At 37.2% G+C, this 57,671-nt stretch carries 58 protein-coding genes, 1 pseudogene and 1 riboswitch (1 of these 60 running past the window's edge); of the genes and pseudogenes, 26 read left to right on the forward strand and 33 right to left on the reverse strand.

What is annotated here, in order from left to right; all coding sequences use genetic code 11:
* Window positions 1-243: 243 nt before the first annotated feature.
* Entirely contained in the window at window positions 244-1,125 is an 882-nt protein-coding gene (locus A8L44_RS14530) for a nucleotidyltransferase-like protein (protein WP_066107873.1), read from the reverse strand.
* A 141-nt stretch (window positions 1,126-1,266) separates the two neighbouring features.
* Here A8L44_RS14530 and A8L44_RS14535 point away from each other — a divergent pair, with 141 nt between their 5' ends.
* Window positions 1,267-1,623 (forward strand): YgzB family protein, encoded by a 357-nt coding sequence (locus A8L44_RS14535; RefSeq protein WP_066107876.1) that lies wholly within the window; start codon window positions 1,267-1,269, stop codon window positions 1,621-1,623.
* Between the two features lie 58 nt (window positions 1,624-1,681).
* On the opposite strand, the gene perR is transcribed toward A8L44_RS14535, so the two are convergent.
* The 6 genes from perR to A8L44_RS14565 all read right to left on the reverse strand — a co-directional run bounded on the left by perR (window position 1,682) and on the right by A8L44_RS14565 (window position 6,405).
* The gene (gene perR / locus A8L44_RS14540; protein WP_066107879.1) at window positions 1,682-2,125 is read right to left on the reverse strand and encodes a peroxide-responsive transcriptional repressor PerR; all 444 of its coding nucleotides are present in this window, start codon (window positions 2,123-2,125) and stop codon (window positions 1,682-1,684) included.
* A gap of 129 nt (window positions 2,126-2,254) precedes the next feature.
* A complete protein-coding gene (locus A8L44_RS14545; RefSeq protein WP_066107883.1) occupies window positions 2,255-2,806 on the reverse strand; it encodes a cob(I)yrinic acid a,c-diamide adenosyltransferase in 552 nt (183 codons plus the stop codon).
* Between the two features lies 1 nt (window position 2,807).
* Window positions 2,808-3,764, reverse strand: coding sequence for a D-2-hydroxyacid dehydrogenase (locus tag A8L44_RS14550; RefSeq protein ID WP_066107885.1), 957 nt, complete (start codon window positions 3,762-3,764; stop codon window positions 2,808-2,810).
* A gap of 457 nt (window positions 3,765-4,221) precedes the next feature.
* The gene (locus A8L44_RS14555) at window positions 4,222-5,331 is read right to left on the reverse strand and encodes an aminopeptidase (protein WP_066107887.1); all 1,110 of its coding nucleotides are present in this window, start codon (window positions 5,329-5,331) and stop codon (window positions 4,222-4,224) included.
* 119 nt (window positions 5,332-5,450) lie between these two features.
* Entirely contained in the window at window positions 5,451-5,921 is a 471-nt protein-coding gene (bcp, locus tag A8L44_RS14560; RefSeq protein WP_066107890.1) for a thioredoxin-dependent thiol peroxidase, read from the reverse strand.
* Between the two features lie 61 nt (window positions 5,922-5,982).
* Window positions 5,983-6,405 carry a potassium channel family protein gene (locus tag A8L44_RS14565; RefSeq protein WP_077248164.1) on the reverse strand — a complete coding sequence of 141 codons (423 nt, stop codon included), beginning with the start codon at window positions 6,403-6,405 and terminating at the stop codon, window positions 5,983-5,985.
* 163 nt (window positions 6,406-6,568) lie between these two features.
* On the opposite strand from A8L44_RS14565, the gene A8L44_RS14570 reads away from it, so the two are divergent.
* The 3 genes from A8L44_RS14570 to A8L44_RS14580 all read left to right on the forward strand — a co-directional run bounded on the left by A8L44_RS14570 (window position 6,569) and on the right by A8L44_RS14580 (window position 14,284).
* Window positions 6,569-7,861: a glutamate-1-semialdehyde 2,1-aminomutase gene (locus tag A8L44_RS14570; protein WP_066107893.1), complete on the forward strand. Its 1,293-nt coding sequence runs from the start codon at window positions 6,569-6,571 to the stop codon at window positions 7,859-7,861.
* A 326-nt stretch (window positions 7,862-8,187) separates the two neighbouring features.
* Entirely contained in the window at window positions 8,188-12,666 is a 4,479-nt protein-coding gene (locus tag A8L44_RS14575) for a glutamate synthase-related protein (RefSeq protein ID WP_066107896.1), read from the forward strand.
* A 535-nt stretch (window positions 12,667-13,201) separates the two neighbouring features.
* Window positions 13,202-14,284, forward strand: a complete 1,083-nt coding sequence (locus A8L44_RS14580; RefSeq protein ID WP_066107900.1) for an FUSC family protein — start codon at window positions 13,202-13,204, stop codon at window positions 14,282-14,284.
* A gap of 598 nt (window positions 14,285-14,882) precedes the next feature.
* On the opposite strand, the gene A8L44_RS14585 is transcribed toward A8L44_RS14580, so the two are convergent.
* The 4 genes from A8L44_RS14585 to A8L44_RS14600 form a co-directional block, all read right to left on the reverse strand.
* The gene (locus A8L44_RS14585; RefSeq protein WP_066107903.1) at window positions 14,883-16,631 is read right to left on the reverse strand and encodes an ABC transporter ATP-binding protein; all 1,749 of its coding nucleotides are present in this window, start codon (window positions 16,629-16,631) and stop codon (window positions 14,883-14,885) included.
* Between the two features lie 56 nt (window positions 16,632-16,687).
* A complete protein-coding gene (ntdP, locus tag A8L44_RS14590) occupies window positions 16,688-17,218 on the reverse strand; it encodes a nucleoside tri-diphosphate phosphatase (RefSeq protein ID WP_066107906.1) in 531 nt (176 codons plus the stop codon).
* A 355-nt stretch (window positions 17,219-17,573) separates the two neighbouring features.
* Window positions 17,574-17,828 (reverse strand): YgaB family protein, encoded by a 255-nt coding sequence (locus A8L44_RS14595; RefSeq protein ID WP_066107909.1) that lies wholly within the window; start codon window positions 17,826-17,828, stop codon window positions 17,574-17,576.
* Between the two features lie 151 nt (window positions 17,829-17,979).
* Window positions 17,980-18,174, reverse strand: a complete 195-nt coding sequence (locus A8L44_RS14600) for a gamma-type small acid-soluble spore protein (RefSeq protein ID WP_225983705.1) — start codon at window positions 18,172-18,174, stop codon at window positions 17,980-17,982.
* Window positions 18,175-18,312: 138 nt separating this feature from the next.
* Here A8L44_RS14600 and A8L44_RS14605 point away from each other — a divergent pair, with 138 nt between their 5' ends.
* A complete protein-coding gene (locus tag A8L44_RS14605; protein ID WP_066107915.1) occupies window positions 18,313-18,537 on the forward strand; it encodes a hypothetical protein in 225 nt (74 codons plus the stop codon).
* Between the two features lie 73 nt (window positions 18,538-18,610).
* On the opposite strand, the gene mutY is transcribed toward A8L44_RS14605, so the two are convergent.
* Window positions 18,611-19,690 (reverse strand): A/G-specific adenine glycosylase, encoded by a 1,080-nt coding sequence (gene mutY, locus A8L44_RS14610; protein WP_066107917.1) that lies wholly within the window; start codon window positions 19,688-19,690, stop codon window positions 18,611-18,613.
* Window positions 19,691-19,875: 185 nt separating this feature from the next.
* Here mutY and A8L44_RS14615 point away from each other — a divergent pair, with 185 nt between their 5' ends.
* Both A8L44_RS14615 and A8L44_RS14620 read left to right on the forward strand, forming a co-directional pair.
* Window positions 19,876-20,856: a metal-dependent hydrolase gene (locus A8L44_RS14615; protein WP_066107920.1), complete on the forward strand. Its 981-nt coding sequence runs from the start codon at window positions 19,876-19,878 to the stop codon at window positions 20,854-20,856.
* An 84-nt stretch (window positions 20,857-20,940) separates the two neighbouring features.
* Complete coding sequence (locus A8L44_RS14620; RefSeq protein ID WP_302621346.1) at window positions 20,941-21,102, forward strand: small, acid-soluble spore protein K; 162 nt, start codon at window positions 20,941-20,943, stop codon at window positions 21,100-21,102.
* A 42-nt stretch (window positions 21,103-21,144) separates the two neighbouring features.
* Here the strand turns inward: A8L44_RS14620 and A8L44_RS14625 are convergent, their stop codons facing one another.
* Both A8L44_RS14625 and recX read right to left on the reverse strand, forming a co-directional pair.
* A complete protein-coding gene (locus A8L44_RS14625) occupies window positions 21,145-21,462 on the reverse strand; it encodes a YfhH family protein (RefSeq protein ID WP_066107926.1) in 318 nt (105 codons plus the stop codon).
* Between the two features lie 13 nt (window positions 21,463-21,475).
* On the reverse strand, window positions 21,476-22,309 hold the full coding sequence (gene recX, locus A8L44_RS14630) for a recombination regulator RecX (RefSeq protein WP_066107932.1): 834 nt from the start codon (window positions 22,307-22,309) through the stop codon (window positions 21,476-21,478).
* 131 nt (window positions 22,310-22,440) lie between these two features.
* Here recX and A8L44_RS14635 point away from each other — a divergent pair, with 131 nt between their 5' ends.
* Together A8L44_RS14635 and A8L44_RS14640 are read left to right on the forward strand one after the other, a co-directional pair.
* Window positions 22,441-22,569, forward strand: a complete 129-nt coding sequence (locus tag A8L44_RS14635; RefSeq protein ID WP_066107935.1) for a YfhE family protein — start codon at window positions 22,441-22,443, stop codon at window positions 22,567-22,569.
* Window positions 22,570-22,697: 128 nt separating this feature from the next.
* Window positions 22,698-22,841 carry a YfhD family protein gene (locus A8L44_RS14640; protein WP_254654734.1) on the forward strand — a complete coding sequence of 48 codons (144 nt, stop codon included), beginning with the start codon at window positions 22,698-22,700 and terminating at the stop codon, window positions 22,839-22,841.
* An 80-nt stretch (window positions 22,842-22,921) separates the two neighbouring features.
* On the opposite strand, the gene A8L44_RS14645 is transcribed toward A8L44_RS14640, so the two are convergent.
* Window positions 22,922-23,428, reverse strand: coding sequence for a hypothetical protein (locus A8L44_RS14645; protein ID WP_066107941.1), 507 nt, complete (start codon window positions 23,426-23,428; stop codon window positions 22,922-22,924).
* 228 nt (window positions 23,429-23,656) lie between these two features.
* Here A8L44_RS14645 and A8L44_RS14650 point away from each other — a divergent pair, with 228 nt between their 5' ends.
* Window positions 23,657-25,210 carry an ABC-F family ATP-binding cassette domain-containing protein gene (locus A8L44_RS14650; RefSeq protein ID WP_066107944.1) on the forward strand — a complete coding sequence of 518 codons (1,554 nt, stop codon included), beginning with the start codon at window positions 23,657-23,659 and terminating at the stop codon, window positions 25,208-25,210.
* A gap of 193 nt (window positions 25,211-25,403) precedes the next feature.
* On the opposite strand, the gene A8L44_RS14655 is transcribed toward A8L44_RS14650, so the two are convergent.
* The 4 genes from A8L44_RS14655 to A8L44_RS14670 form a co-directional block, all read right to left on the reverse strand.
* Window positions 25,404-26,150: a metallophosphoesterase family protein gene (locus A8L44_RS14655; RefSeq protein ID WP_066107945.1), complete on the reverse strand. Its 747-nt coding sequence runs from the start codon at window positions 26,148-26,150 to the stop codon at window positions 25,404-25,406.
* Between the two features lie 87 nt (window positions 26,151-26,237).
* Window positions 26,238-27,377, reverse strand: coding sequence for a zinc-dependent alcohol dehydrogenase (locus A8L44_RS14660; RefSeq protein WP_066107947.1), 1,140 nt, complete (start codon window positions 27,375-27,377; stop codon window positions 26,238-26,240).
* Window positions 27,378-27,483: 106 nt separating this feature from the next.
* Window positions 27,484-27,882, reverse strand: coding sequence for a ferritin-like domain-containing protein (locus A8L44_RS14665; protein ID WP_066108539.1), 399 nt, complete (start codon window positions 27,880-27,882; stop codon window positions 27,484-27,486).
* A 561-nt stretch (window positions 27,883-28,443) separates the two neighbouring features.
* Window positions 28,444-29,013, reverse strand: coding sequence for a general stress protein (locus tag A8L44_RS14670; RefSeq protein WP_066107952.1), 570 nt, complete (start codon window positions 29,011-29,013; stop codon window positions 28,444-28,446).
* Between the two features lie 153 nt (window positions 29,014-29,166).
* Between A8L44_RS14670 and A8L44_RS14675 the strand changes: the two genes are divergently transcribed.
* A complete protein-coding gene (locus A8L44_RS14675) occupies window positions 29,167-29,484 on the forward strand; it encodes a DUF948 domain-containing protein (RefSeq protein WP_066107955.1) in 318 nt (105 codons plus the stop codon).
* A 207-nt stretch (window positions 29,485-29,691) separates the two neighbouring features.
* On the forward strand, window positions 29,692-30,057 hold the full coding sequence (locus A8L44_RS14680; RefSeq protein ID WP_066107959.1) for a VOC family protein: 366 nt from the start codon (window positions 29,692-29,694) through the stop codon (window positions 30,055-30,057).
* Window positions 30,058-30,154: 97 nt separating this feature from the next.
* On the opposite strand, the gene A8L44_RS14685 is transcribed toward A8L44_RS14680, so the two are convergent.
* On the reverse strand, window positions 30,155-30,784 hold the full coding sequence (locus A8L44_RS14685) for an HAD family hydrolase (protein ID WP_066107961.1): 630 nt from the start codon (window positions 30,782-30,784) through the stop codon (window positions 30,155-30,157).
* A 303-nt stretch (window positions 30,785-31,087) separates the two neighbouring features.
* On the opposite strand from A8L44_RS14685, the gene A8L44_RS14690 reads away from it, so the two are divergent.
* From A8L44_RS14690 to qoxD, 5 genes are all read left to right on the forward strand, one after another.
* Window positions 31,088-31,231 carry a BA3454 family stress response protein gene (locus A8L44_RS14690; protein ID WP_066107964.1) on the forward strand — a complete coding sequence of 48 codons (144 nt, stop codon included), beginning with the start codon at window positions 31,088-31,090 and terminating at the stop codon, window positions 31,229-31,231.
* Between the two features lie 321 nt (window positions 31,232-31,552).
* On the forward strand, window positions 31,553-32,446 hold the full coding sequence (gene qoxA / locus A8L44_RS14695) for a cytochrome aa3 quinol oxidase subunit II (protein WP_066107965.1): 894 nt from the start codon (window positions 31,553-31,555) through the stop codon (window positions 32,444-32,446).
* A 21-nt stretch (window positions 32,447-32,467) separates the two neighbouring features.
* Complete coding sequence (gene qoxB / locus A8L44_RS14700; protein WP_066107967.1) at window positions 32,468-34,411, forward strand: cytochrome aa3 quinol oxidase subunit I; 1,944 nt, start codon at window positions 32,468-32,470, stop codon at window positions 34,409-34,411.
* Window positions 34,408-35,004 carry a cytochrome aa3 quinol oxidase subunit III gene (gene qoxC / locus A8L44_RS14705; protein WP_066107970.1) on the forward strand — a complete coding sequence of 199 codons (597 nt, stop codon included), beginning with the start codon at window positions 34,408-34,410 and terminating at the stop codon, window positions 35,002-35,004. Before qoxB ends, qoxC begins: the two co-directional genes overlap by 4 nt.
* Window positions 35,005-35,008: 4 nt before the next feature.
* Window positions 35,009-35,296, forward strand: a complete 288-nt coding sequence (gene qoxD / locus A8L44_RS14710) for a cytochrome aa3 quinol oxidase subunit IV (protein ID WP_066108542.1) — start codon at window positions 35,009-35,011, stop codon at window positions 35,294-35,296.
* A 574-nt stretch (window positions 35,297-35,870) separates the two neighbouring features.
* On the opposite strand, the gene A8L44_RS14715 is transcribed toward qoxD, so the two are convergent.
* Genes A8L44_RS14715 through A8L44_RS14725 form a run of 3 tightly spaced genes read right to left on the reverse strand, consistent with a single transcriptional unit; the run spans window position 35,871 to window position 36,968 of the window.
* Window positions 35,871-36,440 carry a manganese catalase family protein gene (locus A8L44_RS14715; protein WP_066107973.1) on the reverse strand — a complete coding sequence of 190 codons (570 nt, stop codon included), beginning with the start codon at window positions 36,438-36,440 and terminating at the stop codon, window positions 35,871-35,873.
* A gap of 19 nt (window positions 36,441-36,459) precedes the next feature.
* Window positions 36,460-36,723 (reverse strand): spore coat protein CotJB, encoded by a 264-nt coding sequence (locus tag A8L44_RS14720; protein WP_066107978.1) that lies wholly within the window; start codon window positions 36,721-36,723, stop codon window positions 36,460-36,462.
* On the reverse strand, window positions 36,720-36,968 hold the full coding sequence (locus tag A8L44_RS14725; protein ID WP_066107980.1) for a spore coat associated protein CotJA: 249 nt from the start codon (window positions 36,966-36,968) through the stop codon (window positions 36,720-36,722). The genes A8L44_RS14720 and A8L44_RS14725 overlap by 4 nt, the downstream gene beginning before the upstream one ends.
* A 159-nt stretch (window positions 36,969-37,127) precedes the next feature.
* On the opposite strand from A8L44_RS14725, the pseudogene A8L44_RS14730 reads away from it, so the two are divergent.
* Both A8L44_RS14730 and A8L44_RS14735 read left to right on the forward strand, forming a co-directional pair.
* Window positions 37,128-37,481 (forward strand): annotated as a pseudogene (locus A8L44_RS14730) (hypothetical protein).
* A 202-nt stretch (window positions 37,482-37,683) separates the two neighbouring features.
* A complete protein-coding gene (locus A8L44_RS14735; RefSeq protein WP_066107983.1) occupies window positions 37,684-38,826 on the forward strand; it encodes a SpoIIE family protein phosphatase in 1,143 nt (380 codons plus the stop codon).
* An 830-nt stretch (window positions 38,827-39,656) separates the two neighbouring features.
* Here A8L44_RS14735 and A8L44_RS14740 read toward each other — a convergent pair.
* The 3 genes from A8L44_RS14740 to cls form a co-directional block, all read right to left on the reverse strand.
* Window positions 39,657-40,502 carry a CheR family methyltransferase gene (locus A8L44_RS14740; protein ID WP_225983648.1) on the reverse strand — a complete coding sequence of 282 codons (846 nt, stop codon included), beginning with the start codon at window positions 40,500-40,502 and terminating at the stop codon, window positions 39,657-39,659.
* Window positions 40,503-40,520: 18 nt separating this feature from the next.
* The gene (locus A8L44_RS14745; protein ID WP_066107989.1) at window positions 40,521-43,283 is read right to left on the reverse strand and encodes an ATP-binding protein; all 2,763 of its coding nucleotides are present in this window, start codon (window positions 43,281-43,283) and stop codon (window positions 40,521-40,523) included.
* A gap of 160 nt (window positions 43,284-43,443) precedes the next feature.
* Entirely contained in the window at window positions 43,444-44,898 is a 1,455-nt protein-coding gene (gene cls / locus A8L44_RS14750) for a cardiolipin synthase (protein ID WP_066107992.1), read from the reverse strand.
* Between the two features lie 281 nt (window positions 44,899-45,179).
* Between cls and A8L44_RS14755 the strand changes: the two genes are divergently transcribed.
* Both A8L44_RS14755 and A8L44_RS19035 read left to right on the forward strand, forming a co-directional pair.
* On the forward strand, window positions 45,180-45,413 hold the full coding sequence (locus tag A8L44_RS14755; RefSeq protein WP_066107998.1) for a hypothetical protein: 234 nt from the start codon (window positions 45,180-45,182) through the stop codon (window positions 45,411-45,413).
* A 63-nt stretch (window positions 45,414-45,476) separates the two neighbouring features.
* The gene (locus A8L44_RS19035) at window positions 45,477-45,644 is read left to right on the forward strand and encodes a hypothetical protein (RefSeq protein ID WP_175354307.1); all 168 of its coding nucleotides are present in this window, start codon (window positions 45,477-45,479) and stop codon (window positions 45,642-45,644) included.
* A 34-nt stretch (window positions 45,645-45,678) separates the two neighbouring features.
* On the opposite strand, the gene A8L44_RS14760 is transcribed toward A8L44_RS19035, so the two are convergent.
* The 3 genes from A8L44_RS14760 to A8L44_RS14770 form a co-directional block, all read right to left on the reverse strand.
* Window positions 45,679-46,401, reverse strand: coding sequence for an amino acid ABC transporter ATP-binding protein (locus tag A8L44_RS14760; RefSeq protein ID WP_066107999.1), 723 nt, complete (start codon window positions 46,399-46,401; stop codon window positions 45,679-45,681).
* The gene (locus A8L44_RS14765; RefSeq protein WP_066108002.1) at window positions 46,398-47,054 is read right to left on the reverse strand and encodes an amino acid ABC transporter permease; all 657 of its coding nucleotides are present in this window, start codon (window positions 47,052-47,054) and stop codon (window positions 46,398-46,400) included. The genes A8L44_RS14760 and A8L44_RS14765 overlap by 4 nt, the downstream gene beginning before the upstream one ends.
* A gap of 71 nt (window positions 47,055-47,125) precedes the next feature.
* Complete coding sequence (locus A8L44_RS14770) at window positions 47,126-47,944, reverse strand: basic amino acid ABC transporter substrate-binding protein (RefSeq protein WP_066108005.1); 819 nt, start codon at window positions 47,942-47,944, stop codon at window positions 47,126-47,128.
* Between the two features lie 247 nt (window positions 47,945-48,191).
* On the opposite strand from A8L44_RS14770, the gene A8L44_RS14775 reads away from it, so the two are divergent.
* On the forward strand, window positions 48,192-49,046 hold the full coding sequence (locus A8L44_RS14775) for an STAS domain-containing protein (protein ID WP_066108008.1): 855 nt from the start codon (window positions 48,192-48,194) through the stop codon (window positions 49,044-49,046).
* A gap of 200 nt (window positions 49,047-49,246) precedes the next feature.
* Window positions 49,247-50,311: an AI-2E family transporter gene (locus A8L44_RS14780; protein WP_066108011.1), complete on the forward strand. Its 1,065-nt coding sequence runs from the start codon at window positions 49,247-49,249 to the stop codon at window positions 50,309-50,311.
* A 67-nt stretch (window positions 50,312-50,378) separates the two neighbouring features.
* Here A8L44_RS14780 and A8L44_RS14785 read toward each other — a convergent pair whose 3' ends face one another.
* Both A8L44_RS14785 and nadE read right to left on the reverse strand, forming a co-directional pair.
* Window positions 50,379-53,138: a GTP-binding protein gene (locus A8L44_RS14785; RefSeq protein WP_077248168.1), complete on the reverse strand. Its 2,760-nt coding sequence runs from the start codon at window positions 53,136-53,138 to the stop codon at window positions 50,379-50,381.
* A gap of 328 nt (window positions 53,139-53,466) precedes the next feature.
* Window positions 53,467-54,285, reverse strand: a complete 819-nt coding sequence (gene nadE / locus A8L44_RS14790) for an ammonia-dependent NAD(+) synthetase (protein WP_066108014.1) — start codon at window positions 54,283-54,285, stop codon at window positions 53,467-53,469.
* A gap of 374 nt (window positions 54,286-54,659) precedes the next feature.
* Between nadE and A8L44_RS14795 the strand changes: the two genes are divergently transcribed.
* From A8L44_RS14795 to A8L44_RS14805, 3 genes are all read left to right on the forward strand, one after another.
* The gene (locus A8L44_RS14795) at window positions 54,660-55,190 is read left to right on the forward strand and encodes a DoxX family membrane protein (protein ID WP_066108017.1); all 531 of its coding nucleotides are present in this window, start codon (window positions 54,660-54,662) and stop codon (window positions 55,188-55,190) included.
* A 167-nt stretch (window positions 55,191-55,357) separates the two neighbouring features.
* Window positions 55,358-55,402, forward strand: a riboswitch (PreQ1 riboswitch).
* Window positions 55,403-55,409: 7 nt separating this feature from the next.
* Window positions 55,410-55,895, forward strand: a complete 486-nt coding sequence (locus A8L44_RS14800; RefSeq protein ID WP_066108019.1) for a QueT transporter family protein — start codon at window positions 55,410-55,412, stop codon at window positions 55,893-55,895.
* A gap of 156 nt (window positions 55,896-56,051) precedes the next feature.
* Window positions 56,052-56,486 carry a ferritin-like domain-containing protein gene (locus A8L44_RS14805; protein WP_066108023.1) on the forward strand — a complete coding sequence of 145 codons (435 nt, stop codon included), beginning with the start codon at window positions 56,052-56,054 and terminating at the stop codon, window positions 56,484-56,486.
* An 81-nt stretch (window positions 56,487-56,567) separates the two neighbouring features.
* On the opposite strand, the gene A8L44_RS14810 is transcribed toward A8L44_RS14805, so the two are convergent.
* Both A8L44_RS14810 and A8L44_RS14815 read right to left on the reverse strand, forming a co-directional pair.
* Window positions 56,568-57,275: a hypothetical protein gene (locus A8L44_RS14810; RefSeq protein WP_066108026.1), complete on the reverse strand. Its 708-nt coding sequence runs from the start codon at window positions 57,273-57,275 to the stop codon at window positions 56,568-56,570.
* 181 nt (window positions 57,276-57,456) lie between these two features.
* Window positions 57,457-57,671: the final stretch of a DUF368 domain-containing protein gene (locus A8L44_RS14815; RefSeq protein WP_066108029.1), read on the reverse strand. 586 nt of this gene lie beyond the right edge of the window; only the last 215 of its 801 coding nucleotides appear in the window; its start codon lies off the right edge, out of view; the stop codon is at window positions 57,457-57,459.

Below are 57,671 nucleotides of genomic sequence, written 5' to 3' on the forward strand. Positions count from 1 at the left end.
TGTCGTGTTAGCGACTTTTACATTATATCAAGATAACTTTTTGTTGTCAAGCATTTCTTTTAATGTAATTTACTAACATTTCAAGCTCGTTTGTAAAAGAGCGACTTTCTTATCTTATCATCGTTAGAATCGTAAGTCAACAACTTTTTTCATTTTTTCTTTGCCGTCTCGCTTCGTTTTGTTTACCTCAGCGGCGACGTTTATTAATATACCACCCTAAAATCATTTGGTCAATATAATTTTTTAAATTTCTTTATGAATTTTATAAAACCTATGAAAAAGCTTTGCTCCCTTAGTGTTTTCTAGTACAACATCAATATAGCCACGATCAATCAAGTACTCAATTAATATCCTTAAGTCCTCTCCGTAATAGCATAACTCTTGATGTCCATACAGCTCATCAAATGACCAGTACTCTTCTCCTCTTTCACCTATAATTTCTAATATATGCCCAGACCCGGATTCTGTTCTTGTATGAATAAAAAAGTCACTAACAAGGAAAAGAAGTTCTAGTCTTTGATTAAGACTTTCTTCGCTAAAAACCAGCTCTTCATATAATTTATAAATATCAGGACCAATTTGCTTCACCTGATTCCATACAGTTACTTCTGGGTGAAACCCTTTTTCAATGATCTCTAATCTTGCAAGGTGGTGGAGTGCATGGATTATTTGATTATACGCATCTAGAGAGTTCCCTTGATCAAACAATTCTTTACCTTCCATATAACTTCTAATTAAACGCGCAAACTCTATACCTTTTTTTACTTTCCTTCCATAGAAAGGGAATTCATTTAATTCTCTTTTTAATGAGGCAAGATAATCATTACGGTCAAAAACAATTTTCCCATGGTATATCCAATCAATAATTTTTTTATTGGATCCTAATAACCTCCACTCGTTTAACTTTTCATCTGTTACGATGTGGAGTGCTGATTTTTTATTTTCGTAAGCATAATGTTTAATAAAGACCGGTTGCTTATCCTTACTATCTGTAATGATTAATAAAATGTAATCAAATGTATCTGTAATTGAACTCTCAGGAGAGTTCTTCTCAATTAATAAAACTCCTTTTGTATCCGGGTTGCTGGCTCTTTCTTGATAAACGGGTCTTAGGATATCCTCCATGTTCCATTCCTCCACAATTTAATTCGCTCTCCTTATCTATTCAACAATATTCGACAGACTCCTGCCACTATTTTAATATCTATTATTATTAAATTCTTTGGATATTATGGTATATTATAGAAGATAAAAGGGGGAAAAACGGTGGCAAAGTATTCAAGTAAGATAAATAAAATACGAACATTTGCACTCAGCTTAATTTTTATAGGCTTTATCATAATGTACGGAGGTATTTTCTTTAGAAACTCACCACTGGTTATGACTATTTTTATGGTACTCGGGCTATTAGCTATTTTTGCAAGTATGGCCGTCTATTTCTGGATAGGTATGCTCTCCACAAAAGCTGTTCAAGTTGTTTGTCCAAATTGTAATAAATATACAAAAATATTAGGCAGAGTGGATATGTGTATGTACTGTAAAGAACCATTAACACTTGATAAAGACTTGGAAGGTAAAGAATTTAACGAGGATTACAATAAGAAAAAGTTAAAAAATAAATAAAAAGAAAAAGCTGGCAAACGTCCAGCTTTTTCTTTTTATTTAACTTCCCTATCTGGTTTTAATGAACTTCTTTAGCAGAACATTCCGGACAATCACCATAAATCTCCATTCGGTGATGTGTTACTTTAAATCCCGCAACATGCGATGCAAGATGTTCCACTTCATCAAGACCTGGATAATGAAAATCAACTATTTTTCCGCACTTTTCACAAATTATATGATAGTGATCTGATGACACAAAATCAAATCGACTGGATGAGTCTCCGTACGTCAACTCTTTTACTAAGCCAACCTCTTTAAACACACGTAAATTATTATATACTGTCGCTACGCTCATATTAGGAAACTTGCCTTCCAACGCCTTATATATATCATCAGCTGTTGGATGCGCATGGGCAGTTATTATATACTCGAGTATGGCATGACGTTGCGGAGTCATGCGGACACCAGTTTGTTTCAAAGTATCTAACGCTTCTTTAAGTTGTGGTTGAGACACCGTCATGCACTCCTTTTTTATATTATTCTCACTTTGTAATTGTTACAATAAGTTTACTTGATGATTGGTTGAGTTGTCAATATTTCCAGCACCTCATTCAGATATATTATATCCAGGGTGTTGGAAACTCTTGTCTCAAGAATTATGTAAAGTTGGTTCCATTTTTCCTAATTTATAGTTTACATATCTGGCAACAATAAACAAGAAATCGGATAACCTATTCAAATATTTTATAACTAAAGGATTTACCTCTTCTCCGAGAGCAACTGAATTTCGTTCAGCTCTACGTATCACTGTTCTCGCCACATGAAAAGCTGCTCCAGCTGGGTGTCCACCTGGAAGTATAAAATTCTTGAATGGAGGTAATTCCTCATTAAGTTCATCAATATAGGCTTCCAATTCATCAATCGACTCTTCTTTTATAACCCAGCCAACTTTTTTGCCGTATGGAGTAGCTAGTTCTGCACCAACGTGAAATAAATCAGTTTGTATTTTATGGAACTCCTCTAATAACTTATCTTTCCCTGAGAACTCTACATCATTTAAATAGCTTATCCCAAGTCCAATCATAGAATTCCCTTCATCACATGTTCCATACGCCTCTACACGTTGGTCAGTTTTGGATACACGCGTACCATAAACAAGAGAGGTTTGACCCTTATCTCCGGTTTTTGTATAAATTTTCATTCTAATACCCCTTTCCTACATCAATTTTATTCACATAGTTATCATCCTTATGATTAACAAACCGCTGAAAATTCTGCTCAAATATATCAAATGCGCGTGGCAAGTAATTTTTTGAAACGCTAGAAATATGCGGTGTGATAGTCAAATTAGGATATAACCATAGCTTATTATCTTCATTTAACGGTTCATTCGGAAAAACATCAAGCACCATATGACCTATAACTTGATTTTCTAACACCTCATGTATCGTGTCTTCTTTAATTAAATCTCCACGACCAATATTGATAAACATAGCTATATTTTTCATCATTTCAAAATGTTTGTATTTCAAGAGGTCCTTAGTTTCTGATGTACTAGGTAGTACAGATATAATAAAATCTGCATTCGGGAGAGCATCCTCAATTTGAGACATCGTAATAATATCATCAAAATATGAACTGGCGGAAACCCCGCTGCGATTCATCCCAATCGTTTTCATCCGAAAGGCTTTTCCTAATCTAGCTATCTCTTCTCCAATTGCGCCAGTACCTAATATAAGAAGATTTTTCCCATTCAGCTCACCGAAAGGTAGCCTCTTGTCCCATATACGTTTATCTTTATTCTCTGCCATGATCGGGAACTGCTTTATATATGAAAGCATCATCCCCATGGCGTACTCTGCCATAGGTATCGCATGAATCCCTCTCGCATTTGTTACCAGGATATTTCTTTCTCTAATTTTTTCGAAAGGCAATTTTTCAATCCCAGCTGACATTACACTAATCCATTTCAAGCGTAACGCCTGGTCGATTGTTTCCTCATCCACATCTTCTCCATATGTTATGAGCACATCCATATCCTTAATAACAGAACCTGCATTTTTGATACCTTTACAAAAATGAAACTCATGCTCTTTGTATGACTCAATCAAACGTTTCCTAATTTCCCCCGGAGGATAAATTGCAGAAACAACCTTCATCCAAATACCCCCTTCATCCACACATCACTAACATAATAACATCTTTTACCAGTATAAAGTGCTGAGACGACTGTTCAGCTTCGAAAAGCATAAGAGGAGGCAAGAAGGGAGGCGTTCTTTCCTCTCGTAATGCCTACACTTATGTCTCGAGGAGCTAGGAGTCGAAGCCGGATTACATAAAAAGCTGAAACGGTTTAGTTCAATGAACGAAGACTAAATTCGCCACGTCCTGTGACAACGCCTTTGTGACCTACATCCTGTTGGCATCCGCAGCAACTCCACTTATGTCTCGAGCGTTTTAAGCTAGCTCACATAAAAGCAGAAACTAAATAAAAAAAACGGACAGCCAGTTCCGGCTGTCCTTCTAATAGTTGTATGAGGAGGTATTCCCTGATTCTATCTTATTCAAAATAGCTTGTTATGCTTGGTCTTTTGCCATAGATTTTAAAAACAATCACTATAAAAGTGATTCAGGATTTAATCCTTTTAACTCCGGTAGTACAAATAATCCATCCTTTCGAATCAATTGACCATCAAAATAGATTTCTCCTCCGCCAAATTCAGTTCGCTGGATAAGCACCATGTCCCAGTGAATAGAAGATATATTTCCATTGTCGGCTGCTTTATAGGCTAATCCCGGTGTGAAATGCAGGCTTCCACAGATTTTCTCATCGAATAAAATATCTCCCATTGGATTTGTTATTAACGGGTTTACGCCTAAGGCAAATTCTCCAATATAACGGGCACCTTCATCTATATCAAATATTTTATTGATTTTATCCGCTTGATCTGCTCTTGCATCAATTATTTTTCCATCTTTAAACGTTAAACTGACATCTCTGAAGGTAGTCCCTTGATAAGGACAAGGCGTATTAAAGGTAATCGTTCCGTTTACACTATTTTTAACGGGGGCTGTATATACTTCTCCATCAGGTAAATTTCTTTCTCCGAAACACATCACTGCCGGAATTCCCTTTATAGAAAAAGAAAGATCTGTTCCCGGTGACGTGACTCTGACCTGATCTGTTTGCTCCATTAGAGATTTCAATGGCTCCATTGCCTTCTGCATTTTGGCATAATCAATTGTACAAACATCAAGCAGAAAATCTTCAAATTGACTTGTGCTCATCCCTGCTTTTTGAGCAAGTGATTTAGTCGGATAGTTCAATAATACCCAACAGCAATTATTAATATAGTAATCAACGACTGGCTTCATTACTTCTCCGCTCAGCTGAAATTTCTCTGACGGAATCTCAGCAAATTCCGCATCATTCTCTTCTCCAATCACAATAATGACAGCATCCATGTCTTCAAATTTTTTCAAATCCCAATTAGCCATGATTTCCAACTGTTCCCGGCTATACCCTTTTGCCATATATTTTTGAATCTCATCATCGAGCATTTGGACAAATGGGTATGCTCCTAGCTCATACGTTTGATTGATAAGTTCTACCAACAAAGGTTTCGTTATGTAGTGACCTTCAATCAAAACTTTTTGCCCCTTCTCTAACCGGACAGAATGGGTTAGCAGTTGTCTTGCCATTTTTTTAATTCGTGGATCTTTCATACGTCATCTCCCCTGTTCTCTTTATTAAACATCTACTATTAATATACATATTTTTCCTTGAGAGAGCTTTTTATTTATAAAGAAAGCAGGCATTATTTCATGCCTGCTCACGATCTAAATTATGATAATTCATTTTTAATAAATGCTAAGGCATCTTCCACATGCCCTTTCACTCTCACCTTACGCCACTCTTTTACCACTATACCCTCTTTGTTGATAACGAATGTAGAACGTTCCGTACCCATATATTCATTACCAAAATTCTTTTTTAATACCCATACTCCATACGCTTTTGACAATGTATGTTCTGGGTCTGACAACAAGATAAAAGGAAGATCATATTTCGTTTTAAATTTTTCATGCTTTTCAACCGGATCTGGACTAACGCCAACAATAATTGTATCCAATTCTGCAAATGAGGTGTGATTTTCCTTGAAGTCACATGCTTCAGTCGTGCATCCCGGTGTCATATCCTTTGGGTAAAAATAGAGAACTACATTTTTCCCCTTAAAATCAGCTAATGTAACCTCTTTCCCATTACTTGCCTGAAGCTTAAAATCCTGCGCCTTTTCACCAACTATACTACTCATAAAGCTCACTCCCCTGTTAGATAAAAATAATTAAGAACAGCTTGTTCTATTATTACTATACCTAATTTCGGGTTGTTTTTGCATGTTCAAGGTCTATGGCAGTCCTTACAACAAAAGCTGCCGGTAATGCATATCCAATTAAAGCTTCCATTGATGCAATCCATCTGCCAAATCCCACGGGTACCATATCTCCATACCCTACCGAGAGAAGAGTCATAGTACTGAAATAGAAGGAAGAGGCAAGCTTTTGAAACAAACCTCCCTCAATAGGTAAACCATTCAAATGAATAACCGTTCCAAATTTCATTTCAACCAATACGTATAGGATTCCGAAACCTATTAAAAAAGTGAAGTACACCGTAATGATCCAATAAAGATAATCGAGTGATATCCGTTCAGCCCGGGTTGGATCTGTTGGCATCAATAATCCTTTTAAACTCATTAGTAACGTGATAACAACCGCAGCAAGGATAATATAAAACAAAGGTAGCACCCCTTTTATTACAACCGCATTTGTAATATATACGCTCTTATAGGCATACCTATGATTGCTTGTACAGGAATCAATTGCTTAGGTGACCATGTTGTACAAACAAAGAAATCCAGTGCTAAAATGAAGCAGTTACATACGAAGGAGGAGAAATAAAATGAAGCACGCTCAATCTGAAAGTTTGCATGCTGAAGCTATGCAGCACATAGTCGGCGGTGTCAATTCACCATCCAGATCATACAAAGCCGTTGGAGGGGGTTCTCCAGTTGCAATGGAAAGAGCAAAAGGCGCGTATTTTTGGGATGTTGACGGCAATCGATATATTGATTATCTTGCCGCTTACGGACCTATAATTACCGGGCATGCCCATCCCCATATTACCAAAGCAATTACAAAGGCAGCTGAAAACGGCGTTCTTTATGGAACACCTACTCCTTTTGAAGTTGAATTTGCCAAGATGCTTAAGGAAGCCATACCATCAATGGACAAAGTACGGTTTACAAATTCCGGAACTGAATCGGTTATGACCACGATTCGTGTAGCACGAGCGTATACAGGAAGGGATAAAATTATTAAGTTCGCTGGCTGTTATCACGGACATTCCGATCTTGTTTTAGTCGCTGCCGGATCAGGCCCTTCCACACTTGGAACTCCCGATTCCGCCGGTGTACCAAAAAGCATTGCTCAGGAAGTCATTACAGTGCCGTTCAATGATATAGATGCCTATAAGGAAGCAATCAATAAATGGGGAAATGAAATCGCGGCCGTTTTAGTTGAACCGATTGTCGGTAATTTCGGGATTGTTGAACCAAACCCTGGTTTTCTTGAAGCAATTAATGACATTACTCATGCAGCAGGGGCACTTGTTATCTATGATGAGGTAATTACAGCCTTCCGTTTTATGTACGGTGGTGCACAAAACCTTCTTGGTGTTGAGCCTGATATGACGGCGCTCGGAAAAATCATCGGCGGCGGCTTACCGATTGGTGCTTACGGTGGCAAAAAAGAGATTATGGAAACAGTCGCACCCCTCGGCCCAGCCTATCAAGCAGGGACGATGGCCGGAAATCCCGCTTCCATGCTAGCTGGTATTGCTTGCCTTGAAGTATTGAAGGAAGAAGGAGTATATGAACGACTAGATCAACTTGGGGCGATGCTGGAACAAGGAATCCTTCAGGCAGCGGAAGACCATCATGTTTCGATTAAAGTAAATCGATTAAAAGGTGCATTAACGGTTTATTTTACTGATGCTAAGGAAGATATCAGTAACTATGCTCAAGCTGAAGCTACGAATGGCGAAGTGTTCGGCCGATTCTTTAAGCTTATGCTGGAACAAGGGATTAACTTGGCTCCATCAAAATATGAAGCCTGGTTCTTAACGACAGCCCATACAGAAGAAGACATAGAAACTACTATTAAAGCTGTAAATCAAGCATTCAAATTATTATAAATACAAATTTTTGAATATTTATGCATATCATCAATTCTACTAATCACGGTAGAATTGATGTTTTAACGTTGTTGAAAGCGTTTACATTGAGATATTTTGATTTTAATAACCAGATAATGTTTATTTTCCAAAAAAACTAAAATGTATATTTAATTGATTTCTGAAAATTCTAATGATAATATAAATCATACTAGTATTGATTATTTATTACCCTCAAAACTGTATTTCCTTCCTCGTTCGTTTTCCAAAGTAATCTAAAAAACCACAAGTTTAAAGCAGGAGGTGAACCGGCATCGAATAGGCGCAAGCTTATAGTTGCCCAACGTATGAACAAAAGATGGAATCCTAGTACGTTTATGAATTACCACGAATCAGAACATGATGCTTGCGGAATTATTGCATGTATTGAAAAGAAAAAAATACCTACCCGTGATAATATTTTTGCGTGTATTGATGCCCTGGTTACCATGAACCATCGGGCCGGTTTTATTAACGGCGAAGGCGATGGTGTCGGCATTCACATAGATATCCCCCGTCAATTATGGAAGGAGAAGCTAAAGAACTCTGGTGCTGATACAGACCTTGCGGATCATAACCATTTTGTAGTGGGCCACTTTTTTATTAAACGTGAGGCTGAGAAACAACAAACTATTGAGGAAATAATCAAACTGGCAAACGAAAAAGACTTAAAAGAAATTTATGTATCTGATGAAGCTTATTCCACCGATGCATTGGGACCAATAGCATTACAGGAAAACCCTGTATTTCTTCAAGTTGCTTTTATAGCAAAAGAAGATTTAAAACAAACTGACCTTTCATCTCTGTTATTTGATCTCACAATTACAATTGAAAAAAATGACCACATCCACGTATCTTCGCTTAGCCAATATCATGCCATCTACAAAGTGATGGGAGCCGGCGATATTCTACCTAAGTACTATCCAGACCTTGCAAGTCCACTCGTCGCATCAACGATGACACTTGGACATAACCGCTATTGCACTAATACACTATCCAGCTTTTTTCGCGTACAACCATTTAGCGTCCTTGGACATAATGGTGAAATCAATACAATCGCCAAATTACGCGATGAAGCGCAAATGGTTGGTGTTCCATTAGTAAACGGCGGCAGTGACTCACAGGATTTAAGTCGTACATTGGAAACATTCATCTACCGTGAGGGGTATTCTCTATTTGAAGCACTTGATATTGTCTTCCCTCCAATCATTAATGAAATGAAGGAATATCCCGATCATCTTCAGGATCTATATACGTATTTGCGTGAAAGCTGGGGCCATTTCGCTCAAGGTCCGGCAGGAATCATTTCCCGCCACGGCAATGAAGCTGCTTTCTCTGTAGATGCACTTGGTCTACGTCCTTTATGGATGATGGAAACTTCAACCTCTTATTTGTTTGGCTCTGAACCAGGTGTTATTTCACCAACAGAATATGTAGCCAATCCTAAACCAATTGGTCCAGGAGAAAAGGTCGGATTAAAGTGGAATGGTGATTCAATAGAACTATATGAATATATCACTTATCAGGAAGAAGTATTCAAAAGATTTAACAAGAGACTTAACTTTACAGAATCTCGTAATCGCTTAAATCCTCCTGATGTAAAAGAGCATACTTTTGCACAGGAAGAGGACAAAATCCAAAACGGACAATATAAAGCTTTCGGATGGGAACGTGACCATATTCAACTAATTGAACAAATGGCTGAAAAAGGTGCAGAACCAATTCGTTCACTTGGTCACGATGCTCCACTGGCAGCACTCAATCCTGAGCGTAAGAATATTGCAGACTTTATTAAAGAAAGTGTTGCAGTTGTTACAAACCCTGCGATAGATCGCGACCGAGAAATGGAACATTTTTCGACCCGAACCATTATCGGTAAACGCCCTTCTCTGTTTACAGATGAAAAATCTGTAAACACAGTGATTGAGCTATTAACGCCTCTATTAGCTGATGGAAAAGCTGGACACACTTGTGCACAGTTTGCAAAACAACCTTCTTATGAACAAATTCACCAATTATTTATGGATACAGAAGAATTGAAAACGATATCCATGACATTCACGGAGAGTGAAACGATTAAGGAAGCTCTAGATCGTATCAGTAAAGAGGCTCTTACCTTTGTTACTGACGGCTGTGGATTACTTTGCCTAGATGATGAACTATCCCATCAGGCTGAGCAATTATGGTTGGATCCTGCCCTTGTAGTCGCAGCAGTCGATAGAGCATTAGTAAAAGCAGAAAAACGAAGAGACTGTTCCATTTTAGTTCGCTCTGCTGCCATTCGTAACTTGCATGACATTGTCGTGATTTACGGATTAGGAGCTAATTTGATTAATCCATATTATATGTTCCGTACCGTATCAGATGAGCAGTCGAAACCAGTAATTAATTTATATAACTCTTTATCTAAAGGATTAGAAAAGGTCATTTCAACACTTGGAATTCATGAACTTCGCGGATATGGACGACTATTCTCTTCGATTGGACTACAGGAAGAAATAGCAGACATCCTTCAAATCGTGAACTTCTTTGGATCCAATCAATTAATCTATAATTTTGATAAATTGAAGGAAGATGCGAAACAGCGTGCAATTGATTATGCCAATGAAAAAGAACGTGTCGGCAAGACCTTTCATCTGTTCCCACGAATCTGGAAAGCAATTGGTGAGGTGGCTTCAACTGGAGATTATCAGGCCTTTGGAGAAAAAATCTCTGAACAGGAAGAACAAAATCCCACAACTATTCGCCATTTAACAGATTTCAAGAAAACCGAACAAAAAGTTAATCCAGAAACAGTGAATATTGGTGTTGGCGATCACAGTCTACCATTTGTAATTGCATCGATGTCGTTTGGCTCACAAAATGAAACAGCCTTTCGCGCATATGCAGAAGGTGCCGATCGTCTTAATATGATTAGCATGAATGGTGAAGGCGGAGAAATTAAAGATATGCTTGGTAAATACCCGCGAACTCGCGGTCAGCAAATTGCCTCCGGTCGTTTTGGTGTAAATGCGGAATTGCTGAATTCCTCTAATTTACTTGAAATCAAAATCGGACAGGGCGCTAAACCGGGTGAAGGCGGTCATCTTCCTGGATCCAAAGTAACATCAAAAATTGCCGAAGCACGTAATGCAACGATTGGATCCGATTTAATATCACCTTCAAACAACCATGATATTTATTCTATTGAAGATTTAGCTCAAATGATCCATGAGTTAAAGACAGCCAATGATCAGGCAAGGGTGGCTGTTAAAGTACCTGTTGTTCCAAATATTGGGACAATTGCTGTCGGGATAGCAAAAGCTGGTGCTGATATTATCACGCTAAGTGGATTTGACGGCGGTACCGGAGCCGCTCGTATCCATGCCCTTCAAAACGTTGGATTACCAGTGGAGATTGGTGTTAAAGCTGCTCATAATGCCTTGCTTGAAGCCGGTCTAAGACAGGATGTTGAGCTTTGGGCTGACGGTGGCCTCAAAAGTGCAAAGGATGTACTGAAGGTTATGCTACTTGGAGCAAACCGTGTAGGTTTTGGAACCCTCTCTATGATTGCTATTGGCTGTACAACATGTCGAGGCTGCCACCTGGATACATGCCATGTAGGGATTGCTACTCAAATTGATTCTGAAGTGGAAGCAAAGGAACATGGGCTAAGGAGATTTGTTCCTAGACAATTTGATTTAGCCGTCCAGGGAATCATCAACCTATTCAGTGCTTTTGGCAATGAATTAAAAACACTTGCGGCTGAACTTGGAATCACAAATCTCCAGGAAACTGTCGGGCGTTCCGATTTATTAGTACAAACAAAAGGAAAAGAAATGCTGGATTTAAAATACTTACTTAAAACGATTGAGCTTGGCCAGATCACACATCTCGAAGCTGCTGCTACAAAGGACGAATTAATCGTCCAAATGGCCGCAGTCGGTGCAGAATATCTGGATGCAAGTGTAAATGATCTGCTTCAATCCAGACAATTTAAAAATATCAATTCTATTCAGCGCGTACTTGGAAGCCGTGTTTCCTGCCACCGGGTAAGAGGCAGATTAGATGGTTCCTATGTCAAAATGGATCCTGTTAATCTAACCTATAAAGGTTCCATACCTGGAAATGGACTTGGTGCATACAATACAGAAGGCATTACGATAACAGTTGATGGCGGTTCTCAGGATGGCACCGGCAAAACCTCGTTTGGAGGAACAATTGCAATTCTTAAAGGAATCGGCAAGGATGACAAATTCTATAATGGTTCCGTCGGAAAAGGCTTTGGATATGGTGCACAAAAAGGTCTATTAATTGCTCAGGGTGACGCTGATGCGCGCGCAGGTATCCGTCTGTCTGGTGCTGACATGATTGTCGGAGGTTCTTTAAAACGGGATATTCCTGTACAAGAACATGGAAACATTGGCGTTTATTCAAATATTAAGGGCTTTGCCTTCGAATATATGACAAACGGCCGAGGACTTGTTCTTGGAGACCCAGGTCCGTGGATTTGCGCAGGAATGACAGGCGGTGTCATTTATCAACGTCATTTGCCTGAACGAGGCCTTACAAAAGATGCGATCCAACGCAGAATTGCAAAAGGAGCCCTCGTCTCTGTTGAAAAATTAAATGAAACAGGTATAAATGATGTAACTGAACTACTTACACGCTATACAACTATTCTTAGAGAAAATGGTCAACAGGCTGAAGCGGAAGAACTGGCCCAATTGCTAGGCAACCCAAGCCAGCACTTCCTCCAAATCGTCCCAGTTAAAACCCAAGCCGACCCATCTGTATCTACAGAATAAGGCTGAAACGACTGCCCAGACCCGACAAGCATAAGAGAAGAGGCACGTAGGGAGTGCTTTTCTCCCGTAGTAACTATTCCTTATGACTCGAGGGGCTAGGAGTTGAAGCTAGAATACACGAGTAAAGCTGAGGCGACTGGTGGTCAGTTATGGGCCATATATCAATTTATATCAGGATGATACATTATTTTCGAACCTCAAGAGACCGTTTCGCTTTATTAAAGCGGCGGCCTCTTTTCTTTTCATTTCTTAACTTTCTGTTAAGCCGTTCTCAATTCTTTTTTTTATTTTATGAACACATAAACCTTTCATTGAAAAATCTATAAATTCCTTCTCTCCATATAGCGTATACCTGATGAATCTTGAAAAAATCGTATTCAATGCATGCCTTTTAGTCTAAAGGGGAAAGTAAACAAAAGAAGTATTTTGCCTGTATATCTTGAACATGAAGACGAAACCCTGTATAGTACAGTCATGTTCGAGATAAAAATAGATATTCGTAAACAACTATGAATAAAAGGAAGAGGTATTATTTATGAAGGTTGGTGCCCGAGTCTTTAAAACGGGAATAGCCATTGTGATAGCCATCTATGTTGCGACAGCATTTAATGTACCGGCTCCCGTACTAGCCGGGATTTCGGCTGTATTTGCCGTTCAGCCTACCATATACCGTTCGTACAGGACATTAATTGATCAAATACAAGCGAATATTATCGGATTTCTAATCGCAATATCGTTTGTATTATTATTTGGTAATGATCCCTTATTAATTGGTTTGGCAGCCATTATAACAATTGTAATCAACTTACAGCTGAAAAATGAAAATCAACTGACAATTTCGCTTGTAACTTTAATCTTGATTATGGAGCAACAAGACGGTAATTTTACTGAATTCGCCTTTTGGAGAGTTGCTGCCATTTTAATCGGTATTCTATCAGCGTTTATTGTTAACCTTGTCTTTCTTCCTCCAAAGTATGAGACAAAGCTTTATAAACGAATTAGCACAACCACAGACGATATTCTACAATGGATCAGAATTGGTTCTAGAAGCTCAACTGAACATATTATGATGAAAAAGGACATTAATCGTATTAAAGAGAATGTCACAAAGGCCGATAGCTTGTACGCTCTATATAAAGAAGAGCGTGAAACTTTCAGGAAAAATACGGTTGCCAAATCCCGTAAACTCGTAATCTACCGTTATATGATAGCAACAAACAAACGATCATTGGATATCTTAAAAAGATTACATCGCTTTGAAAACGAATTCCATCAAATGCCTGAGGATTTTCAAATCCAGGTTCATCATCAACTGGATTTGTTGTTGAGAAAACATGAACATATTCATCTGAAATTTATAGGTAAAGTAAAGCCGGGACTAATGCTTGAGGAATCTACGGACACTTATAACAAACAATTGCTGATTGATATTGTTAAAGGTTTTCGATTAAATACAGACGAGGATTCTCCCGTCCACTACCATATGGTTACACTAATTTCATCTATGCTTGAATATGGTGACTACTTAGAGCATCTAGAAATGCTTGTTAACAGTTTTCACTCTTATCACAAATCAGAGAACAAATCGATCAAGATAAATGATGATGATCAATTATAAACAATCACTAAATGCATCCCAAAGCCAACAAAAAGGCTTTAGGATGTCTTTTTCATTCCATAGGTTTTGTACCTTCTTTATCTGATAGTCAAAAAGAAGATTCTCCATTCAACGAAGAAAAAACCTCCTCCTTTCCAAAACCTATGTCGCTCTTTATTCTCGGCTGTTTTCAGGAGGATTGTTGTTATAATTGAATTGTGAAACAACCTCCAGAAAGGAAGTGGCTGTACTTGTATTTCCCAGTTAATCAAACTTACTGTTTAATTTTTTATCATAGTTAGAAATATAATAAACAATAAAACTATATGCATCCACACCATACATTTCACGATAATTACTGCCCAAACTCTCTTTCGTAAATCATAGTAAAAGATAATAGAATAAATTACGAGAAAGGTTATTCCACGAAAGATATCACCATCCACCAACAATAAAACAACGTTTATCAATATAGATATAATAAATAAAATGGCATATATCTTATCTATCTTGTCTTTTCTTTACTCCTCATGCTGGGATTGATACATTCCTTCCCCCCATGCTCTCCATATTCTTGATTACTCGATTATACTCTCCTTCACAAACCTTAGTAGAATAGCTAGGCACCCAACTGTTGAACCTGAAAGAGTCTATAATAAGCTCCTTGTTTAGCCATTAATTTTTGGTGTGTTCCCACTTCTATTATACGGCCATGTTCAACCATAACAATTCGATCAGCATGTGTAATGGTAGATAATCTGTGAGCCACTATAAATGTAGTACGGTCACGGGAGAGCTTTTCAAGTGCTTCCTGAATAAGATGCTCACTTTCCAAATCAAGAGCAGAGGTTGCTTCATCCAACACAATAATGGATGGATTCTTCAAAAACACACGTGCAATAGAAATACGCTGCTTTTGACCTCCTGATAATTTGACGCCCCTCTCGCCTACTTTTGTCTCATATCCACTTGGTAATTTGCAGATAAAATCATGAGCATTTGCTGCTTTGGCAGCTTCATAGATTTCTTTATCTGTCGCATCTGGCCTACCCAGTAAAATATTTTCACGAACCGATTCACTAAATAAAATACTGTCTTGCATCACCATTCCAATATTGTCCCGAAGTGAGCGTACCTGAACATCTCGGATATCCACTCCGTCCAATAGTATACGCCCTTGTGTCACATCATAAAATCGTGGAATCAAGCTAACCAGAGTAGATTTACCTCCTCCGCTCATCCCGACAAGCGCAATTGTTTCTCCCCTTTTCACTTCAAGATTAATATCCTTCAGTGCCTGAGTCTCATCTTCTCCATAAGAGAATGATACATGATCAAACGTAATGGTCCCTTGTACATCTTTACATGGACGTGCATCAGGCTTGTCCTCAATATCATACGGAACATCCAAAAATTCAAACACACGGTCCATTGATGCCAGTGATTGCGTTAATGTGGTAGATGAGTTCATCAATCTACGCAAAGGTCCATACAATAAATCGATATAGCCGACAAAGGCAACCATAGTCCCTAATGTCATATTCCCATTAATGACCTGGTATCCGGCAAATAGGATGACAACTAGAGGAGCAATATCTGTAATTGTATTGACTGCAGCAAACGATTTAGCGTTCCAGCTTGTGTGAGCTAACGCTTTTTTCAAGAAGTTTCCATTCACTTTATTAAATTGCTTTTGCTCATGATCTTCAATCGCAAAGCTCTTAATCACGGCCATCCCTTGTACACGTTCATGCAAATAGCCCTGTACTTGAGCAAGCGCCTGTGATCTATCTCGGGTTAATTCTCTTAATTTACCAAAGAAATATTTAATGGAGAATGAGTAGAGCGGTAACAGAAGCAACGATACAATGGTCAATTTTACATCAAAGGTAAGCATAATTCCAACTGCTATTAAAATTGTAACTAGATCCAACCAAACATTCATAAGGCCGGTTATAACAAAATTCTTAGTTTCTTCAACATCATTAATCACTCTGGAGATAATTTCTCCTGCTTTTGCATTAGAGTAATATTTAAAGCTTAACTTTTGTATATGACTGAACATTTTATCGCGGATATCAAATAAGATTTTACTTGCTGTCCATTGGGCAAAATATTGACGGTAATATTCTACTGGAGGCCGAACTACCACAAAAATGAAAAACATGATTGCCATTAACATATAGAGCTTCCTTAATTGCTCTCCTTTTTGCAAAGCATTGGCACCGATTATATCATCAATCACATATGCCAATAAGGCAGGAGTCAGCAAAGGAATCGCAAATTTAACTATCCCGATTAGGATTGTCACAATGATTTGCCACTTATAAGGCCTTACAAACCTCATATATCTTTTTATACTATTCATCAAATGTCTCTCCCATCAAGCATAAAAACCTGTCCATAAAAGAGACAGGCTTCTTTTCAACTTTTAATTGTTAAATATCGGTTATACCAATTATGAACGAACTCCTGAGAAAACGGCCCTTTTTTCGCTCGAATCATACTAATCAGCTTTTCCACATTTCTCCTGAGAATATGGTCAATGACATTCGGATAACCCATTTGAAGTTTATGCTCTTCGTACTCATCTTCATCTAACAGGTTATATGTCATATCGGGATATACCTTTATATCAAGATCATAATCGATATATTTAACCGCTTCCCCATCAAATACAAATGGAGAACTTAAATTACAGTAGTAGTAAATACCGTCATCACGAAGCATGCCGATGATATTAAACCAATACTGTGAGTGAAAGTAGGTAATAGCTGGCTCTCTTGTGAGCCATGTCCTACCATCAGATTCGGTTACAAGAGTCCGATCATTGCAACCAATTACAATAAATTGGGTACCCTTTAATATGGTCGTCTCTTGCCAAACCCGGTGTATATGTCCATTATGTTTGTAACTGTGTATTTGGATCTCTTCTCCTTCTCTCGGTACTCGCACGTTGTATTACCTACTTTCTCTCCCTATAGGGCAGGGCACTTATATACCGTCTCTGTGTTCAAATTGACAATATATTAACCGTTAAATTAAGATGCTTTTTTCCGTATTCTTCTATTATTATAACGATTCACATACAATTTTAAAACAAAGAGCCACCATGAAAAGCGGATAAGCTATAAATTGTTAAACAAATCGCCATTAACCAGCTCTTTTTTAGAATGAAATATTAATCCTATAACCAAAATTAATCGTTTACAAACATGAGTCATAATGAATGAAGGAAACAGAAGCGGAGAATAAAAATAAAAGAACACCTATAGAGATGCCCTAAATAATGATGAATTGTATTTATATTTTATAGTTTCGGGGCAGATTTTGACTGATAGCTTTCAATCACTTTTTCTGTTAATTGCATAAATATCGTTTGGATTGTATCTAATTCTCTTTTCATCTCACTTATATCGTCCTGGACACATAGTAAATCTTCATCATTCTTTCGATTCCTCAGTTCCTCCTCTAGCTCCATATAACGGTCAAGTTCTGTTTGCATATGTAAAAGCTTATCCATAATGACCATTTGTTCATTAACTAACTCTTCAAAACTCTTCATGCTCTACACCACCCAAAATCAGTATAATAATACATTTCTCTAATAAGCAGAAAATACCTTTGACTTTTTCTGTAGCCTTCTAAGAGGTTTTGTCGAGCCGTTAAAAAGCACTCGCCCGCTACGGGCAAGTGCTTTAATTAAAGGTTTTACATTATTGTTGTCCGGAGTTACCGGAGTTTTTAGCTTTGTTTTTCTCTGCTTTCGCGTTTGCTTGTTTCACAGATTGCACATCAGTTTCACTTGCAAATTCAGAACCAAATTGACCTTGGCTTTGACCTGCAGATTGTGCGTTTTGTTGTCTCACTTGATTTGCATTTGTTTTTGAACTGTTGTTAGCCATTAATATCACCTCCACACCTATTAATGTATCCAACAGAGGTTTTCATATACAAAAAGAGTGTTTCTATTTTTTTCCTTGTTTTTGCTTCACTATATAACGGCATCCTATATAGAAATTTAAAACAGGAAAAGAGGAGGCTTTATTATGTTTGTAGGAAGAGATATGTCAGAGTTATCCATGATTCCTAAAAGTGAATGGAAGGAAGATGAACTGGAATTTTACCATCATTCATTTCAGCAGATTATGCCCTATTTAAATATAGAGGGACATACCATTCAAAGAGAGATTATTGAGGAAATTGAAAGAAGAGGCGGCCTGAAGAGACAGGAAGCAACCTGGACAAAAGGAACGCGTGTTTCCTACGATTAATTAAAATAAAACCGGCATCAGCTATACCTGAAGATTGTTATCTTTTCGCAGGTAGCTGATGCCGGGTTATTTTTTAACCATTAAATACATATGTTTCATAAATTTTTTGATGAGATACAGGTAAAGCATACTGTTGAAAATCATGATCTTTCACATATGCTAATTTATGTGTATTGCTTTTAAAGTTCTCCAAATTATTCACAGTGGCTGTATAGATATCAATTTCCCATGTCAAATGTGAAAATACATGATTGATATGACCGATTGGAGTTAATTGATTTAATTCAACTTGATTCTGTTCCGCAATCATTTCTTTAAGTTCTTTCACATCTCCTGTTGTTTCATAGCTTGGGAATTCCCACAACCCTGCGAGAAGACCTGTCTCCGGCCGCTTCCTAATCAGGATTCTTCCACTTTCATCGTTTATCACAAGTGCCGATAATTGAACAATTTTGGTCTTTTTAGCTTTAGTTTTTACCGGAAGCTCCTGCTGGATTCCTTTGTCAAATGCCCAGCAGTGCTCTCTTACCGGACATAATAAGCATGCAGGTTTACCAGGAACACATATAAGAGCGCCAAGTTCCATCAATGCCTGATTAAATTCTGACGTATGTTCGGTATCAATTAATTCACGTACAGCTGATTCAAATAGTTTGCGGGTGGCAGGCTTCGCTATGTCATCATATATTTCTAATATCCTGGAAATGACTCTCATGACATTTCCATCAACTGCAGGCTCCGGAACACCATAAGCAATGCTTAATATCGCACCGGCAGTGTATGGACCGACACCTTTTAATTTTTTAATTTCTTCAGGAGTGTTTGGCACAATTCCACCGTAGTTTTCCTTTACCTCTTTAACTGCACTATGCAAATTACGAACCCGAGAATAGTAGCCTAGACCTTCCCATGCTTTTAAATATTTTTCCTCATCAGCATTAGCAAAATCATCAAGTGTCGGAAACCATTCCATAAAACGTTCGTAATAAGGAATAACGGTATCCACACGGGTTTGCTGAAGCATAATTTCAGAAACCCAGACACGATAGGGATCTTTATTTAATCGCCACGGGAGCTGTCTTTGTTCCTGAATAAACCAAACTATAAGATCTTTTCTGAATTGTTCTATATTGCAACTTACAAGTGTCTTCACGTTTCCTCCTGTTTATGTTAAAAATTAATGGAATAGGGAATAAATTAAGTAATCATACTGAATAGGTTTACCCATGATTTTTTAATTCCCTTCATTTTAAAACAACATGACTGGTATGAAAAGTAATTAATATTGGATAAAAATAGTGGTTTCCTTTATAAGTCAGTAGAAAAGGAGGATGTATTATGGATACCGGTACTCATCTTGTAATGGGTATAGCACTTGGTGGATTAGCCACCCTGGATCCTCAGGTCGCCTCCCATACAGGAACAGCAACGGCCGTTATGATCGGTACAATCCTTGGTTCCCAGGCACCTGATATAGATACGGTTCTAAAAATGAAAAATAATGCAGTATATATACGCAATCATCGCGGAAGGACACATTCCATACCATTTGTAATTCTCTGGCCTATATTAATTACGGCTCTTATTGCCCTTATTATTCCGGAAGCGAATACCTTACATCTATGGTTGTGGACCTTTTTCGCTGTATTTTTGCATGTATTTGTAGATATATTTAATGCATATGGAACACAGGCTCTAAGCCCCCTGTCCTCAAAATGGGTCGCGCTCGGGATTATTAATACATTTGATCCCTTTATCTTCGGAATTCATATTGTAGGTCTTATTTTATGGACATTCGGCTTTGATCCAGGAACTTTATTCTTAATAATGTATGTAATTATTATCGGTTATTATATTGCTCGGATAACAGAATCCAGAAGCTTAAAGGCTCAGATTCGTTTACAAATCCCTGACGCTCGGCGAATTACACTTTCCCCAACCATGCGTTATCACCGCTGGAAGGTAGCTGTTACAACTCCTGATAAGTATTATGTTGGGGTAGCTGAAAATCGTGAAATACAATTTTACGATACATTTGATCGTATTCCTTTACCGGAAAGTCCAATACTGGATGCTGCTCTAAAGGATGTGAATCTCTCTGCCTTTGTATCTTTCTCTCCGGTATACCGATGGGAAATGGACTATCAGGAGGGCATGCACATTGTCCGATTCATTGATTTACGTTATCGGAGCAGAGGACGATATCCCTTTGTGGCTGTCGTTCATTTAGATGATGATTTAACTATTATCAACTCATTTACTGGCTGGGTTTTTACAGAAGAAAAGCTTCAAAAGAAACTAAATATGATCACTGGATAATCAGGAAGGCTTTCTCATGAATGGGTGGGAGCCATTTTAGAATACTAATAAGGCATCCATCATCCCAGAACGAAAGGTGAGAGAATCTTGAGAAATAAAGCAAAAGGCTTTCCTTATGAGCATGATAATAAATTTAATGGGGAACCCCGCGCCAAACCAGAGTATGCTTCAAAACGAGCAGATGGCACAACAAATACTCGTCCACAGGAGCGAATGCATGCCTCTGGAGAACGGGATTCTGAATAAATTCAAAAAGAGCTTTCTACAGAAAGCTCTTTTTTTCTCGTTTTATTTTAATTTCATTAGCAAGGAAATAGGCAGCCCTTCTTCTTCATTTTGTTGAAGACGATACCCCCAGGCAAACACACCTTTTAAATACTCCACCTTAAAATATTCTCCAGGCGCTCCATCTATACCATACATTTCACCGACTATAATATCAGCCGGGTCTAATGTATAAGCCTTTGCCATAACGGCTCTCCTTTTATGTACGGCAAACTCATTAACCATCCCAAGCTGCTCAGCCTTTCTTGCTTTTTCATTTAAATCTGCGATTGTTTGTCTAAGCTCATGCTCTGACATCTCACTGAATTTTTTCTCCTGCATTTCTTTACCCCTCTCAGTACAATTCAAAATCTCCGTTATCAATTCGCTCTTTGCCCAGTTCTACAAAACGAGAAATTAAGTCCATATCAAAACCTTTTCTAAATAGAGCTGTTTTCATTTTTTGACTATACGAATAGTCATCCAGTTGAGCATACTTTCTGTGAAATTTAGTCGCTGTTTTTACAAGACTTTCCCATTCAGCATTCTTATCATCAACCGCTAACTCTTCAGTCACCAATTTGGCCAGGCTCATTGAAAAACCCTTCCGTACAAGAAATTGGATTGTTTTCTGTTTTGCTTCTTTCATGGAACCCTTACTTTTATTTAATGTCTTGCTGGCCCATTCTTCAGCATTTTCTCTTTGCAAATCATTCGTATACTGACTTAATGCAGTCTGTTGATCCTTTTCTGAGATTCCCTTATTGAGCAGCTCTGTCCGGATGACATCAGGTCCTTTTTTACTGACATTCATTTGGGTTCGTACAAATGCTTTCGCATATTCTTCATCATCAACATATCTATACTCACGCAGTTTATGAATTACTTCATCAATAACCGCCTGTTCCCATTCCTTTTCACTCAAATAGGAAGTAACCTCATGCTCTGAACGAATACGATAAGATAGATAATTGACAGCAGACTGAAATGCTTTTTGGATATGGTCACGGTACTGAATTTCCATAATGGATAATTCATCGACTTCCATCCCCTTCGATAGCCGCATGCGGACAAGTAAGTCATCATCCACACTAAATGCGTATCTTTCAGGCTGTCCTTCTTCTGTTATGTATATATTAAAACGATTTTTATTCTTTTTTTGTTGTTCAATTTTTGAGATAAGTGGCATCGTTAGCTCGCCTCCTCTTTTAATGTAGCATATATCCTTATCTTAGTCCTTTCTTTGATTTTAGAAAATGAATTAAAACATTTAATTATGGAAATTATAGGAATGACACTACTTTGAAAAGGAGAATGTTCATGGATAAGAAAAAGCGAGATCAAATGAAAAATCGACTGACCTCTACTCAAGAAGTTCGTTACAAAAGGGAATTTAAAGCAGCAGACCGAGCGGCTGGGTATACAGGATCTAAAGGAATTCGTCCATAAACTAACCTTTTATTTACCAGAATAATGGCTTGGATTTTGTTGCAATCTAATCAGGAAGATATTCTTCATTTGGGAGGTAATCAAAAATGGGCAGATATAACCATAACTTACTTCACGGCAGAAGCAGGATGGCAACTGGCGGAAACACACCGCCTTCCATAAAATCTGACGGATTAGATGTAGAATTTTCTGAGGCATTAGCTGATCATGATGACCTCGTTGCACAAGCCAGATCAAAAGCAGCTGATGCACGCGCTAAATCCAGGAAATAAACTGATTCGCTTGGGAATTTTCACTCCCAAGCGAATCAAAAAAACATCCGATTAAACAATCGACTGGGTGCCTGCGTTTATTAACCATTTACTTCAGCAGCTAAATTAGGCGCGATAAGATCCTCTGCTTTAAAAATATCGTTAACTTTTTCACTTCCAGCATTAAAGTGCTCATTTGCTTTATCCATATTGGGTTCAGATGTACCGGATAATTGAATTCCTTTTTCTTTATATGAATCAGAAATAGTCTTTATAGCCTTTTCAAAATCCTTGCTATATTTTTCCAAACTATCAGGAACTTTCACATCTTCCAAAGCATCCACAACAGAATTTGCTGAAGCAGCAGCTTTTTGTTTATCTTCCTCTGTTAAGACAGAAGGATTCTCTGCTCCCTCATAGGTATTTAAATCACGATCACTTCCATTAATCACATTCACTATGGAAAGATAGAAATCTAATAAGTCACTTTTTACATCCGCTGATTCTTTAGTGCCCACTTCCTCTTTTGTCTCTTCTTTTGATGAACAACCCATGACGATAACAAGCATCAAGGCCATAATACTGCATAACCACAATCCCTTTTTCATACTCTCTTACCCTCTTTTCGCTATTTTCGAATTATTCTAATTGTTGCATTAAACATCATACAACTTATGTGAGCATTCGTAAATACTGCCCCTTCTAATTATGAACCCATTAATTTTACAATTACTGTTAATCAATTGATTATCTATGCTTTTATCGTGAAATATTGTACTATTAAATGCGTATAGACCCATTAATTACAAACAATTAAGAGGCAGGAGTATAGATAAATGATATTATCCGTTAAAGATTTAAGCCATGGCTTTGGTGACCGAGCCATTTTTAACAAAGTTTCCTTCCGCTTATTAAAAGGCGAACATATTGGCCTTGTCGGAGCAAATGGGGAAGGAAAGTCTACATTTATGAATATTGTAACCGGACAGCTAGAGCCTGATGAGGGGAAAGTTGAATGGTCTAAGAAAGTTCGTACTGGTTACCTTGACCAGCATGCTGTTCTTGAAAAAGGTATGACCATACGCGATGTACTGAAAACAGCATTTCAGTATCTTTTTGATATGGAAAATGAAATGAACGAAATTTTTGCTAAGATGGGGGAAGCTTCTCCTGAGGAATTAGAAGTCTTACTTGAGGAATCAGGTGTACTGCAGGACGTCCTCACTAACAACGACTTTTATGTCATTGATGCAAAGGTTGAGGAAATAGCAAGAGGATTGGGCCTCGATGAAATTGGGCTTGAGCGCGATGTTCAGGACTTAAGCGGTGGCCAGCGTACAAAAGTCCTTCTCGCAAAATTATTACTTGAAAAACCCGATATATTACTTTTAGATGAGCCGACCAACTATCTTGACGAGCAGCATATCGAGTGGCTCAAACGTTATCTTCAAAATTATGAAAATGCCTTTATTTTAATTTCACATGATATTCCATTCTTAAACAGTGTTATCAATCTTGTGTATCATATGGAGAACCAGGAATTGACCCGTTATGTTGGAAATTATGATGATTTTATGAAAGTGTATGAGGTGAAAAAGCAACAGCTTGAAGCCGCCTATAAAAGACAGCAACAAGAGATTGCCGGCCTCAAGGATTTCGTTGCACGTAATAAAGCTCGTGTATCTACTCGAAACATGGCCATGTCCCGTCAGAAAAAGCTTGAAAAAATGGATATCATTGAACTGGCGAAAGAAAAACCGAAACCAGAATTCCATTTCCGCGAAGCACGTACATCCGGTAAACTTATATTCGAAACAAAGGATCTTGTCATTGGGTATAATGAGCCTCTATCCAGACCATTAAATTTACGTATGGAGCGTGGACAAAAAATTGCTTTCGTCGGTGCCAATGGGATTGGAAAAACTACCTTGCTCAGAAGTATTCTCGGTGAAATTAAACCAATCTCTGGCCAGGTTGAGCTTGGCGAACATTTGTATATGGGATATTTTGAACAAGAAGTAAAACAAACATCCAATAATACCTGTATCGAAGAAATTTGGCAGGAGTTCCCTTCCTATAATCAGGCAGAAATTCGTGCTGCTCTGGCGAAGTGCGGCCTTACTACCAAGCATATTGAAAGTAAAGTTGAAGTACTTAGCGGTGGAGAAAAAGCGAAGGTTCGTTTATGTAAACTAATCAATCGTGAACATAATTTACTTGTTCTCGATGAACCAACCAACCACCTTGATGTGGATGCTAAAGAAGAATTAAAACGCGCATTAAAGGCCTTCAAGGGAAGTATTCTACTGATCAGCCATGAACCTGACTTCTATCAGGACATAGCTACAGATGTTTGGAACTGTGAGTCTTGGACAACTAAAGTATTTTAATGTAACGACGCTATACCTTAAACACCCGTTAGCTTTGGATATTTACATCCTGGTTAACGGGTTTTTTATTTACTTTATACTCTTTACCCCCTGCCTTAGCCTTGGCATAGGCAAGGAATTAGTCGGAAATAATTCCAGTAACCTGGGATATGGAATCGGAGTTGTTTAATAATCTCAGATCAGCAATTAAGAGTTATTGTTTTAATTGATTGCCATGAAAAATCTTAAGAATAAAATCACGATCCGGGACCTGAAGCCGTTCATATGATGCTAAATATTTTGTATTATCATAGGCAGCTTCTTCGTTAGAGATAACCACCTTGTCTCCCTCTATTTCTACGATTGAATAAGGGGCAGTTGGTTTTGAATTGCAACCTAAAGAGCCTGGATTTAGAAAGACAGTACGGTCACTTCTGAAGAAATGAAGTGGATGATGATGACCAAAACAGATTAACTTTTCTTCCCTTCCTTTAAATAAAGTCCTTATATCCTTAATACTTGGTTCAACAATTCTGCTAAAAGGGTCTTGGCTTATATGGTCATTTAGCTTCGTTGGCTCAATCTGATAATGAATAAACAAAATTGAATTCCCTTCGACAGTTAAATTGATTGCCCTAGGCAACCCTTCCAACTTCCGGATGAATTGCTTATCCATCCTCTCTGCTATCCATTGATGATGCTCTTTTACATGGGAGTGGCTTTGTGGATGTTCCTCTCCTTTTAGAAGTGCTAAAACCGCTTCATCATGGTTTCCCGTAATCATGGATACATCATTTCTTGTAAATAGAATATCCAAAACTTCATTGGTATTCGGTCCGATTCCAATCATATCTCCCAGACAATAGATATGTTCAATATCCCTCCTTCTATCAAGCTTAGATAGTACCGCTTTTAAGGCAGGCTCATTCCCGTGAATATCAGCAATCACTCCAATTTTCATGTCAGTCTCCCTTTTTATGTAAAATTATACCTTAAAATAAAACAAAGCATTCTATTATTGCTGGAGGAATGCTTTGTTTTATCTTAGTTATGGTTTTAATATAACCTTCGTACAATTATCTTCATGTTCATTAAATAACGAATACCCTTTCGCTGCGTCCAGAAGTGGTAACTTATGAGTTACAATTTCAGTAGGGTCGAGCTTTCCTTCTTCAATCATTTTATATAATCGAGGCATATAATGAACAACAGGAGCTTGTCCCATCTTCATCGTAATATTGCGTGAGAAAAATTTCTCTAGCGGGAACATATTATAAACAGATCCGTAAACACCGGTAAGCTGCAAAGTACCAAATTTCCTTATCGCCTTCGTGGCAATTTGAATAGCACTTAACGTTCCTCCCTGCAATTTTAGTTTTTGCTCAATTTTTTCAATAGCTGATTTCTTACCATCCATTCCAACACAATCGATGACCACATCAGCTCCACCCTGTGTAATTTCTTTTATATAGCTCCCTGTATCATCATAATTATTAAGATTAATCGTCTCTACTTTATTCATTTTCTCAGCTTGTTTTAATCGATAATCCAAGTGATCAACAGCTATAACCCTTTTAGCACCAGCCATATAAGCAAATTTTTGTGTCATTAAACCAATTGGGCCACAGCCAAGTACGACCACAGTATCATCCGGTTTTACCCCCGCATGCTCCACACTCCAAAGAGCTGTAGGCAAAACATCAGACATAAATAATAATGACTCATCCTCTAATTCACAGGATTCCGGTATGACAAACGGCATATAGTTCGCAAATGGAACCTTTAAATATTCTGCTTGTCCGCCGGGATGATTCCCATATCGCTCTGTATATCCAAAATATCCGCCTGTATCCTGATGTGGATTGGATTCGGTATGATCGCATTGACTTTCCATCTCATGCTGACAGTAATAGCATTGCCCGCAGGATACGTTGAAAGGGATAACTACCCGATCGCCTTTTTTGACTTTTGTCACCTCAGGACCGACTTCTTCTACGATTCCCATTGGTTCATGTCCAATTATATATCCTTCTCTAATCGGCATATTCCCTTGATAGATATGAAGATCAGAACCACATATGGCCGTAGAAGTAATTCTGACGATTATATCATCATTCTTTTCAAGCTTCGGATCTTCAACCTCTTTTACCTCAATTTTTTTGGCCCCTTGGTATGTGACTGCTTTCATATTTCATCCTCCCATTCAGTTTAGTACAGTTACCTTATTCCCGAATAGGAGGACTCTTATGCAGGACATTTTTAAATTATGTGTTCTAAATCCAATTTAACCCTTTTCATTTATTCTTCATATAATAATAAAGAAACCATACTGCATGCTGTTGTTCATCCTTAGCTGCACGATTAAACAACTTCTTTGCCGCTAAATTAATGGTTCCGTCTGCAACTGAAAGATAAAAATCCACGGTACGCTGCTCATCTTTTAAAGCCGCTTCAAGCCCCCGTAAATAATCATCCTCACAAGGTTCTGTCTGTTTTGGCTTTGGATCTCTCCCTGTTATGCCTGTATATAGTAGTACCAGTTGTTTAAAATGTTTAATCTCATCCTCTCTGATTTCCAATATTCGCTGCCGTTCATCTTCTGTTGGTGCTAGTCGGGCTAATTTTTCATAACACTGTATAGCACTGTACTCTCCATTAATAGCCCTTTGGGTTTGTTTCACTAAATCATTCATCGATTGTTGTCTCAATTATGTAACCTCCCCATTTTTCCTTATGACCTATCCTATGCGTGTTTCCTTTGAACAATTTCTACCTAAGTAAGATAACCTACAGGTTTTTTATCATTTTTATTTGGGTATATGAGAAATAGCGGTTAAACAAGTATCGTGGTTATCTTCGGACGTCGTTCTGTAAAAAACATATTTGACAAACGAAATTATAAAGTATATACTTAGAAGATATAATTTTAAAGTAGTGACTTACACATAGATATGTAAATAAATATGGCATTCTGCAATTTATGTTTTTCGGAACACTTATTCACACTGGAACGGCTTCGGAGCCGTAAGGATATAAGAGAGGTAGGGCTTATATCGTCTAAGTAAAAACGTCCAAGTGGAATAGATAACCGCGGCAATTTACATCACACACATAAACGAATACTAATAAATGAGAAGTTGTTACTTACATTTCAAAATTATTTTAAAACGAATCAGGCAGATGCTTGGTTCGTTTTTCAATGCATAAAAAGAAAGAAGCCATCAAGGAATCGATGACTTCCACTTATAGATATATTATTTATAACTATCTTTTCCTCTTAAATTGGGATCTCCACCCGTGGCTGGATTTATTGTTACTTTCACTTCGCGCTGCGCTCCCACTAATGGATCATCAGATCGTTCATACGTATCACGAGCTGCATATTTCTTTTGTGATTCGGAGTCGACTAATATAAGAATTTTCCCCTTTTCTACATCGGTAGCATATTGATCAGCTGTATCTTTAGGAATACCCAATCCAACCAGCGCACCGGTCAATCCACCAGCTCCAGCGCCGGCTGCAATTCCTCCTAATGTTGTAGCAATCGGCCCTGCTGCAACAATTGGTCCAATACCTGGGATTATCAATGCACCGACACCTGCCAATAATCCTGTTAATCCTCCCAAGATTCCACCTGTAGTTGCCCCTGCTGCAAGCCCACTATCAACATTTGTATTAGTCTTAGATGTGATTTTATCAGCCTTTTCTTTGTCCTTCACCACTACGGAAATATCTTCTTTTTGATACCCTTGCTTCTGTAGTCTTTCCACTTCGCGTACAGCATCCTGACCATTATCATAAACACCAATTACTTTTTTATCCATTCCCTTCATCCCCTCTCTAAAAGTTAATATATGGGTTCAATACCCGCTTAAGCACTTATTAATCCTTTTTCTTTCTAAGTCATTAGTTACTAAACGCTAAATAATGGGTAAGATATAATTATGATAAGGGAATATTTCAAAGGAGGACTGTGCATGATCATCGTTTGGATTAGTTTAGCTATTATCGTTGGATCAATTGTATATCTCGGTATATATGCTTTTCGAACGTTCAAAGAATCAACACCTACTATTAATGAGATACAAGCAACCGTTACGCGAATACAACAACAAACGGATAGCATTAAACATGAAACAGATCGTTTAACAGGAAAGCAACAAGCAATCATGAGTGATGTTGAATATAAAAAAAGCGCCATTAATTATCCCATCAATCAGGCAAAAGGAATTCTCCCTTCTGCAAAAAGATTATGGAAAAGTACACCTGTGGCAAAACTAATCTCAAATAAATAAAAAAGCTCATATTAGATTGACCATGAAACGCATTTGAATTCCATCCGAATTTCAATGCGTTTTTTATTATTTTTAGATTAGGAAGGCAAGACCTATAAAACATGAAGTAAAGCTTATCAGAAACGATAATGACTCCGAATTTCCAAGCTCGTAATTGAAGATATAAAATGAAAGGTGAAAAGTTTATTGCAAAAGGGGGACGATTTTATGATTTTGGGATTACACCATGCTCAGATTACCATTCCAAAAGGATATGAAACAGAAGGGAAACATTTTTATTGTAGGATTCTCGGTCTGGTTGAAAAAGAAAAGCCTGCTTCACTAAGGGGACGTGGGGGATTTTGGGTATCGGTTGGAGATCAGGATGTACATGTAGGTACGGAAGATGGAATTGACCGGTTAAAAACAAAAGCTCATTTAGCCTATATAGTCGAGGATTTATCATACTGGAAAACGGTTTTAGAAGAACAAAATATTCAATTAATAAAGGGTTTACCCATACCAGGATTTGAACGATTTGAATTTAGAGACCCATTTGGAAACAGGATTGAAATGATTCAAGAATTATTATGAGTTTAAATATACGAAAAGCTTAAAGTTTCTTAAGCTTTTCGTATCGAATGTATACTGCAAATTGTATTGTAATAAACTGCCCTTTATTTATATATGTTTAGTTGAATATCTCTAATAAATCTTTCAAACAATAAATATGGTAATCCGCATCCTCCAGTTCACCATCCTCAGCATATCCAAAGTGACAAGCTATAGCTGGTACATGATGCGCTTTTGCCGCCTCAATGTCAGACGAACGATCTCCTATCATAAAAGCATCAGATTTATTTAAATGTTGAAAGTGCGCTAACAAAATATCCTTTTTCTTACGGCCGCCGACCCTTTCAATACACAGAGGCTCATAAAATAAATCTTTAATTTGCTGTGAATTTAGTATTTCATTTAAATATGCAGTTGAACAATTACTTGCTGTTGATAAAATATGCCCTCTTCTTTTTAGTTCAGTTAACACTTCTCTGGCATAGGGAAGCAGTACATTTTCAGTTTTTAAGCTTTCCAGTAATTCTTTCTCTGAACGCTCAGAAATCATTCTTACTTCCTGTTCGGTGGCATCAGGTGTTAAAAGCTCCCAAAACTCTTTATGAGGTAAACCAAACGCAGATTGAATCTTTTTAGGATTAGGGACCTTTAGGTGTGGATAATTCTTGATTTCCGCATGAATAATAGGTATACTTAATCTCGTTGTCTCAACTAATGTACCATCGAGATCAAATAACAATACAGACAAAAAAATCCCTCCAATTTTTTTATTTTTATTTTTATTTATAAACAAAAAACATATGGAATTATTGCCAATTTTATTATATAATTCCTTTAACCTCTCAATTTATTCCAATTGCCAATTGCTAAGTTTATATTTTTTAAAAAACGGGAATAGTACATTCATCCTCTCAACAACATACCGTCCATTAGAAAAACATCACTTCACTTTTACTCTAAAACCTTGGAAAACCAATTTTAGATGAACAAAAATGATGCATTTAATGCGTCTATTAACTATTGATTAAACGAACAAAAGGAGTAGATTTATATGGTAAATGTTACAGTATTAATAGATTTCATGGGGAAAAACTATCAAACAAATGTCCTTGCACCAAGAGACACTGATGAATCAGAAATCAGACAGTTAGCCTATGAACAAGTCCGTAAGCAATGGACACCGGAAACTAAATAATTGACTCAATTATCCGAGCTACCGATTCCCGATTGGTAGCTTATTTTTTTGTTCTTTTTATATTTACCCATTTATTCTTTATCGGAATCAGCATTCACTTAAACACTCCAAGGCCAAAACCTACCTTTTAACCCTCTCTTTCCCATCACTATATCAAAAAAATATAATATTCTATATAACTTCTATTTCATATCAAAAATTCATATAAAAACTTATTAAAAACGAGGGTTATCAGTTGAATTTTCATTATTTTAAATTTTATCATAATAGTATAATACTTTATTTATATAATATAAATAATTTTCAAGAAAGGAGACTATCATGAAGAAGAAATGGACTTTATTCAGTATGTCTTTTGCTGCTATATTCGCACTGGCAGGTTGTAACCCTTTGATGGTACTGAATCCAAAAGGGCCACAAGCAAAAATTCAATCCGATACGATTATTTTTTCTATGATCGTGATGGCTTTTATTTTAGTGGTTGTTTACGCTCTTTTTATCTATATGATTGTGAAATATCGAGCATCTAAACAGCCCGTAGACTATGTACCGCCATATGAAAAAGGAAATAAGTGGCTTGAAATTATATGGACTGCCATCCCTATCATTATAGTAGTCGTACTTTCAGTTGTTACGGTCATCACCACTTTTCAGGTGGAAAGTACACCAGCTGGATATGAAGACGAAGAGCCTTTAGTGATTTATGCATCTTCTTCCAACTGGAAATGGCATTTCAGCTATCCCGAAGAAGGAATCGAAACAGTCAATTATGTCAACATTCCAACAGATCGGGAGATTGAATTCCGTTTATATTCTTTTGGACCAATCACTAGCTTTTGGGTTCCCCAGCTGGCAGGTCAAAAATACGCAATGAGCGATATGGTAACTACATTACGAATCGTTGCAGACGAACCAGGTTCCTATTTTGGAAGAAACGCCAACTTTAGTGGAGAAGGCTTTGCACAAATGGAGTTCGAAACATTAGCCATGTCTCCAGAAGAATTTGATAGCTGGGTAGATGAGGTCCAAAAAACTGCCGAACCTTTAACTGAGAAGGAATTTAACAAACTGCTTGATATGGAAGTAATGGGCAGAGCCACTTACTCTTCCACACACCTTGATTTCAGTCCGGCTCCTGTATGGCCATTCCATGAAAGCAATGATGATGCTACAGATGGAACAGATACAGAAACGAACGAACATAATCATGAATAAATCAGGAAAGGGGATTAGACCATGAAATGGGATGAATTCTTTGTTACAGGCGATCCGCTTATCTATGGTGCTATGGTTAGCATTGTTGTTGCCATGTTGGCAATCATTATCTATCTGACCTATACCAAAAGATATGGATGGCTGTGGCGTGAATGGTTAACTACAGTAGACCACAAACGTATTGGGATCATGTATATCCTTGCTGCGTTCCTTATGTTATTTCGCGGTGGCGTTGACGCATTAATGCTGCGTTTGCAGCTTGCAACTCCAAATATGACATTCCTGGAGTCACAGCATTACAATGAAGTTTTCTCTACTCACGGAGTTATTATGATTCTTTTTATGGCTATGCCATTTGTATTGGGAGTCATGAATATCGTTGTTCCTTTACAAATTGGAGCTCGTGACGTTGCCTTTCCGGCACTCAACGCTATCAGCTTTTGGTTATTCTTTGTCGGAGCTATGCTTTACAATCTATCGTTTGTTATTGGCGGATCTCCAGATGCAGGTTGGAGTGCCTACTTCCCTTTGGCAAGTAATGAATTCAGTCCGACTGTCGGACACAATTATTATGCAATTGCTCTTCAATTATCCGGTCTTGGTACATTGATGACGGGCATTAATTTTATCGTAACCATTATCAAAATGAGAGCTCCGGGTATGTCTATTTGGAAAATGCCAATGTTCACTTGGTCTGCATTAATCACATGTATCATTATTTTGTTTGCGTTCCCGACATTTACTGTGTCACTTGCACAAATGATGTTTGACCGACTTTTTGGAACACAATTTTTCTCAACCACCAATGGCGGTATGGATATGCTTTGGGCAAACAACTTTTGGATTTGGGGACATCCTGAAGTATACATTGTTATATTGCCAGCTTTCGGTATTTTCAGCGATGTCATTTCTACTTTCGCACGTAAAAATCTATACGGCTATAAATCAATGGTCTACAGTATGATTGCCATCTCATTGCTATCATTCCTTGTATGGACCCATCACTTCTATACAATGGGCCACAATGCAACGGTTAATAGCATATTTGCGATTGCTACGATGGCTATTTCTGTACCAACCGGTATTAAGATTTTCAACTGGCTGTTTACTCTACGAAAAGGGAAAATTGTATTCCCTACAGCCATGCTATTCTCGCTGGCCTTTATACCGATTTTTACAATCGGTGGTGTAACGGGCGTTATGCTCGCAATGTCAAGTGCGGATTACCAGTACCATAATACAATGTTCCTAGTCGCCCATTTCCATTATGTATTAATTCCGGGTACTGTCTTTGGAATGGTTGCAGGTACTTATTATTGGTTCCCGAAAGTTTTCGGTTTCCGCTTAAATGAAAAAATCGGAAAAATTAGTTTTTGGCTGATTGCGATATTCTTTAATGTAACATTCCTGCCTCTATTCTATTTAGGTCTGGATGGTATGGCGCGCCGGATGTATACCTATTCTGAAGCGACAGGCTATGGCCCACTGAATCTCACTGCAAGTATTGGAGCCGTAGGGTTAGCAATCGGCTTTGGATTAATTATCTATAATATCATCTATAGTGCATTCAAAAGTCCTCGTGACAAACATGCGGATCCATGGGATGCACGTACATTGGAATGGTCAATTCCAAGTCCGGCACCATTCTATAATTTTGCGGTTATGCCAAACGTTAAGAACGTCGACCCTTTATGGTATTCCAAAATTAATAATGAACCGCTTTACGAAGATGAAATAAAGCCTATTCACATGCCAAGCAATACAGGAAAACCAGCCATTATGGGTATATTCTTCTTTCTCTCTGGTTTTTGCCTAGTATTCAGTTGGTGGATTCCAGCTATTATATTTGGGATTGGTGTATTTATCACAATGGCTGCTAAATCCTTTGAACGAGATCCTGGCTATTATGTTTCTGTAGAGGAAATAGAAGGAACTGAAAAAGTACTGCGAGGTGAAAAACTATGAAGATAGACTCTTCCCTTCCACTGGAATACAGTACAGAACAAAATCAATTAAGAATCTTTGGTTTCTGGTTATTCCTTGGAGCTGAGATTGTATTGTTTTCTATGTTATTCGCAACCTATTATACCCTCTTTAATGGTACGGGCGATGGTCCTACAGCAAAAGAAATTTTTGAAATTAAAGGCGTCATTATTGAAACGATTGTCCTTTTAACAAGTAGCTTTACTTGCGGGCTAGCTATTCATAGTATGAGACTTAATTTGAAAAAACCGATGATTACATTTTTTATTATTACCATGCTGCTTGGTCTTGTCTTCCTAGGTGTAGAGATTTTTGAATTTATGACCTATATCGAAGAAGGCGCAACCATGCAAACAAGCGGATTTTTATCAAGCTTATTCATGCTGCTCGGTACGCATGGAGCCCACGTAACATTCGGGTTATTCTGGGGATTATGTATACTAATTCAAGTCATACGAGAAGGATTTACGGCAGAAACAGCCAATAAATCTTTTATCTATTCCCTATACTGGCATTTCCTTGACGTAATCTGGATTCTCATCTTTAGCTTCGTTTATTTGAAGGAGTTGATATAGGATGATAAAACAACTATTTCCACTTAAACATGTTTTGGGTTATGTCATATCATTAATTCTAACCATCATTGCGCTATCCGTAGCCTTTTATGATATTTCCTTTACGGCCGGAATGGTGATCCTATCCATAACCGCCATTATTCAAACAGCTGTACAACTCTTTTTATTCATGCATGTTAATGAATCTAAAGAAAAGAGAACAATCTATCTAAACATTATCTATGCTCTATTCGTCGCACACGCAGTCATCTTCGGAACCATCCTAACCATGATCTGGGGCCACGCCCACTAAAAAGCTGAAGGGCCTTGGTCAGGAGTGAGGAGCATAAGACAGAGGCTCGTAGGGGACGTTCCTCCCCCGCAGAGGCTATGCTTATGTCCCGAACTCCTAGGCCCTGAAGCTAGATTGATTAAAAAGGCTGAGACGACTGGTCAGGCCCGACAAGCATAAGGAAAGGCACGCAGGGAGGCGCCCTAACCTCCCGCAGTGGCTATCCTTATGACTCGAGGGACTAGGAGTTAAAGCTGGATTAACTAAAAGGCTGAAGGGCTCGATTAATGAACGAAGACTAAAATCGCCACGTCATGTGGCAACGTCTTCATGACCAACATCCTGTTGGCCCGTGAGGAGCATAAGACAGGGGCACGTAGGGAGGCGCTTTTTCCTCCCGAAGTGGTCATGCTTATGTCCTGAGCTTCTAGCCGTTGAAGCTGGATTGACTAAAAGGCTGAGGCGACTGTATTAAGGAACAAAGACTAAAGACGCCACGTCGTGTGGCAACGTCTTTGTGACCAACATCCTGTTGGCCTCAAGAAAAACCTGTGTTGTACAGCCAACACAGGTTTTTTTATTATTGATAAATCGTTTAAAATATCTTCTTCTTTTCCCTATCATCTGTAATAATTTGTACTGCCTCACGGAATCGCTGAGAATGAACGATTTCTCTTTCTCTTAAAAATCGTAAGCCATCATTTAAATCTGGATCATCTGACATATTGATAATCCATTGGTAGGTAGCCCTTGCTTTTTCCTCAGCGGCAATATCTTCATATAAATCTGCGATAGGATCTCCCTTTGTCTGAATGTATGCAGTTGTAAATGGTACACCTGCTGCATTATGGTAAAAAAGAGCAGAATCATGATCAACATAGTGGTCTGCCAAACCAGCGTCTCTCATCTGCTCTGGAGTAGCATCTTTTGTGAGTTTATATATCATCGTGGCAATCATTTCCAAATGCGCGAATTCTTCTGTGCCTATGTCATTTAGCAAGCCTACCACTTTATCAGGAATGGTATATCGTTGATTCAGGTATCTAAGAGCGGCTGCTAACTCTCCATCTGCCCCTCCATACTGTTCAATTAAATATTTGGCTAAAGTCGGGTTACAGGTACTGACTCTAACAGGGTATTGCAATTTCTTTTCATAAAACCACATTCTTTAATCACCTCATCTTTTATATTTGCCAAGGCCACGGAGTAGTTCCCCAACTCCAATTGGCATCTGTATAACTATTACCAAATTGTTGAAGTGGGCCGAATTTCTTTTCAAACTGCTGTTTAAGCTGCCTGCTCTGATGAGAGAATTCGTTAAATTGCTGCATGGCTTCTAAATCATTGGGATGAGTATCTAAATAAAGGGTTAGCTCCACTAAAGCAAAGTCGATTGCCTGAATTTCCTCTAATAGCTGATAATATTCATCAGGTAATTGGGGCTTCACTGAGAATCCCTCCTTTTATGTTCATAGGGGTTTTCATAAAAGTCATAAAATACAGGCCAGAGTGTGCCCTTGAATAATGCCTCCTTTGGTGAAAATTGAGGCAAATTAGGCGGTTGAAATCCGAGAAATAGATTAGGAGGAGTAGAATAATACTTCTTACCAATTGGTCTGCACGGATCAAATCGACTGTGAAAAGGTGTATAAGATTTCATGTGCGATTTTTCAGGCCGATTTTGCTCAGTCATAGCTACACCATCCTTTTTAAAATTCATTTTCCTTTCAGGCTATGAGCATACAAACTGATTTAGTACATTTAATTGTTTAACAGAGTTTTCAGTATCCAAAAAAATCAACAATTTAATTCTTTCAAATAATATTTCAGAATATCAGGTAGTGGGTAAAAAATGGAGGTTTCCAAAAAGAGCAGAACTACAGAATTTTTTCTTGGTTTACTTGATGGTATTTTGGGGATTTTCGCAGCTGGTATAGCATTATTTGTTGGGGTTTAGATTCTGTACTCAATAAAACAGGTGAAGTACAACCATCAATCTTGGATGGTTAACCGTTCTATTCTTGCGATCATTGGATTAGTTGTTGTCAAAAGCAACCCTAAATTAGGAAGCTCCTTTATGCTTATTGCGGCTATTGGTGGATTTATTTGCACTTCGGCTTTCTATATACTTCCGGGAATCCTTTTACTGATAGCAGGATTAATGGGTTTATTGAAAAAAAACAAAAAATTAACACCGGTGACATAATTATTTTTGAATAGAATCCTATCCATTGGCGATAAGTCCTTTTTTCTATTCATTCTTTAATTGCAGACTTTAATTTATCATTTTTAATAGTGTAATAACCTAACCATTTACTCCCTAGTTTCAACTATTTGTATTTTAAGTTAAAGTGACATACCATAATTAATATAAGATTTAGTATTTTAGAAGATGGGTGAAAGAAAGTATGTCAATACTTGTGGTAGATGATAATAAAGTGAATTTATTTGTAATTGAGACCATCTTAAAGCAGGCAGGATACAGGTCTATTAAGCTGGCTAAATCAGCAAATGAAATGATTCATATTTTAGAAGAAGATTTAAGTAAAAATCACGGCAGAAGCTCCTTTAATTTAATTCTTTTGGATATTATGATGCCAGAAATTGATGGAATCGAAGCCTGCAGGCGAATCACTGCAACGGAGGAATATAAAGATATACCTGTTATTTTTGTGACCGCATTAGGTGATACCCATAAACTCGCGGAAGCACTGGATGCCGGTGGATCAGATTATCTAATGAAGCCTATTAATAAGGTAGAGCTATTGGCTCGGATACGTGCTGCTCTCCGTTTAAAAGAGGAGAAAGATTGGCATAAAAATCAGGATGAAAAAATAAGCTATGAGCTTGATCTCGCTACAAAGGTGCAGAGAAGCTTGTTAAGTGAGCCCATATTAAATAATCAAATCAAAATAACGAGGTCCTATAAGCCATCCTCTAATCTCGCAGGTGATATGTATTATTGGCAGCAGATTGATCAGGATCGCTATGCCATATTTATGTTTGATATGATGGGGCATGGCATACCTGCATCATTAGTATGTATGTATATCTCCTCTATCCTTCGTGAAGCGGTACGGAATGTGGTTGATCCTGAAAAAGTCATTCTCGAATTGAATCGCTGTATGACTTTACTGGAGGAAAAAACAAAGTTAACATCCTACTACTTAACAGGTATTTATTTATTGGTAGATACGAAATCAAAGACGATTGAATATGTCAATGCCGGCCATCCACCGGGCTACCTTTATATCGATGGGAAAGACTTAATTGAAATGGGACAGCGAAATACAGCAATTGGATTTTTCGAGGAAATGCATATAAATAAAATAACTATTCCTTATACTGATAGTTTTCAGGCTTTAATATATACTGACGGTGTGGCGGAGGCTATTGATAATGATGAAACTAAAGCCTTGGCACATTTGCGAGAAATAGGAAAGTATCAATGGTCAGAAAAAGAAGCAGTGGCTCCTTTAAATGTTATCCTTCCTGAGGAGAAACAGGCAAATCAGCATGATGATATGTGTGTCATCCTTGTAAGGGGATAAAAATCAACTTTTCTAAAAAGATAAAGAACAGATTCTAATGGAGTCTGTTCTTTATCTTTTTGTTTGATATAAGCATTCTCATCTGACAAAAGATCAAAATGTCCTCTTTTTGGATTGATGACAAGACCATATACAGGAATTGTTATTGCTTAATTGATGATTACGGACAACATCAACCTTTTTACACACTTGTTTTTAAATCACCAAGCTTTGAAGCCAACTATTAATGTCAATCGATAAATATATCAAGTGCTTCATCCGAAAATACCCCGTAAGAGAGAGGTAAAGAGTAGTAAATAAGCAGATATAGTATTTAGGGGAGATTAATATGTTAATGGTAAATAAAAATATAAAGGGCAAAGATTATAAGCAATAAATAGATTTACTCTCATTGATAATTTGGTAACCGACATTGAAGAACATATAATCGAAAAAAGAATACAAAAAGAATGAGAAATCACAAGACTTTCTGAAGATACAGCATACGTTTTTTATTTTAAAATGAATAATGCTACAAGACAATTTTTGAAAGAACGTTGTAATTCCCTTTTTGATTGGATTGGTCCTGAGCTACCAGAAGACTTTATGTTTTACCATAATGATAAATGTATATTAGCTGTATGCTCCCACGAAGAATACTTTACGGTGGAAAAAACCGTTTGGAAAAGTTTCTTATCAAACTAAAGGCAATAGCAGAAGATCACGGCTGTCAAAATAAAAGGATTTTTATATGCTGCTATATAGATAAAAAGGGGACCTTAAACCCGACTGACACTAAAAAACCTGTGTCAGAACAGTTTGAAGATCTCCTTTTCCTTTTATAAATCCTATTATGAATATAATTTTTTCCTATAAAGCCGCTGATTAATATCTAGTTCCATATACGTATCAGCCAACTCCATGATCTTTAGGGATTCTTTGTTACCAAGCCCCAAAAAGCCGCCAGGACTTAAACTTTCATCAAATAGTTGGAATACTTTCGCCTGCAATTCCAATGTGAAGTATATGATGACATTTCTGCAAATAATCACATGGAATTCATTAAATGATCCATCCGTCACTAAATTATGCTGGGCAAAAACTATATTTCTTGATAGGGATGGACGAAAATATGCATATTGCATATCGGTCTTATAATATTTAGAAAAAGCATCCAATCCGCCAGCCTGCAAATAATTCTTCGTATAAGATTGCATTCTTTTTAAGGGAAATGCCCCTTGGCGAGCTTTTTCAATAACTTTTTCATTCATATCCGTCGCATAAATCTTTGTTTTATCAGCCAATCCCTCTTCTTCCAACAGGATTGCCATCGAATATACTTCCTCACCGGTCGAACATCCCGCATGCCATATCCGTATTTCTGGGAGGTCCTTCAATCTAGGAACAATCTTCTTGCGAAAAGCATAAAAGAAATCTGGATCTCTAAACATGTCTGTAACATTAATCGAAAAGTCACTCAGAAGATTATTTACATACCCTTCTTCATGAATCACTCGTACTAGAAGCTCGGAAACAGTTGTCAGGTGATCCTTATTCAGTCGATTTTTTATGCGGCGAGCAATTGATGAACGCATATAACCACGGAAATCGTACCCTGTCATCCGGTAGATTGCCTCTAGCAATAAATCAATTTCTAAATTCTCGCGTTCTTCTATAGATGATGGATAACCCAACACTATGCAGCTCCCTTCTTCCTATTTCGTTAACCAAACAGACATCACTGAATATAGCTGTTCTAAATTGATTGGTTTGCTGATATAGTCTGTTGCACCAGCTTCCAAACATTTTTCTCGATCTCCCTTCATTGCTTTAGCTGTTAATGCAATGATAGGAATCGATGTAAATTCAGGATTTGCACGTATATGTCTCATCGTATCATAACCGTCGAGTTCAGGCATCATAATGTCCATAAGAATCATATCTAAATCATCTTGCTCCTTAATGATTTCAAGACATTCGATTCCATTTTGGGCAACAATGATTTGAACACCTTTACTTTCCAGGGCTTTTTGTAGAGCAAATATATTACGATGGTCATCATCCGTGATTAATACCTTTTTCCCATTAAAGACATCCAAAATTAATAATTCTTCTTCCTCAGGATCTATTACTTCTTTTTGAACAGCAATTTGCTCCATTACATCATTTGCAATTGGCAAATGAATAATGTCATCGTTCACTTTACTGTTCTTATTAGTCATTCCATCCGGCAGATTCGGCAAGTACACAGTAAATGTACTTCCCTTGCCCTCTTCACTTTCTAGAGTTACATATCCGCCAAGTAACTTTGAAAATTCTCGGCAAATCGATAATCCTAATCCAGTTCCGCCATACTTACGGGCTGTTGCTCCATCTGCTTGCTGGAAGGCCTCAAAAATAATTTGTTGTTTATCATCTGCAATACCAGGACCTGTATCGGTTACAACAATTTTCATCCAGAAGTCGGTTTCCGTAATACCATCAAGAAGTTCTTTCTCTCGAGTATTTCTCACTTTTTCCATCTTCATAGTAACCGAACCTTTTTCCGTAAACTTCACAGCGTTGGATAATAAATTCTTTAGTATTTGTTGCATTCTTTGTTCATCCGTATAAAAAATGGAAGGCAGGTCATCTTCTTTTCCAATAACCAGTTCCAGACCTTTTTGTTCTGCCTGAGGAGAAAAGACTCGTTCTAAGCTCTCAATAACCTCACAAACATTGGTTTCATTAAAGAAGACTTCCAGCTTACCAGCCTCAATTTTAGATAAATCCAAAATATCATTAATGAGTGCCATTAAATCATTACCTGATGTATGGATCACTTTTGCAAATTCTCTTTCATCCTCTGTATATTCACCAGGCTCTTTATCGGCCAGCATTTCAGATAATATTAAAATACTATTCAGAGGCGTTCTCAATTCATGAGACATATTCGCAAGAAACTCAGATTTGTATTTTGAACTTTGAAGGAGCTGTTCATTTTTAACCTCAAGCTCCTCTTTAGAAATCTCAAGTTCCCTCGATTTCTGCTCTGCTTCCTGATTGCGTTCTTCTAATTGTTCATTAATCATACGTAATTCTTCTGATTGCATCTGAAGTTCTTCAGATTGTGTTTGTAATTCTTCTGCCTGAACCTGTAATTCTTCTGTCATCGCCTGTGATTCATTTAGTAATTGTTCCACTTCCATCCGGCTCAGTACACTCTTAATAGCCATACCAAGATTATCAAGCATATGATTAATCGTTTTTAATTCTAAATCAGTAAAGCCTTTAATACTTGCAAATTCCAAAACAGCAATAACTTTATTCTCGTATAATACTGGAGCAATGACAATAGATTTGGGTTTAATTTCTCCAAGCCCTGTTGTAATAAGTTTATAATCTCCCGGAACATCATCAAGTAATACAACTTCTTTATTAGCAACCGCCTGGCCGATTACGCCTTCTCCAAAACTAAATCCATCACGTCCTCCGTCACCATAAGAAGCAGCCTTATAAAAATGGTCATCCTCAGTTTCACTTTTTAAATAAAAAGCACCCAGTTCTGCTCCCATGATTGGAGTAATTTTATTAATGAATTCATCTGCAAGCTGTCCAACTTTAAAGATACCCTGATACATCTCCGCAACTTCGGCAACTTGTGTTTGCACCCAGCTTTGATTCTCAATTTCCTGAGTATATTCTTTTTCGTTTCTACTAAATGTCTCCAATGAAGCTGACATCCTATTAAAAGCAGATGCAATTCGGCCAATTTCATCCTCTACTTTTACTTCAATCCTCGGCATAGTCGTGGTATCACTTAGATCGACATTAGTGATCACCTTTGTAATTCTATTTAATTCCCGTGAAGAGGTCATGATTACCCAATAAGCCAAAAATAACGTTAGAACAATTGTAACGATTAGAGAACTGATAATAATCGTCTGCATTTGTTCATATTTACCGTCGGCACGCACCAGTGCGTCATCCATAAGGTTTTCTTGAAAATCAACGAAATTTGCAATGACAGCAAGTACATTATCACTTGCTTTATCTTTTTCTGCCCTTACGACATCATAGTTTGATACCCCTTTTTGCATATCAGTGATTAATTGTGTTTCTAGCTTTGTATAGTTCTCATATGATGCACGGAACTCCGCCAACAAGGCCTCGCCTTTTTCCGTATTAGCAATGCTTTCTAATTTTCTAAAACGGTCTTCGATATATATATGATTTTGATCTATTGTTTCAGAGGCTGCGCTCAATTCTTCTTTACTTGGAGTACGCGAATCCTGTCCCAATAAATTAAGAGTACGCTCCGATTCCGCAAAATTTCTTTGAATATCATTAATATAACTAACCTTTTGGTAGCGATCATCCACTATTTCAAGTAAATCTTCTCTAGAGCTGCTCAATCTACCGTCAATTATGACCATCAATATAATTATAATCACTAGTATTGAGCCAAAACCCACTAAATTTTTTTGCTTAAATGTCATGTGTGTACCCCTCCCCCTGGTTCCAAACTCTCTACTATCTATTAATAAGGAGTATGATTAGAATGTTTTAAAAAACATACCAATATTATACTGCATTACCATAACAAAAAGACACTAACTCGCCCTAGTGTCTTTAAAAACAGTACATATTTACTTCTATTCATAAAACTGGAGACAATAATCTGGATAAAGACTCTTTAAACCGAATTAAAAGGGAACGATTATTATAAATTTCTGATGTAAGTTCATGGCTCTGTTTTAAATCATCTGCAAATGTATCCCTTAGGCGAACAGCTGTGTCTGCATGATATATAATTGCATTCACTTCAAAATTCAATCGAAAACTGCGTACATCTATATTGGCTGTTCCAACAGTTGCCAATCGATCATCTATCACCATAGTTTTCGCATGCAAGAACCCATTCTCATATAAAAACACCTTTGCACCAGCCTTTAATAATTCTCCAACGTATGAATAAGTGGCCCAATAAACAAATAAATGATCTGGTTTATTTGGTATCATTACTCTGACGTCCACCCCTGACATGGATGCAATCCTGATGGCGTCCAACAAACTGTCATCCGGTATAAAATAAGGCGTCTGCAGATATATATACTCTTTTGCATCCAAAATCATACGTATATAGCTTTTTTTAATTTGTTCCCTCTCAGAATCAGGCCCAGAGGTAACAATTTGAAGCCCAACCCCTTTTTCGTTGTGTTGCTTGCTATATTTAAAGTAATCTTCCGTCCATTCCATTTTATCTCCTGAAGCCTGAGCCCAATCGAGCATAAAACGAGACTGTAAATCATTCACAGCGTCTCCGATGATCCGTAAATGGGTATCTCTCCAATAACCAAACTTCGGATCAAGTCCTAAATACTCTTCACCTACATTGAATCCACCAAGATATCCTACTTTCCTGTCAATGATGACAAGCTTCCGATGGTTTCGGAAGTTGATTCTGAGATTAATAAGCGGTAATTTCCCAGGAAAGAACGCTTCTGCATTTCCGCCAGCTTCTCTTAATTTCTTTATTCGCTTTTTAGAGATTCTCCTGGAACCGGCGTCGTCATAAATCAGCCGTATCTCTACACCTTCTTTAGCCTTTTCAATCAACGCATCCAGAAGCCTGTTTCCATATGTATCGTTTTGGATAATGTAATATAAAACATGAATATGTTTTTTGGCACTAGCAATATCCTGAAATAAGGCATTGAATTTTTCCTTGCCATCTGTGAAAATTTCAACTTCATTATCATTGGTATATACAGCATGGTCTGTTTTCATATTCATTAAAATTAAATCCTTATACCTCTGTGTAATAGAAGTATTAAATGGTTCTTCCATATTTTTCATGTGCTCTTTTTGTTCAGCGATACGCTGCTCTAAGTAATCATAGCCCCGTTTATCCCATGTGAATATTTTCCTTTTACTTAAATTCTGCCCTAGAACAATATACAGAATAAAGCCTCCAATTGGAAAAAAGCTCAAAACCATTAACCACGCCCATGAAGCGCTGACATTACGCCTTTCTAAAAAGGTTATAGTAATAGCAAATATCAAATTGATTGCTATTAAAAATTGCCATACATAGCTATCAGTTATTCCCATTCATCTACAACTCCAACCGAAACATTATCTAACCTAATATAAATATTATAACGATAAAGTATTAAAAAACCTACTGAACTATATCAATTATCAAAAGGCAACCTAATTTTGAAGGTTGCCTTTCGCTTCTGAATATTTATCCAATAATATGCCAATAATCTGAGGTTATTATTCAGTTAATGGCATTAAATAACAACCTTGACTACTCCATAAAATTGTATGAATAAAAGAAGTTTAGGGAACTTATAGAATGAATACACAAAAAGAAGGGAATGTTCCTATTGCCCAGAAACAGTGATCAAATCCACGTTAACCCAGAACCAAATCCAGATGGCAGACAGGAATCCATCATAAATGATTCTAAAGCTACTAAAATGGGAGTTGTCACCGGCAGCCTGCAGCCCGGATTTAACCAAAGTCAAAACCCTTACCATGTGAGCAATAAAGATGAAACACCAGAATCAATGGAAGAATTCGAAAAATTAACCAAGGGTAGAAAGTTGGATGAGTTCTAATCTTGATGTTATGGCTTATTGGGGATATTATAAAGGAAATCCATTTAAGGAGTTCATTATAATATGTCTAAAAAAGTAAGTCTTCAAGAAGCGATTAAACAAAAACTTGCTTCTAAGCAACAATCAAATCAAGCCGGCAGCCATGTAAACGGACCTGTCAAAAAAACAAAAGAATTGCAAAGCCAACTGACAAAGAAACCAAACAACCAACGCAAACGTACAGGTGTATAACGACTCAGGGACTGCTATTGCAGTCCCTTTTTCATTATAAAACTTTACTCAAAAACAGCTTTGTTCGATTGTGCTGCGGATTTTCAAATAAACTGGTCGGTTCATTTTCTTCAACGATATATCCATCATCCATAAAAACAACCCGATCTCCCACCTCACGCGCAAATCCCATTTCGTGTGTAACAACCACCATTGTCATTCCTTCGTGCGCAAGCTCTTTCATAACCTCAAGGACCTCTCCAACCATTTCCGGATCAAGTGCTGAAGTTGGTTCATCGAATAACATGATTTCCGGCTCCATTGCCAATGCACGTGCAATGGCGACCCTTTGTTTCTGACCACCTGACAATGAATCTGGATAAGCATTTTCCTTATCTAATAGACCTACCTTTCGAAGGAGCTCCAAACAATGTTTTTTTGCTTCATCATCAGGAACCTTTTTCACCTTGGTAGGTGCCAGCATTAGATTTTCCAGTACCGTTTTATGAGGAAACAAATTGAAATGTTGAAATACCATTCCTGTTTTGGTTCGTACCTTATTAATATCAATTTTTTTATCGGCAAGATCTACTCCATTTATAATGACATGTCCGTCCGTTATTTGCTCCAGTAAATTTAAACAACGAAGAAAGGTGGATTTCCCTGAACCAGAGGGACCTATCACTACTACAACTTCCTGAGGTTCAATCCTAATAGATATATCTTTTAATACCTCATTGGATCCAAAGTTTTTTTTCAAATTCCTAACATCTATCATTTTGTCTCCATCCTTCTTTCCAATCGATTTAATAACAAGCTAAGAGAAAGCGTAAGGATGAGATAAATCACAGCGGATGTTAAATAAGGCTCCCACACCCGATAATATTCAGTCGCCATAGCTCTACCCCAATACGTTAATTCTGGAGCTGCGATAACAGCGGCTATAGATGACTCCTTAATCAATACAATAAACTCATTACCCAGAGGCGGAATAATGCGCTTAAATGCTTGTGGTAAAATAACGTACCTCATAGCCTGTCCATGAGACATCCCAAGCGACCTGGCTCCCTCCATTTGTCCCGAATCAATCGACTGAATGCCTCCTCGAAATATCTCAGCTATGTATGCAGCTGAATTTAATGAGAGGGCAAGAATAGTTGCGAGTATGGCATTTGTCTCTCCTGTCAATGCTGGTACAACACCAAAGTGAACTAATAGGAGTTGGACAAATATTGGAGTCCCACGAAAAAAAGCAATATAGCAATTTAGGGGAATAGATAACCATTTCCTTTTGGTCAATCTACCAAGACCGATTAATAACCCAAGAATCGAACCTATTAAAATACCAGCTATTGAGAGTCCAATTGTATATAGTGTTCCTTTCATTAACAATGGAGCATAAATTTCAATAATATCCCACCTGAAATCCACATCTGTTCCCCCTTAGACAAAGATTGCGTAGCACAGCAACACCTGTGATACGCAGTCCTCTCACACCTTTATTATTTCGATTGCTGAGCTTTTAATGTTTCAAGATCTGGATCGACTCCAAACCATTTTTTATAGATCTCAGTATATGTTCCATTTTCTATAATTGCTTTTAAAGCTTTATCCACGGTAGCCCTATCTTTACTGTCCTTCGGAAACATTAAGCCATAGTATTCATTGTCAAATGCATTTGGGTCTTTAACTACCACAAACTTATCCTTAGGATTATTTTTTGCGTATTCCTCGACAACTCCATTATCAGCTACAACAGCTTTTGCACCGCCTTTTTTCATATCCATAATCGCCAGTACAGTTGTTTCAAACTTCTTGATGTCTTTATTATTTTTGCCTACTACCTTTTCAACCGCAAATTGACCTGTCGTACCAGCCTGAACAGCAATTTTCTTCCCTTTTAAATCCTGTGCAGATTTAATATCGCTGCCTTCCGGGACAAGAATTTTATTGGTTGATAAAAAATATGGAACAGAGAAATCATATGTTTTTTTCCGTTCATCATTTATTGAGATCGCTGACATCCCAAACGCTGCCCTTTTGTTTTTAATCTCGACAAATAATGGATCCCATCCTACATGTTCAATATTCACTTTAAAACCGGCTTCCTTCGCCACAGCATTCACAATATCAACGTCAAAACCAACCAATTTACCTTCCTTCTGGAATTCAAATGGTGAATATGCCGCATCAGTCACGACTCTCAACGTCTTATCTGTACCGCCTTCACCGCCGGCACTCTCTTCCTCTTTCGAACCGCAAGCTGCAATGACAGTAATAATAGCTATCATAATAAACATAAATAATGATTTCTTTTTCAAAATGACGCCCCCTCTCGTTTTCTATTTTAAATATTCAGAAAAGTCTATGAATAACATTATAAGGTTGCTTACAAGAATACGCAATTTAATTTTGATTTTTTTGTATTTTATGACACTAAAAGTCAAAACTACAAATTCCTTTAAAATAAACCATGTTTTTCTTCCAAAAATAGTAATTAATTAATTGTGTTTTTCTCATAATACACGCAAAATATTGAATATAGAATGGTAAAGAAAAGAGGTCATTATGGAAACTAAATCAAAAGCCTTATATGATTATTTGATTACTCATTCAGATGAAATAATTGAAGATTGGTATTCACTAATGCCGAAGAGTACTGAAGCAGATTATTCTCTTAACGGATCTATCCATACAATTAATGCATTAAAGAAGCAGTTTAAAGAATATTTGTTTTTAATAGCAAACAGCTTGTTTCAATCAGAAGAAGAGAGAGATTATATAATAAAAGAACGCACATTATCTATTGCAGAGGTACGCCTTGAATCCGGTACACCTCTAAGTAATTCTATTAATGCTGCCGGGCTTTTAAGAAGAGTTATATGGAAGTACACCCAAAAATTTATCGATATTACCAGCTTGGATATTACCTTTAAAGATATTTTTTTCTGGGAGGAAAAGTTTAATTCTACAATAGATCAACTTACACATAGCTATACAGAAAACTATACAAACATATTGATAAAGCGAATCCACTCACAATCCAACCTAATCAATGAGTTAAGTTCTCCTGTGATTAAATTGACTGAAAATATCGGATTACTGCCGATAGTGGGTGATATTGATTCCACCAGAGCCAGAGCTATAAACGAAAGTACCCTTCAGCAAAGTGCAGACAATCAAATCTCCAAATTAATTATTGATTTATCAGGGGTTTTTATCGTTGATACTTTGGTAGCACACCGCCTTTTTCAAATGATAGAAGCACTCAAATTAATCGGTGTAGAGGTAATCATGACAGGAATTCGTGCCGAGGTGGCACAAACAAGCATACAGCTTGGAATTGATTTTTCATGTATCCAAACAGAAAGCAGCGTAAATCAGGCATTTACTAAATTAGGTATTATAATTAAAGAACAATAATTTTTCATCATCGATGATGAAAAATTCACCAAATTAATATATTAGAATATTAAACAGCGGTTATCACTTTATTATTATGATAATCGCTGTTTGTTTTCTCAGGTTATGTGGTGCCAACTATTTACCAGACATTTGATTAAAACTAAACTTATTATGGGTATAGTTGTGAATACATTGATTATACATTTGGGGGATGCTCTATGTGGTTTAATAAACCTTTTTATAAATATGCAACCGGCACTATTTTAATACTAATCATTATCTATTTATTAGGGAAGATTGATTACTTTATATGGCCTTTTCAAAAACTGATTATAACCATCTTTTTTCCGATTTTAATAGCTGGGCTTTTATATTATATATTGAGGCCGGTCGTTCATTTTTTGAGTAAGTATATGCCGATTACTATCAGTATACTTCTCATTTATGCAGTAATCGGCGGAATGGGTTATGCTACTGTCCATTTCTTGGGGCCCGTCATTGTTTCTCAGAGCGAAGAACTCATCGATAAAATACCGGACAGAATAGAAACAATCACATCCCAGTCAAAGGAAATTATAAATGAGAATGCCGCCTCAACCTATTTTTCCGTAGACAAGCTCACTCAATACGGGAAAGAATATGCGGATAGTTTTCCTAAAGTATTATCCGATCATGCTGTAACCATATTTTCGACAGTTACGAGCATAGTCACTGTACTTTTAATTGTTCCCTTTATTGTTTTTTATTTTCTTAAGGATGGGCATAAACTCAGACCCTTTTTATTAAAGCATATCCCTGCTAATGTAGAGGACGAGGGCAACAGAATTTTAATGGATGTTGATAAAACCTTATCCACTTATATCGTCGGTCAATTTATCGTTGCAATAGTCGATGGCATCCTTATGTATATTGGATATCTAATTATTGGGCTTGAGAACGCATTAATTTTAGCTATTTTTGCAACTTTACTGACCGTTGTACCTTTCCTTGGACCGTTCCTTGGAACCATCCCTGCGATTATATCAGGTCTATTAATCAGCCCATTTACAGCCTTTAAAGTTCTGATATTATTAGTCATTGTCCAGCAGCTTGAGGGTCATCTCGTTACACCTCAGGTAATGGGAAAACGTCTGGATATCCACCCGCTGACGGTCATATTATTGCTGCTTGTAGCGGGTTCCTTATACGGATTTATAGGAATTCTCATAGCTATACCTACTTATTCAGTAGTAAAGGTTATTGTTAAAAATTTCATTAAATTCTATAAACTGCGAACATCTTAAAGCTCCTAAACTTCACATAAAAAAGGTGATTCAGGATGGCTTAACCACCATCCTGAATCACCTTTTTTTACCTTGAAATAGTTTGAACTTCTTTTTGGCCAATTAAAATCCATTCGTATTGTCGTAATCGCAATTCGTATAGCTTTAATGGGTCACGATACAATTCTGGCTGAGAACGCATCTTCTCAAGTACGCCATTATGTTCAGCAATTTTCTCATTCGTATCTGACATTGCACCATTCATTACTTCTGTCGGATCTGCAAAGAACATTGAAACATCTCGAGTAATCGATTTTTCAAACATATCAAATTGCAGCAGGAATTTATCTGCAATCAATTGAGCAACCTCTGTATAATCCTGTGTTTCAATCAACGTTGTATATTTATTGTACATAACACTTTTATTCGCAATCGATCCGAATAACATGCCTGCACTCTTCAATAATAATTGTTGCGGTGTGTGGCGAAGCAGTATATTAATGGTCTCCATTTGTACACCGCTCGTCATTCGGTTTGCATCCCTGCGCCAGTCATCCAGCACTCTGAAATCACATTCCATTTTCATTCGTTCTTCCTGATAAATGGCATTGAAGCCTTCAGCCATTTCTTTTAAATAAGCCTGACTCTCTTTTAACTCTACTTCCGCTTCGGTAATCCAATCCTTTAAGGAATAAAAATACTTAGGCAAAATCGTATTCTCCAGGTATTCCTGAATCCGTACATTCATTTTCTCATTTAAGTCTATATGAATCTTGCGGAAATCACTGTCCTCTGTAATTAAATCTTTGCTGGCTCGGAGAATTTTAGGTACCGCCGCCTCCACATCAAGGCGAATGGCTTCCTTCCTTTGTTTAAACGTCTTACGCAACAATACTGCTTTTTCTTTCTCCAAATCCTCCATCTGATTCTTCGCACCATTTAGTTTTGCTAAAAGGTCCTCATTCCAATGAATGGATTCAATCAAGCTTTCTTCCCTTTCCAATCGTTGGTCCAGCAAGCTTGATATAGTCTCACGTACAAAGTGAAGCAGCTTAGCAGTACGAGCGCTTTCCTTATATTTGCTTGTTAGATTCATTTTAATAAATTCAGCAAAATCTGAAAGCTGCCTATTGCTTCTATAATGAGCAGAATGAGCAAAAATTGTAGCATTTGGCAGGTAAGGACTGATTCTGGACCAAGCTTCATCCACTATACGAATAGCCTCCTGATCATTGTGAACAAGATCCATTTTATTTAATAAGAAATGAATTGGCAGATCTGGCACTTGTTCATGAAGGGCCATAACAATTTCGCGTTCTTTGTTTGTAAATGGATCATTTACATCTAATACAAGTAAAAGACCATCTGCCATATTCAAATAACGGCGTACTTCCTGGATTTTATTATTTGCAATACTGAATCCGGGAGTATCGATGATTGCTATTTGATTTTCGGCCAAGAATTGACTCGGAAGATGGTATTCAATGATACTTGGCTTGTTATCAACAAAGTTTCTGTTTGAAACCTTATCTTCAAGTTCCTCTAAATTTAGTGGATTAATCGAAGAGTCTGTCACTTCCATTATGCTTTCTTCTTCGGCATTTTTAAACATGATAGCCGATGAAGTTGGTTTATCAAATAACTCTTCTCCTAAAATAGAATGAATTAAGGCAGATTTACCGCTACCGCTAGTTCCGGCAATCATAATATGCTGTACATTTACATCTAATAATTCATCAATAATCCATTTTTGTCTTTCGCTGACAGATAAATTATTTTGATTTGCCCATTGATCAATTTCCTCAAATAATCGAACGCTATCCTCCAAGCCATTCCGGTTATTTTCAGCCTGCATTAATACTCTCTCTGCATGATCAATATCTATTTGACCTATCATACCAGGAAAATTATCGTTCCATGCCAATATAGCAGAAGAAGCTAAAAGAGCATGCTTCCTATCTGTTATGCGAATCCAGTTACGTAATAAACTTGGTAATAAGCCCTTTAATGTTTTTAATAATTTATGTCCATTAATTAACTCGAAGTAACCCTCTTTAAATAAGAAAGATAAATCTGACCATGGTTCGGGATGAACAAGTTCCAGATCCTGCAGTAAATCATTAAATCCCTGAACCCATTGCAAATATGCCGGTTCGCCCTTATAGCTGTTCCAAAGAGATACTGCAAGTTGTTCAAATTGACCGCTATCTATGGAATAGAGCTTATGTAATACTTGGTAAAAATAGCCAGGTTCCATATTTTCCGTTACACCCTGATCAATATAGGACTGCAGAACATCATACCAAAGCAATGACTCCGTACGGATGGATTCATTTACTGCAAGTTCAACTGCACTATTCCAATCACGTTGCTCTTCAAAGAATGAACGTGCTATTTCTGTTACTTGAGAGTCATCTGGATTCAACTTAACTACCTTTTTAATCGTTTTATCAGCCAGTTCAGTTTTATCCAATTTCGTATATAGAGCAAATAATTGCAATCCAACTTCGGTATTCAATATAATCGAGTCTGATTCGATAGATTTATATAGCTCTTCAGCGTTTTTATACATAGCCATTGCAAAGTAAGCATCCGCCATATTCTTTATAGCCCAAGGCGCCAGGTCATTGCTAACCTTTTCCCATTTAAAAATGGATGTCTCATAGTCTTTATAATGGAAATAAAGCTCTCCCTGAGCAAATCTAAGCGTTGATAGCTCAGGCAATTCCTTTTGTTGTTCTGCCAAAAATTCTTCACTTATTATAAGCAACGGATTCGCCGCATTATCGTTTGTTAATAAGGTTTTATATAAGGACTTTTCAATCAAGTTATTTTCATTATTCATCATACGACCCCTCCCTGGTTCTCTCACACAAATTTGTTCAATAGAATAGTTTATAACTTATATAGTGTAATAAAATTTGATTGCAAAACGGTTTCGGTAAAGTTTCATCTTCAATACAATATGATAGCAAAATGGAACATTTGTCATATTTGAAATAAATATATTAATAGATTATATCCTATACCCTCAGAAAATTAACTAAAACAATTCGTGTTTTTTATTTTTCTCCAATTAATTATACCAGTATATCGTTATCTTAATCACGATTCATTTCACCTTACAATAGAATAAGCCCATGATTATGAAAATCACAGGCTTACTTTTTGGTTAGTTATTTCCACCAATTATCGTGAATGGATGCAGGCATTTGACGTTTGTGTTCTGTTTTTAAATATTGTTTTTCAATTTTTAATGCAGCTTCAGCATCGACTTTACGGCCTTCCAAATAGTCGTCAATCGTATCATATTTTAAGCCAAGCTCTGTTTCATCAGCTTGCTGCGGTTTATTATCCAGCAAATCGGCAGTCGGCTCTTTCATATAAAGTCTTTCCTCAGCTCCCAATTCTTTAAGCAATTCTCTGCCCTGGCGCTTAGAGAGACCCGATAAAGGAAGAACATCAGCTCCGCCGTCTCCATATTTTGTATAAAAACCTGTCACTGCCTCAGCAGCATGGTCTGTACCTATTACCAGAAGTCCATTTTGTCCACCAATGGCATATTGCGCAATCATACGAAGCCTTGCTTTCACATTCCCTTTATTAAAATCGGTTAATGCTTCATTAGTTGCTTCTTTGTATTGATCTGTAATGACATCGACAGTAGACTTGACATTAAAAGTAATACTTTCATCTGGTTTAATAAATTGCAGAGCACGCTGAGCATCATCTTCATCTTGCTGTACTCCATATGGAAGTCTGACAGCAATAAATTTAGCCGCAACCCCTTCCTCACGCAGTTCTTCCACAGCCATCTGAGCCAGACGTCCTGCCAATGTAGAATCCTGACCGCCACTGATTCCTAGAACAAATCCTTTTGCTCCGCTCTTCTTTAAGTAACTTTTTAGGAACCCAACTCTGTCTTTGATTTCTTCTTTAGGGTTTATTTCCGGTTTAACATGTAATGCTTCAATAATAACTGATTGTAAGCTCATTCCCATTCCTCCTTCAAACACCTATACTATTATTTTCCTTAAATGTTCTCTTTCTAACCTTTTATCATTAAATATATTTTACTCTTATATATAAATTTTTAAATAGCTCATTTAATTAAGAGTGTTATTTTTCATTCTAATACAACACTAATTGGTTCATTATGTAAAAGTTTGTGAAGGAACGAACAATATCACGTTTGTAAAGTTGTTTTTAGTATTAACTTAAAAGGTTCACATATTTTTGTACAAAAAAAGAAACACAGGGATAATGCACCACATTATCAAGCATATGGTATATAAATAAGGTATAGAAAGTTACTGGAACTAAAAACCGCGGATTAGAGCCAGTTAAATCCATATGGGAGTGATTTAAAATGATGAATTGGTTACGAACTAATAAATATGCCTCCGGACTATTATTGATTATAAGACTGTATCTTGGTTATGAATGGATGATTCATGGATTTGAGAAAATTAAAGGCGGAGCATTTGATGCATCCGGATTCCTTGGAAATATTGTTGCTAATCCTGTAACTGGGCCAGACGGAGGGGCACTGTATCCGATTTATGGTTCATTCATTGAAAAATTTGCGATTCCTAACGTAGGGTTAATCAACATCTTAATTCCATGGGGAGAATTTCTAGTTGGGCTTGGGTTACTGCTTGGTGTCTTAACAACTACAGCTGCCTTCTTTGGATTATTAATGAATTTTATGTTTTTATTTGGCGGAACAGTATCTACTAACCCGCTCTACATCATACTGGGAATGGTTATTCTTGTAGCAGGTGCAAATGCCGGCCGATTCGGTGGAGACTATTACGTTCTTCCCTGGATTCGTAAAACTATCTTCAAAAAGGATGACATAAAACCAATCAATACAAAAAAATTAACTCCAAGTCGTTAAACTAACGATTAAATAAGAGACGACGCCGAGATTTCTCTCGGCGTCTTTTATTGATTTATGCCAGTCGATCATAACTATACGATGATGTTTCGAACATGATGCAACTACAATTCTTTGTTGACTAGGCATCTTATTATGCTTATGATTATTTGGTGTCTTCGGAAATACTAAACGTGGTTCGTAACCATCCCACGATAAAAAACTAAGGGAGAGAAAAAAATGAATATTAGAACGCTTGCTGTAAATGGAGTTTTGGCAGCCTTATATATTGCTGTCACTATAATCGTACAGCCAATCGCATTTTCGAACATTCAGTTTCGAGTACCTGAAATGTTCAATCACTTGATTGTATTTAATAAAAAATACATGTATGGGATTGTGATAGGAGTATTTATCTCTAACCTCTTTTTCTCATCAATGGGTGCATATGATTTAATATTTGGTGTTGGCCAATCCATACTAGCATTAACAATCACCATTCTAACCTTCCGATTTGTCCGCAATATTTGGGCAAGGATGGCTATTAATACATTCGTTTTTACTTTTACCATGTTCTTAATTGCTATAGAGTTAAATATTGTTTTGAAACTTCCTTTCTGGTTTGCATGGGCAACAACCGCAGCTGGAGAATTAGCAGTCATGACAATTGGTGCTCCAATTATGTATGCTCTCAATAAACGTATTAATTTCTCAAAATTAATCTGACTTAATAATCCAAGCTTGGTCCTTTATCGGATCAGGCTTTTTATTATGTAAAAATATTCCCTGAACATTTCAAAATCCTGCCACAAAAAAAATGCTTAATATGTAGTAAAGTAGGGTACATTTGAATTATAGAATATAGAAGGAGTGGATTATAGAATGGAAAAAAAATTAAAAGAATTAATAGATGGTTTAAATGAAGATCTAGCAAACGAATATGCTGCATCAATCATGTATTCTAGCTATGCGGCAATGGTTTCTGGTTTATACAGACAAACACTGAAACCTTTCTTTGAAGGTGAAATAGCCGATGAACAGGGACATGCTTTATATCTTGCAGAAAAAATCAGTACATTGGGTGGAACACCAACTGTAACACCAGCAGAAGTTAAACAAACCACTGATGTTAAGGTAATGCTTGAATCTGCCTATCAGGCAGAAAAAGATACAATAGATCGCTACGAAACACGCAAGAAACAAGCTGAGGAATTAGGCTTAACTGAATTAGTTGTCAAACTAGAAGATCTTATCTCCGATGAAACAGGCCATATGGAAGAGATTGGCCGCATTCTTAGTGACTCCAGATTTGATTAATTCTTAACAATCTGCAACATGTTTAACACAGGGATTGAACCGTGATTCTGACAAGCAGAATTACGGTTCTTTTTATAGCTATTACTTCGGTAATGGGATTTCAAATTCTGTCTTTTTACCATTAAATAAATCTTTACCTTCACTGTTTAGGAATGGCCCAAACTCCAATTTTAAATTTCGTGTAATTAAGAACAAATCCTTGTCTATTAAAAAGACATGAAGCTTTTCACTAGATGTTCCGGCAGCAATTTCTCCTTGTTGGCTCGGCTCCAGATTTGTTTCTGGCAGATAGGTTATTTGATTATCGTTCCCTCTTAAAAAAGAACGAATGGATTTAAATATTAATGGTTGTTTGAAATTGTTCACAAGCTTTATTTTCATGGTAAGTATGATACGGTCTCTTTCATTTAAATTTTTGAACTTTGATTTAGTTTCCTCTGATGGGGTTATCTCAGCATACTGTATACCTTCTAACGTAATGATTACGTCCTCAATATTTTTAGTGTCATACATTTTTAAATTTTCATATAGTATCTTTTTCACACCCATATTGCCAGAAGTAAATCGATCTTGATACACCTCAGAGGATACAGATGGCTCTTCTCCTTTTGATGCCACGCCATTTTTTGTTTCTTTATCTTCGGTACCTTCTTTATTATCCGTACTTACATCTTCTGTAGTTTGATTCTTTTTATTATCCTTATTTATCGTCTCTTCTTTTTCGCTTCCACATGCTGATACTCCTATAATAAGACATGCCAAAAATATAAACCTCAGTCCCTTTTGCACGATTCAACCTCCAATACTTTTTATTGTAAAATTGTAGTTAATCTATACATTTGCTTATGTCTTAATATTCTAAGCATAAACGCCCTTTTCCTATCTATCCCACATAATTGTTTTAACAGTGCAGTCGAAACAAAATAAAAAAGGATTGTCCGAGACAATCCTTATACTTTCTAGTCAATTATTACTTCGTAAAAATTTTCGTTACCAAAAGACCTGCCACAAAAGTTATACAACATAGCAGTATAGTACCTATTCCTGTTGGCAATCCAGGAACGATTACAAATATAGATCCAATAATCAACCCCATTATGACTGCAAACGTCATATGTGGATATGCCCTCAGTAAAAAGCTAATTGCTTTACTGCTCACAATAAAGCCAACCACTGCTCCAGCCC

This window comes from Bacillus sp. FJAT-27986, assembly GCF_001685035.1.
Lineage (GTDB): Bacteria > Bacillota > Bacilli > Bacillales > Pradoshiaceae > Pradoshia.

Excerpts from the sequence above, each read along its gene's own strand:
- nadE (WP_066108014.1), bottom strand. The coding sequence starts at position 54,285 with ATGAGCTTACAATCAGTTATTATTGAAGCATTACATGTTAAACCGGAA.
- A8L44_RS14545 (WP_066107883.1), bottom strand. The coding sequence starts at position 2,806 with ATGAAAATTTATACAAAAACCGGAGATAAGGGTCAAACCTCTCTTGTT.
- A8L44_RS14650 (WP_066107944.1), top strand. The coding sequence starts at position 23,657 with ATGATATTATCCGTTAAAGATTTAAGCCATGGCTTTGGTGACCGAGCC.
- qoxC (WP_066107970.1), top strand. The coding sequence starts at position 34,408 with ATGAAGATAGACTCTTCCCTTCCACTGGAATACAGTACAGAACAAAAT.
- A8L44_RS14570 (WP_066107893.1), top strand. The coding sequence starts at position 6,569 with ATGAAGCACGCTCAATCTGAAAGTTTGCATGCTGAAGCTATGCAGCAC.
- A8L44_RS14715 (WP_066107973.1), bottom strand. The coding sequence starts at position 36,440 with ATGTGGTTTTATGAAAAGAAATTGCAATACCCTGTTAGAGTCAGTACC.
- A8L44_RS14665 (WP_066108539.1), bottom strand. The coding sequence starts at position 27,882 with ATGAATGATTTAGTGAAACAAACCCAAAGGGCTATTAATGGAGAGTAC.
- recX (WP_066107932.1), bottom strand. The coding sequence starts at position 22,309 with ATGCCACTTATCTCAAAAATTGAACAACAAAAAAAGAATAAAAATCGT.
- A8L44_RS14530 (WP_066107873.1), bottom strand. The coding sequence starts at position 1,125 with ATGGAGGATATCCTAAGACCCGTTTATCAAGAAAGAGCCAGCAACCCG.
- A8L44_RS14785 (WP_077248168.1), bottom strand. The coding sequence starts at position 53,138 with ATGATGAATAATGAAAATAACTTGATTGAAAAGTCCTTATATAAAACC.
- A8L44_RS14690 (WP_066107964.1), top strand. The coding sequence starts at position 31,088 with ATGGTAAATGTTACAGTATTAATAGATTTCATGGGGAAAAACTATCAA.
- A8L44_RS14745 (WP_066107989.1), bottom strand. The coding sequence starts at position 43,283 with ATGACATTTAAGCAAAAAAATTTAGTGGGTTTTGGCTCAATACTAGTG.
- A8L44_RS14615 (WP_066107920.1), top strand. The coding sequence starts at position 19,876 with ATGGATACCGGTACTCATCTTGTAATGGGTATAGCACTTGGTGGATTA.
- A8L44_RS14595 (WP_066107909.1), bottom strand. The coding sequence starts at position 17,828 with ATGAAGAGTTTTGAAGAGTTAGTTAATGAACAAATGGTCATTATGGAT.
- A8L44_RS14655 (WP_066107945.1), bottom strand. The coding sequence starts at position 26,150 with ATGAAAATTGGAGTGATTGCTGATATTCACGGGAATGAGCCTGCCTTA.
- A8L44_RS14675 (WP_066107955.1), top strand. The coding sequence starts at position 29,167 with ATGATCATCGTTTGGATTAGTTTAGCTATTATCGTTGGATCAATTGTA.
- A8L44_RS14605 (WP_066107915.1), top strand. The coding sequence starts at position 18,313 with ATGTTTGTAGGAAGAGATATGTCAGAGTTATCCATGATTCCTAAAAGT.
- bcp (WP_066107890.1), bottom strand. The coding sequence starts at position 5,921 with ATGAGTAGTATAGTTGGTGAAAAGGCGCAGGATTTTAAGCTTCAGGCA.
- A8L44_RS14780 (WP_066108011.1), top strand. The coding sequence starts at position 49,247 with ATGTGGTTTAATAAACCTTTTTATAAATATGCAACCGGCACTATTTTA.
- A8L44_RS14640 (WP_254654734.1), top strand. The coding sequence starts at position 22,698 with ATGGCAACTGGCGGAAACACACCGCCTTCCATAAAATCTGACGGATTA.
- A8L44_RS19035 (WP_175354307.1), top strand. The coding sequence starts at position 45,477 with ATGTCTAAAAAAGTAAGTCTTCAAGAAGCGATTAAACAAAAACTTGCT.
- A8L44_RS14800 (WP_066108019.1), top strand. The coding sequence starts at position 55,410 with ATGAATATTAGAACGCTTGCTGTAAATGGAGTTTTGGCAGCCTTATAT.
- A8L44_RS14580 (WP_066107900.1), top strand. The coding sequence starts at position 13,202 with ATGAAGGTTGGTGCCCGAGTCTTTAAAACGGGAATAGCCATTGTGATA.
- perR (WP_066107879.1), bottom strand. The coding sequence starts at position 2,125 with ATGACGGTGTCTCAACCACAACTTAAAGAAGCGTTAGATACTTTGAAA.
- cls (WP_066107992.1), bottom strand. The coding sequence starts at position 44,898 with ATGGGAATAACTGATAGCTATGTATGGCAATTTTTAATAGCAATCAAT.
- A8L44_RS14635 (WP_066107935.1), top strand. The coding sequence starts at position 22,441 with ATGGATAAGAAAAAGCGAGATCAAATGAAAAATCGACTGACCTCTACT.
- A8L44_RS14555 (WP_066107887.1), bottom strand. The coding sequence starts at position 5,331 with ATGAAAGATCCACGAATTAAAAAAATGGCAAGACAACTGCTAACCCAT.
- A8L44_RS14585 (WP_066107903.1), bottom strand. The coding sequence starts at position 16,631 with ATGAATAGTATAAAAAGATATATGAGGTTTGTAAGGCCTTATAAGTGG.
- A8L44_RS14645 (WP_066107941.1), bottom strand. The coding sequence starts at position 23,428 with ATGAAAAAGGGATTGTGGTTATGCAGTATTATGGCCTTGATGCTTGTT.
- A8L44_RS14680 (WP_066107959.1), top strand. The coding sequence starts at position 29,692 with ATGATTTTGGGATTACACCATGCTCAGATTACCATTCCAAAAGGATAT.
- A8L44_RS14625 (WP_066107926.1), bottom strand. The coding sequence starts at position 21,462 with ATGCAGGAGAAAAAATTCAGTGAGATGTCAGAGCATGAGCTTAGACAA.
- A8L44_RS14775 (WP_066108008.1), top strand. The coding sequence starts at position 48,192 with ATGGAAACTAAATCAAAAGCCTTATATGATTATTTGATTACTCATTCA.
- A8L44_RS14805 (WP_066108023.1), top strand. The coding sequence starts at position 56,052 with ATGGAAAAAAAATTAAAAGAATTAATAGATGGTTTAAATGAAGATCTA.
- qoxB (WP_066107967.1), top strand. The coding sequence starts at position 32,468 with ATGAAATGGGATGAATTCTTTGTTACAGGCGATCCGCTTATCTATGGT.
- A8L44_RS14550 (WP_066107885.1), bottom strand. The coding sequence starts at position 3,764 with ATGAAGGTTGTTTCTGCAATTTATCCTCCGGGGGAAATTAGGAAACGT.
- A8L44_RS14660 (WP_066107947.1), bottom strand. The coding sequence starts at position 27,377 with ATGAAAGCAGTCACATACCAAGGGGCCAAAAAAATTGAGGTAAAAGAG.
- A8L44_RS14670 (WP_066107952.1), bottom strand. The coding sequence starts at position 29,013 with ATGGATAAAAAAGTAATTGGTGTTTATGATAATGGTCAGGATGCTGTA.
- A8L44_RS14735 (WP_066107983.1), top strand. The coding sequence starts at position 37,684 with ATGTCAATACTTGTGGTAGATGATAATAAAGTGAATTTATTTGTAATT.
- A8L44_RS14575 (WP_066107896.1), top strand. The coding sequence starts at position 8,188 with ATGAACAAAAGATGGAATCCTAGTACGTTTATGAATTACCACGAATCA.
- A8L44_RS14760 (WP_066107999.1), bottom strand. The coding sequence starts at position 46,401 with ATGATAGATGTTAGGAATTTGAAAAAAAACTTTGGATCCAATGAGGTA.
- A8L44_RS14725 (WP_066107980.1), bottom strand. The coding sequence starts at position 36,968 with ATGACTGAGCAAAATCGGCCTGAAAAATCGCACATGAAATCTTATACA.
- qoxA (WP_066107965.1), top strand. The coding sequence starts at position 31,553 with ATGAAGAAGAAATGGACTTTATTCAGTATGTCTTTTGCTGCTATATTC.
- A8L44_RS14795 (WP_066108017.1), top strand. The coding sequence starts at position 54,660 with ATGATGAATTGGTTACGAACTAATAAATATGCCTCCGGACTATTATTG.